The organism is Psychroserpens luteus, from assembly GCF_015319355.1.
In the GTDB taxonomy this organism is placed as follows: domain Bacteria; phylum Bacteroidota; class Bacteroidia; order Flavobacteriales; family Flavobacteriaceae; genus Psychroserpens; species Psychroserpens luteus.
The window spans coordinates 1-57,671 of record NZ_JADILU010000003.1; the positions used below are offsets into that span (position 1 = coordinate 1).

The window sequence follows — 57,671 nt, forward strand, 5'->3', positions numbered from 1 at the left end:
CATTAGTGCAATAAATGATCAACCAAACGCAAAAATTTATATATTTGACAGATACGGAAAGTTACTCAAACAACTCAGTCCTACAGGAGCAGGTTGGAATGGTACCTACAATGGTAACCAATTGCCAACAAGCGACTACTGGTTTGTAGTAGAGTATAATGAACCTAATACAGGTGACCGTAAAGAATTTAAAGCCCATTTTACCCTGAAAAGATAAACGGTAAACAAAAAATCATATATAATAAAGGCTACGTCATTGACGTAGCCTTTTGTTTTTTATTTACTATACGATTAATTAGTGATCGTTTGAATTGATATTAGCTTCAGTATGTGTAATTAAAGCGTAATAGAATGCCTTTGATTTAATTGATTTGGGATTAATGCTCAAGTGTTATTTGTAATTGATTCAAGTCTGAATTTATGTATTATGTTTATTCAACAATTTATGTGTTAAGATATGATGCTAATCTATTGTTGAGATCAATTTGAGACTGTCTTAACTTTAAATTATAAGAGATGAATTCTCTTTGAAAGTACTTTTGTTAATTATTTATAATAAAAAAAAGTGCTAAACCTGAGTCTAGCACTTTTCCGAAGAAAATAATATTGTTTTCTTTCCTATAAATTAAAACCTAATGTTAATGTAATATTAGAGTTTTTGGAATCTAAGGTTGCAGCATCAATTAAACCTACTGAATACAATTGATTGTTAGTCGTTCTTTGAGCTTGATCATAAGTTAAATCTAATTTTGTATTACCAAAATTATAACCCAAACCAAGAGAATAACCGGTTAAATCACCATAAAAAGAATCGTCTTTGTATGGGCTTTCTTCAAGTCTATAACCACCTCTAAAGCTAAATTGGCGAAATTTATATTCGCCACCAACTCTGTAAGTATTTGCGATTTTGAATAAAGAATTCATAATCTCATTTTGAGATGCGAAAAAGGCATCAGAAGTTGGTTTGAACTTTGTTTTGGTATGATCTCTTCTAGAGTAATCAAAACTTAATAAACCTTGTTCTCCAAATACATAAGCTAAACTTCCAGTAATTTTTCCTGGTGATTGAAAGTTATAATCAGGGAAAATATTTATAATATCAGGAGCGATGTTATTAGTGAAAGAGCCTTCGTCATCTGTAGCAGATGTTGAAATACTTTGAGTGGTTTCTTCTGTAATTGTAAACCATGTTGGAGAATTGTAAGTAAAACCAGCTCTAAGCTCGTTAGTTACTTTGTAAATAGCTCCCAATTGAAATGAAAAACCATTACCAGTTGTTAAGAGGTTGTTTGCAAAACGAACGTTTGTAACTAAAGAACCATCATTTGAATTAGATTCATTTAAATATGTATATTTTTCATAATTGATGAAATGTGTGTTTAAGTTTATACCTAAATACAACTTATCTTCATATTGAGTAGCAGCGTTAAAACTAAATTTTCCATTATAACCTCTCGCTATATAATCATATGATTGGTTAAATGTTCCATCAGCTATGTTAGATGTGTATAGCGTGTTTTCATCGGTATCATTCATAGGTTCTAAAATGTAAGATTCATAACCTAAGAATGCTTGTTGGTTTCCGAAACCATAAAATGAGCCTATTTCAGAATAAGCTTCAGAATACGATTCACCAGGAAATGCCGATATTTCATCAAGTCTGAGACCCTGTGCATAGTCTAAAAAATAGTTGTCTATGGAATTGGTGTTAGTTCCAGAAGCAAACCATTGATCATCATAATTAGCTGTTTTATCATATGCTACACTGAGAACGAATTTTTTCCAAGAGGAAGATTCATCTGTACTTTGAAATACAAATGCAGCTCCTGCTTGATTTAAATCTATTTTTGAATCTGAAGAAGAACTCCTACCATTAAAAAAGGAAACGTCATTATCGATACTTAAGCTAGATAGTGATAATGAAGCGTGACTTCTTGAAAATATAGCAGAACCTGCAGGATTTATACTTACAGCAGACATATCTCCACCTAATGCTCCAAAAGCACCACTTAGCGCTCTAAAACGAGCAGATCCTTGAATTTCATCTTGAGAGTATCTAAGCGCATCTGAGATATCTTGAGCCATAATATTAGACATAGAGAGTACACCTATGACTAGTATAGTTAATTTTTTCATATTGAAATTTTGTGAAATTATTATTTTAATAAATCTTAGTTACCTCTGCGTCCAGAACTTCCTCTACTTGAAGAGCTAGATGATCCTGATGATCTACTAGAACTACTACTAGAACTTCTTGCAGATGAAGAGCTACCGCTACTTCTTCTTGTTGATGCTCTTGGTGTAGAAGATGAACTAGATTTTCTTCTTGGTCTTACAGAAGAATTTGAACTTCTAGGTGTCGACGCTCTTGGCCTTACGCTTGAGTTATTAGTTCTAGGTGTTGAAGTTCTAGGTCTAATACTTGAGTTATTAGTTCTAGGTGAAGAAGTTCGTGGTCTTATACTAGAGTTGTTTCTAATTGTAGATGAAGTTCTTCTTGATAAACTCGATGAAGAACTACGTCTTGAATAATTACTGTTTCTATTTAGATTTGATGTATTGGCACCTCTTCTGCCAGAGTTATAAGCGTAGCTGCTACCTCTACTATAGTTGTTTCTGTAGTATGGAGGACACCAAAAATTGTTATTCCATCCATAACCGTAGCCATAGCCATAACCTGAATTCCATCCATATCCAAAGCCCATATTCCAGCCCCAACTATTCCAACCATAGTTATAACCGTAAGGATTATTCCAACCAAAACTATTATATCCCCAAGGTCTATACCGTCCATAACCGTAACCGTCTCCCCAATATGGAGAATTCCATCCAGAATTATAAATATTTATACTCACATCTGTACTTTCTTGTCCCCAACCTGCATAACCAGCTTGAGTATCTTCTACATATTCATCGTCATAATTACCTTCATATGAATCAATATCGGTAAATATAGCGCTACCATCATCTGGTATTTCACTATATTGCAAAGACTTTTCTGTAAAATAATCTTTATAGACACTTTGATCTTGAACAGAAACGGTTCTAGCTTCTTCATAAACAACGTCTTCATTGTCGCTGTATATACCATCATTGTCATAACCAACATATTGGTATGAACCACAAGAAGCTAACAAGAACGTTAAGCTTAGTGCAACAAAAAATGGAAATTTAGTCTGTATGTAATTGTTTAATTGCATATCTCTTGATTTTTATTGTTGAACATTACAAAAATAGTTAGTTTTGCTGAACTATTTCTTTTTTTAACATAGTCACAAATTTTGTGCCAAAACATTGAAAATGAGTAAAAATCTTACAAGTAGAGCCGAAGACTATTCAAAATGGTATAATGAATTGGTCGTAAAGGCTGATTTAGCAGAGAATTCTGCTGTCAGAGGATGCATGGTCATAAAACCGTATGGTTATGCTATTTGGGAGAAAATGCAAGCAGAATTAGACCGAATGTTTAAAGAAACAGGTCATCAAAATGCATATTTTCCACTTTTTGTACCTAAAAGTTTGTTTGAAGCGGAAGAAAAAAATGCTGAAGGCTTTGCAAAAGAATGTGCTGTTGTTACGCATTATAGATTGCAGAATGATCCTGATAATCCAGGAAAGCTAAGGGTGGATCCTGAAGCGAAATTGGAAGAAGAGCTTGTGGTAAGACCAACAAGTGAAGCTATCATATGGCATACATTCAAAGGTTGGATTCAAAGTTATAGAGATTTACCAATTTTAATTAACCAATGGGCTAATGTAGTACGTTGGGAAATGAGAACCCGTTTATTTTTGCGTACTGCGGAATTTTTGTGGCAAGAAGGTCATACAGCGCACGCGACAAAAGCTGAAGCTCTAGTAGAAGCAGAACAGATGAATGATATTTATGCAGAATTTGCTGAAAACTTTATGGCAATTCCTGTTATCAAAGGGGTGAAAACTGAAAGCGAGCGTTTTGCAGGTGCTATTGATACGTATTGCATAGAAGCGTTAATGCAAGATGGAAAAGCACTACAAGCGGGAACTTCACACTTCTTAGGGCAAAATTTTGCTAAAGCATTTGATGTGAAGTTTACAAATAATGAAGGTAAGTTAGATTATGTTTGGGCTACATCTTGGGGAGTTTCTACAAGATTAGTGGGAGCTTTGATTATGACACATAGTGATGATAAAGGTTTAGTGTTACCACCAAATTTAGCGCCTTCTCAAGTCGTTATTGTGCCTATTTATAAAACAGATGAGCAGTTAGAAGTAATTACAAAAAAAGCTAATGGCATCATAAAAGAATTAAAGGCACTTGGCATTTCATGTAAACTTGATGCTAGAACAACACATAGACCAGGAGCAAAGTTTGCTCAGCATGAATTACAAGGCGTGCCATTAAGAATTGCCATTGGGCAAAGAGATTTAGAAAACGGAACAGTGGAACTAGCAAGGCGTGATACCTTGACTAAAGAAGTAATAGAAATGTCAGATTTAGTTTCTACTGTGGAATCGCTATTAAAAACGATTCAAGAGGAATTGTTTGATAAAGCACGCAATTATAGAGATAATCATATTACAGAAGTTGATGATTTTGAATCATTTAAAACTGTTTTAGAGAACAAAACAGGGTTTATTTCTGCGCATTGGGATGGTACAGCAGAAACTGAACAAAAAATAAAAGAGCTTACAAAAGCAACTATTAGGTGTATTCCAATGGATGTTAAAAAAGAAGCAGGAAAGTGCGTATACACTGGGAAACCATCAACAAATAGAGTGATATTTGCTAAGGCATATTAAATTTTTTAAAAAAAACTTTGCTTAAGTGTTGCAACACTTAAAAATAGTTGTATTTTTGCATCCGCAATGAGTAATTGCTTGTTCATTTAAAAAGCATTTTAAATTATTAAAATGCTATTGAAATAAATAAAATGGCCCGTTCGTCTATCGGCTAGGACGCATGGTTTTCATCCATGTAAGAGGGGTTCGACTCCCCTACGGGCTACAATTTTTTAACAAGAAAGAAAAAACAATGGCAAATCACAAGTCAGCATTAAAGAGAATAAGAAGTAATGACGCTAAGCGTTTACGTAACAGATACCAACACAAAACAACTCGTGGTGCTATCAAGAGGTTACGTGACATGGAAAAAGCTAAAGATGCAAGTGAATACTTGCCTTCAGTTATTTCAATGATTGATAAATTAGCTAAAAACAATGTTATACATGATAACAAAGCTGCTAATTTAAAGTCTACTTTAACTAAGCATGTAGCTTCTTTAAGCTAATTTATTTTTAGCTCATAAAAAACAAATAAGAAAGCTTCTCTAACGAGAGGCTTTTTTTTGTGATTAAAATTGATTAGAATCAAATCGAAAATTGATTACTAATTAATATATGAGAAATTATTAAAACGAATTTGTTCTTGATTTAAAAAAAGATAAATTTGCAATTATAAAAAAATAATCATTCACTTAATATTTACCTTTGGAAAATACACAAGCAATTAAATTAGTAGATAAGATTCTTAAAAATCTTGATGAAACAGGTATTAATACTGATACATTAATCGACGACATTAAGGAGTTAAGGGTATACGCTATAGAAGCAAAAGTACCATTATTAGTAAAGGTGCTTAGGTATACATATGAGCATATAGAAGAACATGATTCATTTCTTATCCCTATTCTTGACGATGAACCGTTGGATGAAGAAGAAGATGGTGCTGAAGAAGGAAACGATGCTTCTCCTGAAGAAAGTTTAAGCTATTTAATAGCGCTTGTAAAGAATCTTAATAACAAAGGTAATCTTTCAGATTTAAAAGAGTACAAAGAGCTTTTAATGGCTTATTAGTTGTAAGCAATTATCTTTATCTTAAAAAAATAAAGTAGTATTAAGTTTATTATAGTTCTATCATAATTTGAACTAAAAAAACAAATCATTTCATAGAGACACAAAAAAGCCTTGAACTTAATAAGTCAAGGCTTTTTTTATGTTTGTATTTGAGAAAAATTTATCCGTTCATAGAGACTAAGAATTCTTCATTATTTCTTGTTTGTTTAAATCTATCGTTAATGAATTCCATAGCTTCTACAGGGTTCATATCTGCAAGATATTTACGCATTACCCACATACGTTGTATTGTGGTAGCATCTAATAATATATCATCACGACGTGTACTAGATGATGTTAAATCAATTGCAGGGTAAATACGACGGTTTGAAATTTTACGATCTAATTGTAATTCCATGTTACCGGTTCCTTTAAATTCTTCGAAAATTACTTCGTCCATTTTAGAGCCTGTTTCAGTTAAGGCAGTAGCGATAATGGTAAGTGATCCACCATTTTCAATATTACGAGCAGCACCAAAGAAACGTTTTGGTTTGTGAAGTGCATTAGCATCAACACCACCACTTAATATTTTACCAGATGCTGGTTGTACAGAGTTATATGCTCTAGCTAAACGTGTAATAGAATCTAGTAAGATGACTACATCATGTCCACATTCAACTAAGCGTTTTGCTTTTTCTAAAACGATATTTGCAATTTTTACGTGCTCATGTGCTTCTTTGTCAAAAGTAGAAGCAATGACTTCACCACGTACATTACGTTGCATGTCTGTAACTTCTTCTGGACGTTCATCAATTAATAAAATCATTTGATAAACTTCAGGATGATTAGCTGCAATTGCATTTGCAACATCCTTTAATAACATCGTCTTACCAGTTTTTGGTTGCGATACAATCATACCACGTTGTCCTTTTCCAATTGGTGCAAACAAATCCATGATACGCGTAGAAATAGTCGCTTGCTTTTCGGCAATATTAAATTTTTCTTGCGGAAATAAAGGAGTTAAGTGTTCAAAAGCGACACGATCTCTCACCACATTAGGGCTTTGACCGTTTATTTTATTCACTTTAATTAATGGGAAATATTTTTCACCTTCTTTTGGCGGACGAACATTACCCAAAACAGTATCTCCAACTTTTAGTCCAAACAATCTAATTTGCGATTGTGATACATATATATCATCAGGTGATGATAAATAGTTGTAATCTGATGAACGTAAAAAACCATAACCATCTTGCATCACATCTAATACACCTTCACTTTCTATGATGGCATCAAATTCAAAGTCTGGTTCTCTGTAACGGTTACGATTATCTTTGTTACCATTATTTTTATGCACATTACCGTCCTTTTGACGAGGATTTGGTCTATTACCGTCCTTTTGACGAGGGTTAGGCTTATTCTCTTCCTTTTTACGAGGATTGGGCTTATTCTCATCTTTTGAACGAGGGTTGGGCTTATTGTCTTCCTTTTTACGAGGATTAGGTTTATTATCGTTGATTCTAGCTTCCTTTTTCTCGTTAGTTTGAGGTTTTGGAGACTTATCATCTTTATCATTAGTTTGAGATTTAGGAGACTCATTGTCTTTTTTCTCATCTAATTCCATTTTTTGTTGAGGAGCATCAGGTTTTTCATCCTGCTTTTTCTCAACCTTTTTCTCAACACGAGCTCTAGGCTTACGTTGTTGAACAGGTTTCTTGTCTTCTACTTTTGGAGCAGGAGCACTAGTAGGAGCTGCAACAGCTTCTTTTTTCACAACATCTGGATTGGCTGCTTGAAAATCTAAGATTTGATAAACAAGATCTAATTTTTTTAATGTACGGTATTTAGGTACATTCAATTTTTGAGCTATATCCTGAAGTTCAGGAAGCTTTTTTGCTTTTAATTCGGAAATTTCGAACATGTATGTGTATACTATTAAGTTTATTCTTTGAAATGGATTTATTTCTTACTTTTCTTTTTTCTGAAAAATTATAATAATGGGAAAAATTTGAAAAAAATCTGAAGATTTAAACAACTGCTAATCTGTACGTAGCACATTGTTATTGCAATAATACAATTTTATTTTTAAAAAATAATACTACTTTTAAAAAGAAACTATTAATTTTGTGGCTCGTTATAGATAATTATAAATGATACAACGCATACAAACTATATACCTTTTATTATCTGCAGCAGTATCTGCAGGATTGATATTTGTGTTCCACTTATGGACAAACAGTGAAGATATTCCTGTTTTTGCAAAAGATGAGAATTTATATTTAGGTTTATTTTTGGGTTCTGCTTTATTATCCTTAATTTCGATTTTCAGTTTTAAAAACAGGAAGTTTCAATTTGTTTTGGGACGACTCAACATAATATTAAACTTTATTTTATTAGGATTTTTTGTGTATCAATTGCTAATGCCACCTGGAGAGAGTCACATCTCAGAGAAAGGTGTTGGAATTTTCATACCTATTTTATCTATCGTATTATTGGTCTTGGCCAATAAAGCCATAAAAAAGGATGAGGATCTAGTAAAATCTGTTGATAGATTACGATAAAACCTATTATCTTAATTATTTTAGTGCGTAAACCCAAGGTGAAGACCTTGGGTTTTTTTAGTGAAACCCATTATTGAAAAACTGTAGGCGCATTTAATAATGTTGGTTGAACTCATCCTGCTGAAGAACTAGATCTCATTTTATTTGTGTTTTTCTTCGGTCCTGATAGCTATTGGGATATAACTCAACTAGTAGCGCTTCGGAAATTCTATAACTTCAAGATTTTCAATTTTTTTACCATCAATTGTAAAACGAAGCATTGTTCTTACGTTATGAAACCCATGTTTACCAACAGCTCCTGGATTCATGTGAATCAAATTATAACGCTTATCTGGCATGACTTTCAAGATGTGCGAATGTCCGCAGATAAAAATACGTGGCGGATTTTCCTTAATTAAATCGCGAGTTCTTATATTGTATTTTGGTGGATAGCCTCCAATATGTGTCATAAAAACATCGACGTCTTCACACATAAATCTATTATTCTCAGGAAATTCTAATCGAGCTTTAGCATCATCAATATTGCCATAAACAGCTCGTAATGGTTTTAGCGCTTTAATTTTATCGGTCACTTCTAAATCTCCAATATCTCCAGCATGCCAGACTTCATCTGCTAGTTTAACGTGTTTTAAGATAGCGTCATCTATGTAGCTATGTGTGTCAGAGAGTAATAGTATTTTTTTCATTCCTGTCCTAAATCCTTTCCGAAGAAAGTAATTTTTAAATTTATATCTAGAGTTCTGTTATTTTAAAGTTTCCGAAGAAAACCTTTTAATTGTGTTAATATGATTCCTGTCTTCGTAGGAATCAATTATCTTTGTGCTTTCACAAAAGTAAGGTTTCTATTGCGTTTTTTTATCGAATTATCATATAACGGAAAAGCATATCATGGTTGGCAAAATCAGCCAGACGCAATTTCTGTACAAGAGGTTTTAGAGAAAGCTTTATCTACAATATTAAAGCAGAAAATTGCTGTAGCTGGAGCTGGTAGAACAGATACTGGAGTGCATGCATCACAGATGTTTGCGCATTTTGATTTTGATGGTAATTTACCAGACAACATTATTTTTAGACTGAATTCCTATTTACCAAACGATGTAGCGATTTCAACTATTTTTGAAGTCAAAGATGATGCTCATGCGCGTTTTCATGCTGTGAGTAGAACTTATAATTATAGAATTTCTACTAAAAAAAATGTATTTAACTATGACTTTGCATATGCCTTGCAAAAATCATTAGACATCCATTTGATGAATAAGGCTTGTGAAATTCTATTGCAGTATAAGAATTTTCAATGCTTCTCTAAAGTGAATACAGATGTAAAAACGTATAATTGTAACCTTATGCAAGCGCATTGGACAGTTGAAAATGACGAATTAATATTTACAATTAAAGCCGATCGTTTTTTAAGAAATATGGTGAGAGCCATTGTAGGAACTTTGATTAATATTGGTTTAGGTAAATTGGAAGTTGAAAAATTACATGATATTTTAGAATCTAAAGATAGAGGTGAGGCGGGATTTTCGGTTCCTGCTCATGGTTTATATCTTGTGAGTGTTGAATATCCAGAAGATATAAAAAAGTAGTAAATTAATAAGATTCTCGATTGATCGGGAAATACATATGGAAAACAAAAAGAATAAAGTCTTTGATCTTACTTTGTTTAAGCGATTGCTTCAATACATCAAGCCTTATAGGTCTGTATTTATTGTATCGTTGGTTTGTGTGGTTGGTTTGGCAGTTTTTGGTGCTTTAAGACCTTTAGTTTTGCAAAAAGCAATTGATGAGCATGTGGCTTTAAAACAATATGATGGGTTTCTATTCTACATTATTTTAATGCTGGTTTTATTAATTCTGGAAGTTGTTAGTCAGTTGTTTTTTATCTATTATGCCAATTGGCTTGGACAATCTATTGTTAAGGATATTAGAGTCAAATTATACAATCATGTTCTACGGTTTAGAATGAAATACTATGATAGTTCTTCTGTTGGTGTTTTAATTACCAGAACTGTAACAGATATGGAACGTATTGCTGCTATTTTTGGAGAAGGACTTTTCATGATTTTCAGTGATCTTCTCAAGATGCTCGTTGTTGGCGGAATGATGTTTTACATGAATTGGAAGCTAAGCCTTATTGCATTTATTACCATGCCTATAGTTTTGTTTGCTACTAAGATTTTTCAGAGATATATGAAACGTGCTTTTGAGGAAGTGCGTAATGAGGTTTCTAATTTGAATTCTTTTGTGCAAGAACGCGTTACTGGGATGAAAATACTTCAACTATTTACAAGAGAAGATACCGAATTTAAGAAATTTAAAGAAATTAATGAACGTCATAAAAAAGGTTGGTTAAAAACGGTTTGGTATAACTCTGTGTTTTTTCCAATTGCAGATTTGTTATCCTCCATAACGTTAGGAACTATTATTTGGGTTGGAGGATTAAGCGTTGTTTTTAGTGGTACAGCTACTGAAGGTGATTTGTTCGCATTTATCATGTTCGTACCAATGCTCTTTAGACCTTTAAACCAGATTGCGAATAAATTCAATACACTACAAATGGGAATGGTAGCTGCAGATCGTGTATTTAAAGTTTTAGATACAACATCTCAAATTGACGATTCAGGTACTGTGATTGCTACGGAATTTAAAGGTGATATTTCATTTAAAGATGTACGTTTTTCTTATGTGGAAGATGAAGAAGTGCTTCAAGGTATTTCGTTAGAGGTTGAAGCAGGACAAACTATTGCAATTGTTGGTTCTACAGGTGCTGGAAAATCAACAATCATCAATTTATTAAATCGGTTTTATGATATTAATAAAGGCACTATTTGTATCGACGGAACAGATATAAAAAGCTTGACATTAAAGTCGCTACGTTCTCAAATTGCAGTAGTATTACAAGATGTATTCTTATTTGCAGATACTATTTTGAATAATATTACACTTAAGGACGAGACGATTTCCGAAGAAAAAGTCATCCAAGCAGCTAAAGATATTGGGATTCATGATTTTATTTCGAGTCTGCCAAATGGTTATCATTATAATGTAAAAGAGCGTGGAGCAATGTTGTCATCTGGACAACGACAATTGATTTCATTTTTGAGAGCTTATGTGACTAATCCAAGTATTTTGGTGTTAGATGAAGCGACGTCGTCTGTAGATTCTTACTCAGAGCAATTGATACAAGACGCAACAGATAAAATCACAAAAGGACGTACGTCTATAGTTATTGCACACAGACTAGCAACCATTCAACAAGCGGATCAAATTATTGTTATGGATGCTGGGAAAATTGTAGAAAAAGGAACTCATAATGAACTTCTAAAAGTTGAAAATGGGTATTATCGTAATTTATATGAGGTTCAGTTTTTAAAGGCTGAGGCTAGTTAAGTTATTTTTTTGGAGCGAAATCTTGAAGTTCTATAGCTCCAGTAAGTACAAGTGTTAATACACCTAATATAGAAAAACCAATGTAAATTATAAATCCTATCACTAAAAACAATAGTGTTTTAAGTATCAATTGTTTTGCACTCAATTTAAATAATCTTGTGTGGATGTAACAATGATAGATAAAGATGAATAGGTACATTACAGATCCAAACAGCATATACTTTTCAGGAAAAGTTAATAATACAAGTAATCCAAAAACTACAGAGAGAATTGAATATACAGACATGCTGTAGAGGTAAAGTATGACATGCTCTGTGTAATTGTATTTTTTATTGTGGTATACAATTAAGCTGACTAAAGCAGCAAGCGGAATTAATAAGGAGAAAAATAATGAGGCGTATTCTAAGGAGATATCTGTAGATAGCGCCATAATTTTTTTGGTAGCTTCATTTTGAGCAGAATCTAAATCACCAACAATTGAAGATGCATTTACATACTTTTTATAAAACTTGCTTATAATATATACGTTTAAACCATTTATGGTTAGAATAATCCCGAAGAAACTAACAGGATTAACATAACGTTTTCTAACACCTTCTATGTAGCTCCCAATTACAACTTCTGGTTTTTTAAATAAATCAATAAAAGTTCTCAACAACTTATTGTCATAATTGAAAAATGTTTCGCTAATGTGTTCAAAAAGATTTTTGAAGGTGAGACGATTTCTTATGACTTTTCCTCCACATGTGTTACAGAAATCACTGTTTAATGGTAGTTGAGTATTACAGTTTTTACAATTCATGAAGTAAAAAAAATTAAATTTTTGTGATTATAGCAAACACAAATATCGCTATCGCAATCAAAATTCCTATGGTAAAGAAAATAACAAAAAACATGATCATAACTAGTAAAAAGTGAGCGACAGCTTCCCAAAAAGAAGTATTAAATACGCGTTTTAAAATGTATAAGAGATAGATATATACAAGTATAGAAACAAAACCAGCAATGAGGAGGTAATTAAATCCAAAGCATAAGAAAAAGATACTCAATACAGCTGTAATTATAATAACTTGAGCATTATAATAAAGATTCAAAACTAAATGCTCTGTAAAGTTATATTGTTTTACAGGTTTAAGTATCCTGTAAGCTAACCACGTCGCCAAAGTGTATAAAGGCACTGAGCAGATATAAATTATACTTTGGTAATTGTTAATGTCTTCAAGACTTCCTAGAGGATTTGAACTAAAAGGGTTATCCTTTTCACCAGTAGTAACTTCAAAATCTTTCATGAAATCCATGGTGGTTGCTAAGTCATCACTAAAAAAAGTTTTCATTAAAAATACTTGAATCCCAACAAGAGTTAGTGAGATAGCGAAGTACTGCATGACATTGATATACTTTTTTCGAGTTCCTTCTATAAAACCATTAATAACAGTTTCTGGTTGAGAAAAAAGATGTGTAAACGTTTTTAAAAATTTATTATCAATATTTAAGAATTGCAAGCTAACATCATGCCAAAGGTTTTTTAATGTTAAACGTTTTCTTATGACTTTAGCTCCACAAATAGGACAAAAATTGATGTTGTCATTTAAAGCAATTTCACAGTTTTTACAATTCATTTAAGTGAGGTCTTTATAAAGTAATGCAGTAAGTTCTTGGATGGTTTCAAATAATACAAATTCTCCGTTTTTTATATAGGAAATTTGCCCAGTTTCTTCACTTACCACTAAAGCAATTGCATCTGTTTTTTCTGTAATACCAACTGCTGCACGATGACGTAAACCAAAACGTTGCGGAATATTCTGCTCACTACTAACAGGTAAAATAACACGTGTCGCTTTTACCACATTATTTTCAATAATCACTGCTCCATCGTGTAACGGACTATTCTTAAAAAAGATACTCTCGATAATAGGTTGTGTCACTTTAATATTCATCTCATCACCAGTATTGGTCAAAAAATCAAGGTTGTTATTACGTTCTAAAACGATGAGTGCTCCGGTTTTTGATTGTGCCATTTTCTCGCAAGCATTAACAAGTGCGTTGATATCGGTTTCGGTTTCTACTTCGGTTTTTAAGAATTTCATTTTCTTGAAAAACTTACCACTACCACTTAAATTGGTAGAACCAACCATAAGGAGGAATTTTCGTATTTCGGGTTGAAAAACAACAATAAGAGCAATAATCCCAACTTTTATAAAACCATCAAATATGCGATGTAGCATATACATATCTAGAATATCGGTAACTCTCCAAACGAGATAGATAATGATAATCCCAATAAAAATATTGATAGCTACAGTACCTTTAACCAGTTTGTAGATATAGTAGAGCAGTATAGCGACGAGAAAAACGTCGATAAAGTCTATAATCCCAAAATCCCAAAATTTGAATTTATCCAATGGTTAGTGTGTTTCTGTAAATGTAATAATTATTGGTTAATATATGAATTCGTTGTTGTCTATGAATAATTCTTCAATTTTAATATTATCTAAAATTGATTTGAATTCTATATAATCTTGAAAACTTAAATTCTTTTCAAAATTTAAATATATCATAACAGATTCTTTTGCTTTATTTTTTAAAGCATGTTCTAAATATTTTCTTAGACTCAGATAGTCCCATTTTTTTGATTTTTTAATTTCTATTATAAGAATATCATTCTGTTGATGATTTTGATTAATAAAATTAGATGTGTCTAATTCACTATTCGAAGATTGTGAATAAGTATTTTTTAAGTGTCCATCGTTAAATATTACATCTGTAAACTCTAAAAACCCCAAATTTTTAATACTCGTATCACTACAAGTAAAGTAATTCTTGGCATTTTCATTTTTATGCAGTTCTGCACTGCGCTTTTTGTCTTGCAAGAATTTTATCTTCGGAATTGCTTGCGCAAGCGTCAATCGTTTATCAACATTAACCAACCAATTAGTGGTGATAATTAAGTTTTTTCGGTTGAGTTCTACGCTATCTGCTTTGGTTTCATCATAAAACAAATAAGCTTGAGATACATCATGGATTTCGGTGATTTTAGCATTTTCAATTTCTGGGAGTTGTAAAATGCGCTCATTTCCGCAGGAAAAAAGAATAATAGAAATTAGTAGTAGATATAAGTTTTTCATAGTTTCAATTTAAAACCTACAAGGTTCCAAAAACCTTGCAGGTTAGTGTAATTTTTGGGTTAGTTGGATACATTCCATCGCTTCTTTTACATCGTGAACTCTTAAAATATTAGCGCCTTTTTGTAAAGCGATGGTGTTGAGAACAGTGGTTCCGTTTAGCGCTTCTTCTTGAGCACTATTTAAAGTTTTATAAATCATAGATTTTCTAGAAAGTCCAGCGAGAAGAGGCAAGTCGGTTATTTTTAGGAGCTCAAATTTATTGAGTAATTCGAAATTCTGCTCCAAAGTTTTAGCAAATCCAAAACCTGGATCTATAATTAAATCAATGATGCCTAATGCTCTGGCTTTTGCAATCCGTTCAGAAAAATAAAACAAAATATCCTTGACCAAATTATCATAATTGGTGAGGTTTTTCATCGTTTTAGGATTCCCTTTCATATGCATCATAATGTAAGGCACTTTCAAATGAGCAACTGTTTTGAGCATGTTTTCGTCTAAATGTCCAGCCGAAATATCATTAATCATGCATGCACCAGCTTCAATCGCTTGTTGCGCCACTTGACTTCTAAAAGTATCTACGGAAATGAGCGTGTCTGGAAACTCGTTAAGAATCAATTTAATTATTGGAATCACACGATTTAATTCTTCTTCTGCCGAAACATCATCTGCATCTGGTCTAGAACTGTAACCACCAATATCAATAAACGTTGCACCTTGATCTATCATAGCTTTCACTTGATTCACAATGGTTGACGTATTTTTATAGTTGCCACCATCATAGAAAGAATCTGGTGTCACATTAAGAATCCCCATCACTTTGGGAGTTGATAAATCTATGAGTTTGCCTTTACAATTTATGGTCATAAATGGATTTAGAATTTGATTTTGTAGGTTCAAATTAGTGCGATATTCATAAAAAACCTGAATTTGGAACGTTGCACTTTGAACTCTGAACTATTTAAGCGAAATTTACGGAAAATTAAATGTTTTAGATGCAAGATACTTCAAAACAATATGATGATGTAATTTCAACATGCAGAAGTCTTTTTATTAATAAAATGAAAGACTATGGAAGTGCATGGAGAATTCTAAGATTACCATCGTTAACCGATCAAATTTTTATTAAAGCCCAACGTATTAGAGGTTTGCAACAAAACAACGAGCGTAAGGTTGATGAAGGGGAAGTGAGCGAATTTATTGGGATTATCAATTATTGTACAATGGCTTTAATTCAATTAGAAAAAGGTGTTGTAGAACAACCAGATTTATCTTTAGAAGAAGCTATTGATTTGTATGATGATAAAATTGCAATCACTAAACAACTCATGATGGATAAAAACCATGATTATGGTGAAGCCTGGAGAGAGATGCGTGTGAGTAGTTTAACAGATTTGATTTTACAAAAATTATTGCGTGTTAAACAAATTGAAGATAATGCAGGGAAGACATTAGTAAGTGAAGGGATTGATGCTAACTATCAGGATATGATTAATTATTCGGTATTTGCGTTGATTCATTTAAATAATTAAAGCTAGTTTATTAAAAACATCTCATTTCATATGAAAATATTTATTACTATTTCAAGACTTATTGTAGGAAGTTTATTTATCGTTTCAGGTTTAATTAAATGTAACGATACCATAGGTTTTTCATACAAATTGAACGATTATTTTGCGCAAGATGTTTTAAACTTAGAGTTTTTAATTCCGTATTCTTTATTACTTGCAGTATGTATTTGTGTTGTTGAAATTGTACTAGGTGTTGCAGTGATTTTTGGATTAAAGAGTAAACTTTCATCTGCATTAATTTTATTAATGATGTTGTTTTTTACATGGCTCACTTGGTATACCTCAAGTTGCTTAGTAGCTCAAGATGCTGCAGGAAGATTAGGACAAGAATTTACTCAAAACTGTGTAACAGATTGCGGTTGCTTTGGAGATGCCTTAAAATTAGCTCCAAAAGAATCCTTTTATAAAGATCTCTTTTTGTTGATTTTTACAATCCCATTATTCTTTTTTGCTTTTAAAAATAAGATTCAAAAAAATACTAAGACCCAAGATTGGTTTTACATGATTGCATCTTCAGTATTGATTTTTGGATTTGGAGTTTTAGTTATAGGTTGGTGGTTTACTTTAATCTTTTCAATGGTTTTATTTGCAGTTGTATTCCTAATAAAAAATAACACTAAAGGAGATTGGTTATCATTGTTAGCTGCCTATGTGATCTGTTTAGGCTTTACGTACTATTGCTTAGAAAACTTACCATTAAAAGATTTTAGAGCTTATAAAATTGGAGATAACTTCCAAGAAAATATGACATTACCTGCAGATGCTCAAAAAGCAGTGACAGATTATATTTGGACCTATAAATTAGAAGGAAAAGAACAAACGATCACAGATAGAGGTCGTGGACCAGAAAAATATGATGAAATAGTAGGAGTAGAGACTATCATTATTACAGAAGGTGATGAGCCTAAAATACAAGATTTTACAATAGAATCTGAAGATGAGGATTTAACACAACAATTTTTAGAACTTGAAAAATTGGTGATGATTGTGTCATATAGTTTAGAAAAAGCAGATCCAGATGGTATGAAAGCTCTTAAATTGATGGCAGATGAAGCTCAGGAAAAAGGTTATACTGTAATTGGTTTAACAGCTTCTGGAGAAAAAAAGAAAAAAGAAGTTAGAGAAGTTTATAGTCTGGATTTTGATTTTTATCTCTGTGATGAAAAAGTTTTAAAAACGGTAGTAAGATCAAATCCAGGGGTTCTTATTTTAGAAAAAGGAACAGTGACTCAAAAAGTACACTGGAATGATATTGATGACCTTGAATTTTAAAATGAGTTTTCAGTCGCAGTCTTAGTTTTTAGTTTAAAAAATAGAGATTTAAGACATATTTTATAAAACATAAGAGTAATCACATAAAGCTTTGCGCCTTTGCGTCTTTGCGAAAAAAATCAAACATCTGATAAGATACATCTTAAATAAAATCTTTTACGCTTTACTAACTCTTCTAGGAGTAGTAACAGTCATATTTTATTTATTCAATATTTTACCTGGAGATCCTGCACAAATGATGCTTGGGCAAAATGAAGACAGTGAGCAAATAGCAGCTGTAAAAGCAAAATACGGATTTGATAAACCCATGTCAACGCAGTATTTATATTATTTAAATGATTTGTCACCAATCTCATTTCACTCCACAAATCAGGAGGATTATACCTATTTGAAAGATGGTAAATATGCTGCTTCAAAATTGTTTTCCTTCGGAAATGTAACAACCGTTATCAAGTTTCCCTATTTAAGAGAATCTTTTACCAAGCAAGGTAAAAAAGTATCTCAAGTGATAGGAGAAACATTACCCAATACAGCGGTTTTAGCAGTATCAGCTATTGTAATTGCTATTGTTCTTGGTATTTTCTTCGGAATAATATCTGCACTCTATAAAGACACTTGGATAGATAAAACCATCCAAATTTTTAGTACTTTAGGGATGAGTATACCTTCATTTTTTAGTGCCATACTTTTCGCATGGTTTTTTGGTTTTGTACTTCATAAATATACCAATTTAGAAATGACAGGAAGCTTGTACGAACTCGATAATTTTGGAGAAAAAATAAACATACAATGGAAAAATTTAATACTTCCAGCAATTGTTTTAGGTATTCGTCCCTTGGCAGTTGTCATTCAGTTAATGCGAAATTCATTGTTAGAAGTATTCAATCAAGATTATATTAGAACAGCGAGAGCGAAGGGGCTTAGCGAATTTCAGATTATAAAAAAACACGCTATAAAAAACGCATTGAATCCGGTAGTCACTGCAATCTCAGGTTGGTTTGCGTCTATGTTAGCAGGTGCAGTATTTGTAGAGTATATTTTTGGTTGGAACGGACTTGGAAAAGAAATAGTAAACGCCTTAAATACATTAGATTTACCTGTAATTATGGGAGCAGTGTTAATTATTGCGGTTTTGTTCATTATCATTAATATCTTTGTAGATGTTATTTATGGTTGGTTAGACCCTAAAGTGAAATTAGAGTAAAATAGATAAAAAATTCCTTCCCTATTTTAGGGAAGGTGGATTTCAATTTTTTTAGATTGAAAGACGGAAGGGTAAGTTGGTCAAATTAGATGATCAAAATAAATATGAAAAAAATAATACACATAGCATTTATTTGCCTTTGCATAACAAGTTGTGAAGCGCAACCTGAGCCAACACAGTTTTCTCAAGAAGCACTTAATGCTACTTTTATAGATATAGAAGGCGAATCTGTTACATTTCAGAAGATATTAGACGCTAATAAAGGACAAACAGTTTTAATAGACATTTGGGCAAGTTGGTGTAGAGATTGTATTGTAGGTTTACCAAATTTAAAAGCATTACAAGACCAATACAAAGACTTAACTTATGTGTTTTTATCTATGGATAAAACGCAAACGAGCTGGAAAAATAGCATTAAAAAGTATGATATTACAGGAGAACATTATTTTATGCCTTCAGGTTGGAAAGGGCCTTTTAGTGATTTTGTAGATTTAGATTGGGTACCTAGATATATGGTCATAGATGCAGAAAGTAACATCAAATTATTTAGAGCTATAAAAGCAAGCGATCCAAAAATTAAAGAATATTTAAAATAAAATTTAAGTTTCTTCGGAAACATAAAACACAACACACATGAGAAAACATATTGTAGCAGGTAACTGGAAAATGAATAATGATTTAGCACAAACTGAAACATTAATTTCAGAATTAAAGAAACAAATTAAAACTTCTGATGCAGAAGTGATGATTGCGCCTTCATTTACTAATTTATGGCATACTTTTGAAGCGACACGTAATGATGATATAGAAGTTGTTGCACAGAACATGCACTTTGCAGAAAATGGAGCATATACTGGAGAGGTTAGTGCAAGTATGCTAAAAAGTGTTGGTATTCAAACCGTTATTTTAGGACATAGTGAGCGTCGCGCTTATTACAATGAAACTGATGAATCATTGGCTAAAAAAGTAGATGCAGCTTTAGCTCATGATATGCGTATTATTTTCTGTTTTGGAGAAGAATTAGCAGACCGTAAAGCAGGTAATGAGGAGAGTGTCGTTGAAAGCCAAATTAAGAATGCTTTATTTCATTTAGAAGCTTTAACATTTAAAAATATCGTTTTAGCCTATGAGCCTGTTTGGGCAATTGGTACAGGAGAAACTGCAAGTCCTGAGCAAGCACAAGATATGCACGCATTTATTAGAAAAACTTTAGAAAGCAAATATGGTAATGTTGTTGCAGATGATATGACCATTCTTTATGGTGGTAGTGTAAAACCTGCCAACGCCAAAGAGATTTTTGGAAAACCAGATGTTGATGGTGGACTAATTGGTGGTGCTGCATTAAAAGCAGAAGATTTTTATGCTATTGTAAACGCATTTTAAAAAATAATTTGTAAAATAAATTTTTCTAAGGGTATTCCCTAAGTTTTCAAACTTAGAGAATGCCCTTATGTATTTAGTTTTAATTGTAATTAGCTTGCAGTCAGTTAATTATTAATTAAAATGGATGCTTATGAAACCTTTAAAATTACTTTTCTTATTATGTGCAACTTCTGTATTTGCACAAATACCTTCAAATAATGAATGTGCAAATGCAGAGGTCATTACGGTATCTACTTCAGCACCACTTTCAATTGCTGCAAATTTTACAGAAGCTACCGAAAGTTTAGATGCATCTTGTAATACAGCAACTTTAGATAATAAAGACTTATGGTATCAATTTGTAATGCCTGTTGATGGCAATTTATTTATCAACGCTGCATCTAGCTTAAATCATTTTACACTTTATAGTACTTGTGGAGGGGTAGAACTAGATTGTAGTGATGATGATACGACTTTCGGGAATCTATTGAATGGAAATAGTTATCTCTTAAGAACGTCTTACCAATTTAACAATTCGTCAACATTTACGCTGCAAGCTTTTGAGACAGCAGCAAATGATGAATGTGAAAATAGAGAGACCATTACTGTAGTAACATCAAATTATATACAGTATTCAACAGATTCTAGAGCTGCTTCCGAAAGTATTGATGCTTCCTGTGATGATGCTGCAAATTACAATTTGGATCTTTGGTATGAGTTTGTAATGCCTGTCAATGGAAATATTGAAATAAAGGAAGCGCAACAATTTCAACATCAAACCTATTCGTTTTTTGATGACTGTGGAGGAGTAGAATTAGGATGTGTAAACGATAGAGGTTTTTTTATAAACTTGACAGCTGGAACAACTTATGTTTTAAGAATAGCAGATAGAGAATCTAGGGCTGGACCAATTAATTTTAGAATTCAAGCTTTTGAGTATGCGTCAAATGATGAATGTGATGCTTCGGAAACGATACTCATTGAAACAGCTAATACGAATACATATACAGCAGATTTAAGAACAGCTGCAGAAAGTTTAGATGCATCTTGTGAAAATGCAAGTGATAATAATTATGATCTATGGTTTGATTTTGTAATGCCTGTAACTGGTAACCTGAAAATCGAACAACTTATAGGTACAGACAGTGTAACAGTTTACAATGCTTGTGATGGTACAGAGCTATCATGCCAATCAGGATTACAATTTGTTTCGGGTTTAATTGAAAATACTAATTATCTTTTAAGAATATCATCTACAAGTCTGGCTAATAAATCACCAAGATTTCAAGCATTTCCTATAGCTGTAAATGATGAATGTGAGACTAGCGAAACGATTACAATTGTAACTGATAATTCACTCTCATATCAAGTAGATACTCGTAGAGCAACAGAAACGCTAGATTCGTCTTGCGATACTATGGACGACAATAACTTGGATCTTTGGTATGATTTTGTAATGCCTGTAACAGGGAATATTCAAATTTCTGGTGTTGGTTTTAATTTTAGAACGACGTTATACGACGCATGCTCTGGTAATGAATTAGATTGTATTAATGGTAATGGTATTTATTTTAATTTAGGATTAAACAACAGCTATAAGCTTAGGGTTTCTCAATTACCAAACACTGCTAATTTAAGTAATCTTAATATTCAAGCGTTTGAGAATCTATTTAATGATGATTGCGCTACACCTCAAAATATAACTGTTCCAACTGTAGACTATGCGACTTATTCAACCAATAATGCTGCAGCAACCAATAGTGAAGTTTCAACATGTGAGCCATCTAATGAAACTTTTACAATTCAAGATGTATGGTATCGTTTTACAATGCCAAACGATAATGATGTTGAAATTGATCATTTAACCGCATCTGTAAATGGGTATTATGCTTTATATGATTCCTGCGGAACTACAGAGATTCAATGTATAAACAATGATGGGTTTTTTACGAATTTAACTGGAGGAAATGACTACTTCTTAAAAGTAGGAAAGTTATCCTCTCAAACAGGTGTTTTGAGTTTTAATATTTCAGCAAAACCAGAAACGTTAAGTCTTGAAGAATTGTCATCTGTTGGTGTGAAGCTTTATCCAAACCCTATCAAAGATGTATTACACGTGTTCAGTAAAAATCATAGTATTATTAACACGATCACTATCTATAATTTGACTGGTCAACGTGTAAAAACCATATTAAATGAAACATTTAATGATCGTTTAGAAATCAACATGTCTACTTTGAAAAGTGGATTGTATTTTATAACCATATCATCTAACAAAGGAAAGGTAACACGAAGAATTATCAAACAGTAAACAGTTTTGTATCTTTAAGTTATAATTCATCACATGAGATTTCGTAGCTATATTTTTAGTGTTCTAGTTTTAATTTCAAATGTAATCTATGCGTTTCAGAATAATGATTCTCAAATATTTCAAGATAGTATTCGTGTTGAGGTTGCTAAACTATCTGATAGTTTGCGAGCTCAGAAATATTACAACGCATCATTTCATGCATTGCAACGACTTAATGATTTAAAATTAACGCGCTTGTATGCTGATAGCTCTATGTATTATGCAAAGCTTTCTGGTTTTAAAGATTCAGAAGCTAAATCACATTTTCAATATGGACTTATAGATCGTATAGAAGGAAATTATGAATCTGCATTAAAACATTTAGATCTTAACATTAAATATTTTAAAAATGATTCAACTTTAGTTGCCTATTCACTTTTTCAAGTTGGAGTAATTCATCGAGCTTTAGGTGATTATAATAAAAGTTTAGAAACCTATATTGAAATTCTAAATATTTTTGAAAAAAGGAAAGACTCTTTCGCAGTAGCTTCTACTTTAAATAGTATTGGTAATATATATGGCGACATGAAAAAGCCAGATGATGCCATCACTAATTTTTCTAATGCTTTAGAAATTTTTGAAGCTAAAAAAGAACAACGAGATGTTGTTAATACTCATAAAAACATGTCTAAAATGTATCTTTTAAAACAAGATACACTTACTGCTAAATCACATTTAAAAAAAGCATTATTAATTGCGAGAGCTTCTCAAGAAGACTATGAAATAGCTAAAGTTTTATCAACCTTAGGAAATGTGAATCTTAATTTAAATTTAGATGACGCATTTAATTATCTAAATGAAGCAAAACAAATCTTCGAGGATAAAAATTTCCGAAGAGAATTAATTCCTATATACAGAGATCTAGGTGAATTTTATCAAAAACAATCGAATTATAAATTAGCTTTTGATGCTTACGAGAAGTCTTTGCATCTCGCAGAAGATTACAAGGAACTACCTTACTTAAAAGATGCTTATCATGGACTTTCTGAGTTATACAAGTTAACAGGTGATTATAAAATGGCTTTTGACTTTCAAAATAAATTTATAGCTACAAAGGATTCTTTGTTTAATACAGAAAATTTAAAGACAATAAACCGTCTTCAAAAGCAATTTGAGGCCAAGAAAAAAGACAATGAAATTTATGAACAGAAATTACAATTAGAGACTCAAAAAAGTGAAATACAAAAGAAAAACATGCAGTTCAATTATGCCTTAGGGTTCGCATTTTTACTATTATTAATTTCAATAGCGAGTTGGTTGGTATATAAACAGCGTCAAAAACGTAAGGATCAAGAATTATTAGTAGTCAAAAATGAAGCACAAATACATTCTTTAGAATCTTTGATAGAAGGCGAGGAGAAGGAGCGACTAAGAATTGCAAAGGAGTTGCATGATGGCGTTAATGGAGATCTTTCGGCTATTAAACATAAACTCAATACCTTACTAGAACTTAATAATAAAACCATTAAAGAAGCTGTTGTTATGATTGATAAATCCTGTGAGCAGGTGAGGGCAATTTCTCATAATCTAGTGCCACCTGCTTTAGAGAATTTTGATTTGGAGTCAGCAATTTCAGATTATTGTACTAATATGAATAACGTACATGAACCTCAAATACAATTCAATTATTTAGGAGATACTTTAAACTTACCCAAATTGATGGAAGTTAATATTTATAGAATTACACAAGAATTAGTTATCAATAGCATAAAACATGCTGAAGCAAAAGAGATTAATGTACAGTTAAGTTCTAGAAATAATACGGTTCAATTATCTGTAGATGATGATGGTAAGGGTTTTGATATATCTAATATAACATCTAATGGTATAGGGATTTCAAACATAAAAAATAGAGTTGCGTTCTTAAATGGAGAAATTGATTTTGTATCTTCGGAAAACGGAACATCTGTAAATATTCTTATAGATACATCTAAATTCAATCATGATTAAGGTTTCAATTACAGACGATCATTATGTAGTGCTTAAAGGGATAGAATCACTTTTAAAAGATGAAAAGCACATTCGCGTTATATCAATTCACGAGAATGGGCAAGACACCTTAGAAGCGTTTGAAGTTGAGCAACCCGATATTTTATTTTTAGATATAAATTTGCCAGATATCAATGGCATAGTACTCACTAAAACCATAACCAAATCCTTCCCAAATGTTCGTGTTATTGCCTTAACTAATCATGAAGATGTGTCGTTTGTAAAACGTATTCTAGATAATGGTGCTTTTGGTTATTTGCTTAAAAATGCTCATAAAGAAGAATTACTTCAAGCAATAGATACCGTTTCTAAGGGTGAAAAATACTTACAAAAAGATATTGAGAAAAAAATATTAAATCAATCACTTGGCAGAAAAGAGTTTAGCGCTTTGCAACCTAAATTAACACGACGGGAAACAGAAGTGCTACAGGCAATTTATGAGCAGTTAACTACGCAGGAAATTTCAGAAAAACTATTTATTAGTCCGAAGACTGTTGAAGCTCATCGTATGAACATCATGAGTAAACTTGGTGCAAAAAATAGCGTAGGTATTGTTAAAATAGCGATTCAAAAACAACTTCTTTAAGATTTAGATATATCTTTGCAGTCTAAATAGTTTACATGTCAAATACAATATACATAGGTTATTATTTCAAAGTAAAACCGTTACAGCCAGGAGTTGAAATTCTAATTGCAGAGTTAGGTTATGCAGGTTTTGAAAGCTTCGTAGAAACCGAAGAAGGTGTCACAGCATACATTCAGAAAGAAGAATGGAAAGATAATATGCTTGATGATATACAAATTTTAGAATCAGATGAATTTGAAATTTCTTTTACTTCGGAAGACATTGAACAAACCAACTGGAATGAGGAATGGGAAAAGAACTTTAATCCTATTATTGTAGATGATAAATGTTCTGTACGTGCACCTTTTCATGAAAAGCCAGATACAGAATTTGATATTATTATTGAACCAAAAATGAGTTTTGGTACAGGTCACCATGAAACGACTCACATGATGATTCAGCATATTCTCAAGAATGATTTTGAAGGGAAATCGGTTTTAGATATGGGCTGTGGTACAGGAGTTTTAGCGATTCTAGCAGAACTGAAAGGCGCAAAACCTTTAGATGCCATAGATTATGATAATTGGTGTTATCTCAATAGTTTAGAAAATGTAGAAAGAAATAATAGCAAGCATATTACTGTTTTAGAAGGGGATGCGAGTCTATTGCATGGAAGACATTATGATATAGTTATAGCTAATATTAATAGAAATATTCTACTCAATGATATGGAAACCTATGTCAATACGTTGAATGAAAATGGAGTATTGTTTTTAAGCGGGTTCTACAAAGATGATATCTCAGTCATTGAGGCAGAATGTAATAAATACAGTTTAAAGCTCGTTGATACTTTAGAAAGAAATAACTGGGTAGCTTTAAAATTTCAGAAGTAAGAATAATTTAATATAAATTCATTTATTCGGTAAATAACTCAAAATTTTACACTATAATTTAAAACATTACTAAAATTACGGGGAAACCGTAATTTTTTTATTTTAAAAACGATTATCTTTGTAATGATAATTATCATGGTTTAAGTTGACAAGTTTGTAAGAAATTAACTGTTAATTTAAATTCCCCTACTTACTCGCTTATTATTTATTAACTTAATTTACTCAAAAATGAAAAATTTTAAATTTTTGACCTTAGCAGGTCTATGCCTCATATTTTCTTTTCAATCTTGCGAAAAAGAAAGTGTTATAGAGAATGTTTCAAATCTAAACGAGGATATAATTATTAATATGAACAATTTAGAGAATAGAACTTTAGTAACTGACACAGATTTACTAAATTCTATTCAAACTTTAGATATCGACGTCGGTGTTGTTTCTATAGGAGATTTTCACTTACCAGATGGAACCATAGAAGAAAGAATTTATTTTGGTAGTGATATTACGTTTACTAGAGATGAACTAGACGCATTAATAGGCATTGGTTCTGGTTTAGACCGTCAATATAGAACCTTTAATTTAGTAACAGGAAATAATCAAACTATAAATATCTTAGGTTATACAGGAGGTAGCCAAGCATTATCTAGTAAAGCGCAAACTGCTTTAACAAGAGCAGTTGCAAATTATAATAACATTAGTAATATGACGCTTGATTTTAATTTATCGTTTGGTAACAATTTCGAAGCAGCAGATATGGTAGTATATGATAATTCTATAAATAATTCAGGAAATGGAGGAGTTGCAGGTTTTCCAAACTCAAGTGGAGAACCAAATAAGTTTGTTCAGATTTATGGTATAGAGCAATTTTCAACTAATGTCAACGAGCATGTAATTACTCATGAGATTGGGCACTCTATTGGTTTTCGTCATTCAGATTGGTTCGATCGTTTAAGCTGCCCTGCATCTAGTCAAGGTAATGAAGGAACAGGATCAGATGGTGCTGTGCATATATCTGGAACTCCAACAGGAAGAGATTTGAGTTCAGTTATGCAAGCTTGTTTTTCTACAAGTGTAAGTGGTAATTTTAATGGAAATGATATTACAGCTTTAAGTTCAATGTATCCTGCTAATTCAGGGAGTATTTGTGATGGCGTATCTGAGTGGCAAAGTGGAACAAGTTATAGTATTGGTCAACGTGTTACTTATTTTGGTAATCTTTACGAACGTGTAAGTAGTGGTTGGAGTTTAATAGGACCATGTAACTAAATACATTGTAATAATAAATTATTGTGAATGGGTTGTTTAATTTTATTTAAACAACCCATTTGTATGTTATATAAATTCATTAATTTTAAAATGATATTGTATAAACTTAAATAGAGTAGCTAATTATATTGTATACTCTCCTAACAAAATTTAACATATCTATTAGATCTAAAACAGAAGCTTTTTCGTTTAACTAATAAATATTTTTTAAATTAGCTATATCATATTATTACTATGAATTTTCAAGAAAAAGTAAAAGAAGAATACCTAGTTGATACCTTAGAGCAACCTCTTAATGAGATTGTTGTGTATAATGACGATGTCAATACTTTTGATCATGTCATAAATACCTTAATCTATGCATGCGATCACACACCAGAACAGGCAGAACAATGTTCAATTATTGTTCATTACAAAGGACAATGTACTGTGAAAACAGGTGAGTATAAAGAGTTAGAACCACGTTGTACCATGCTTTTAGAAGCAGGACTAAGTGCTGAGATTATTTAAAATTTATCTCAAATTCTATGGTTTTTAAAATGATAGATTTTGTTAATGTGGTAATTTATCTTTTAATAATCCATAAACATAAGTTCCTAAAAGTGCAGCGAGAATTACAATAATAACCGTAAACGCTCCTGTACCAATAAGAATGTACATTGGTCCTGGGCAGGCTCCAGATAAAGCCCAACCTAATCCAAAAATAATTCCGCCAAGAATATAGCGTGTAAATCCTTTGTCTTTTTTGGGAACTGCTATGAGTCCACCATTTATGTTTTTTAATTTTTTACTTACTAAAAGCAAAATAATCCCGGTGATGACAGCAGTTCCAATAATACCATACATGTGAAATGATTCAAATTTGAACATTTCATAAATGCGATACCATGAGACAGCTTCAGATTTTACGAGTACGATTCCGAAGATAATTCCGACGAACAAAAATTTTATATACTTTATCATGTTATCCGAAAATTAAAGGGAATAATAAATGAATCATAACTAGGCCTCCAATAAAAAAGCCAACAACAGCAATAAGAGATGGTAATTGTAAACTGCTCAAGCCAGTAATAGCATGTCCAGATGTACATCCTCCAGCGTAACGTGTACCAAAACCAACAAGAAATCCGCCAATAATTAAAATGGCTAATCCTTTAAGGTTAAATACAGCATCCCAACTATATAATTCTGCTGGAAGTAAAGATTTACCAGCATTTTCAAAACCAAGTGTGCTAAGCGTTTTAACGGTTTCTGGATTTAAATCCATGTTAGTTGCTGATGATAAATAGAAATGAGCTATAAAACCGCCTATAACAGCTCCTATGATTACTACGAGATTCCAACGTTGTGCTTTCCAATCAAAATCAAAAAATTTCACTTTATTTCCTGCACCAGCAATAGAACAAAGGGTTCTTAGATTAGAGGACATGCCAAATGTTTTTCCGAAATAAATAAGGGTAAACATAATGATTGCTATAAGCGGACCACTAACATACCATGGCCAAGGTTCTAAGATTGATTGCATAATTTATGTTAAATAAAAAAAAGCAAACTATTAATAGTTTGCTTTTTGTTAGTGACCTCGACTGGATTCAAACCAGTAACCTCTTGAGCCGTAATCAAGTGCGCTATTCAGTTGCGCCACGAGGCCAATTTTTGTGGGTGCAAATATATTTCTTTTTACAAGAAACACAAAAGAAAATTGTTTAAAAATATAAATAAATTGAACTCTATAACATTTTTAACCATAAAGCTCAGATAATCACATAAACTAGCAAACCAAAATGGAGAACTATAAGTTTTATGTTTTACTAAATAGTAACCTTAGCAATCATTTCAAATTCATCTTTATTAGTAAGTCTAATCATTTTAATCTCTTTAGACTCTCGATTTGTTCCGTAGTATTTATAAATAGTGACTTTCATAAATGTTGGATTATCTGCTTTTTGATAACGATCTCCATAATATTTTATCTTAACGAAGTAATCGCCTTTTTTCGCTTTTTCTAGAACAAATTCTTCTGGACCAAAACCTTGAGTCATATCTGGCGACATAATGCCTCCAAGTTTAGTTTTGGGATGTGAGTAGAAACATTCTTCTAGATTTGGATCAATAATGTGAAGATCAATATCTGTATCATTATGATTCCAATCTACAACAACTCTAATATCTAAATTAATTTCTGCTAATGATTCTTTATCAATGGAGCTTAAATCTAAATCATCTTTATAATTCTGAATTAAATGTTTGATTTCGTTTTGTGCAATTAATTGCATACCAGGAAATATGCGTCGTTTTGAGTTCTTGTAAATTTCTTCAGTAATAATACTATTAAAGAGATCTAAAGCTTCTTGGCACTTTCCTGTTTTTTGGTAGGCTAAAGCTAAATCACGATAGGATTGTGAGTCTTCTGGTCTAAGTTCTAAGATACGTTGGAAGATGAAAACAGCTAAATCATTTTGATAATTAAGTTGTAATTGGTAGGCGTAAACCTTTAAAAGTTCATAGTCATCAAAATCGGTTTCTGCGATGTTGGATAAGATTCTTGAAGCATAAATAGTATCGTCAAATCTCTTTTGGAAATATGTGGATACATCACTATAATAGGATGGCATTTTCAAATAGTCTTTGCGTTGTTCTAAGTAGAATTTGTAAGCGTCTTCTAATGATTTGGTTTTACTAAGCGCTTTGATATAGTCTGTATCTAGTGTACGTTCTTTAACAACGAGTTTACCTGTGTATTTTTTTGAATCTTGTCTCTCTCTGCTTAAACTCACAGCCGAATTTAATGTATCGTCTGATGGTTCTTCTAGTCTCATTTCTTCTACTTCAATGATCTCTTCATCCAAGTCCATAAGATTAGGAGCTGTCATGAAATTTATTGTTGTCTCATCCTCATTCATAAAATCACTTAAGGTTCCTTGAGAAGGTGTCCAGTCATCTTCAGAAACCATAGCATTTGCAGAAGGTCTTCTTCTTAAACTAACTGCATTACTAATCGTAGATTCTTCTTTTTCTCGTTGTTCTATCTCTGCGAGAAGCTTATTATACTCTTCTTGCAATTCTTCAGGAGGTGTGATTTTATAACGAACATAATCCATGACATTTTCTAGGACAATCAAAGAGGTGTAGTCTGTAACCAAACTATAATCTATACCTAATTGTGTGATGTCAGATTTGTTAGCTTTAGAGTTGCTCGCAAGTGCATTCAGTTTTTGCTGAGCCCAAAGTCTTTTTGCCATTGAGTTTGCGTTTTCTGAAGTTTTAATTTTAAGATCTATACTTTGTGTTATCTTATTCCCGAAGCCAAAATTAAGCGTAACAATATCTCCATTTTTTAAATTTTTTCCTGCAATTGAAAAATCATTATCTATACTTTTAGGTCCTTTAGGATACATTTCAAGCGTACTGGAATTTGTGGAATAACTTATGAATTTATAAGGTTCATAAGTGATGAGTTTGAAGGCTTCAGATTCTGAAAGTGTATTAAGATTGACGTAAGCACCATTAGATAATTCTGCTAGTTGGTTCAATTTTTGAAAATTTGATTTCACTAAACTATTAACTACAAAGAGTGGTTTTGAGGTTTTAAAATTGTAGTCGCTTAAAGATGCCATACCATCACTAAACAGAAAAGATACATCTGTCGTGTTGTTTAAATTGTAGATGACATCATAGTTAGTTGCACCATCATAGATTGTGTTTTGGATTTCTTCTTTTAAGGTGTTCCAATTTCCGTTTTGTATTGTAAATGATGTATTCTTTAAAACTGTGTTACTAAAAGCAATAAATGAAACGTCTACATTTTTTATTTCTGAAAAATAAGCTTCCAACAAACTGAGTTCTTTCTCAAGATTTCTACTTTCCGTAGATAATGAAGCATCCCAATATATTGTGATATTTTTTGGTTTGAAACGTAGTCTCTTTTTTGGAGACAACGTTTTATAGGCATAAAAATAATTGTCATAAACCAATATCTTTTCAGCATCAATAGGCATTGGTATTTTGATTAACAAACTATTATTTGGGATGTAATTTTTTTTAGAGATAGTAGTTTTAAAGTTCTTATCCCAATTAGAGAATTGGAGCCCAGAGATTTGACCTTTTTCAATAACAGGTTTAGATTTTTGTTCAAAAACAGTAATTTCTAATGTAAAGTCATCAAGTTTGTTTTTAAAATTTAAAGGTAAATTATAATAATTAGCGTCCTCTTTATATAACAATTCTTGCTCATAAGCCAATACTACGCGTTTATAACCTTTTGCAGGAATTGGGTAGATTCTAGCCTTGTAATTATTACCAGTTCCTTTTTCTAAAAGTGCTGGATCTACTTGTCTTCTCACAACATCTTCAAAAGCAATACGTCCCAATTCTTTATCAACAACAACTGCATCTCTTAGTTTTCCATTAACATCTAGTGCAAATCTCGACACATTATGTCCATCTCCAAGAGGGAAATCTAATTGACCTTCTAAAATTGCATTTGTAGGATTATAAAAAAGCATATCATAAGTTGTGGTAGCAATATTACCAACAACGTCTACTTTGATATCTAAGGATGATAATCCAAGAGGTTTGTCTTTTACTTTTAACGTTGGTATGTTTTGAGAGTATCCAAAAGCCACAAAGAGTAGCATTAAAGAGAGTAGAGTTCTTTGTTTCATAATAGTTTAACGGTAAATAGTTAGAAATATTTAAACCATATCACAAGATTTGTGCCAGTATAAAAAAGAAATTATAGAAAAAATTATCCCAAAGCACGAGAGGTCACATAAACTCGCCAACCAATAATGACTAATTGAAATTTAGTGGCTTTGCTTAGATCTAACTGTTGTTTAGAAAAACTAGGTAAGAGTATTTTGTTGAGTTTGGCTAGTGCCTTAAAGAAATTTTGTTTCATACACCAAAGTTTTATAGAAAATAACCGTAGTGCAAAATTAGTATTTTAATATTTAAAGAACTTGATTTTTAAAATGACATAAAACTTATTCTAGACTAAGTTTTACTATCATGTGGTTGATTTAGCTTATCGAAAAAAGAATATCGATAATTAGTTTTGTAAGTGTCATCATAATGTTAGGTTTTTAAGGTTAGTAATTGATTATATATTTGATTGAGTTTTCAATATATATACTTAGAAAGCCATTCACCAAACGTTTATAATAAAATTTATGAAATTGAATATAAAATTATAACTAAAAAGATGATATGTGTTTCGATTAATATGTGACTTGCTTTATTGATGTTATGATTTGTAACATTAAATGGTGTTTTTTGTTGTTTTTTGTAAGTATTCAAGGGTGTTTTTGACTCTTTTTATTCAAACTAAGGGCGTTTTCATCATTAAATCGACAAATTTTAAACATTCTATTATTTTGGTTTTTCATTTCTTTAAATTTTAATTAATTTTTTTTGAATGAAAAACAGCCTGTTTTGTGTTAAAGTTCATGATTTCTTAAAGTCTTAATCACAAATAGAATTAAGAGATGATTACATTTGTAAAAAACACAGACTATGAAAAAAACATTACTCATTGCATTAACTCTATTTGTAGCACAATTTTCTTTTGGACAAATTGTAATCAATGAATTAGATTGTGATACCTCTTTTGAAGGAGACAATGTTGATAGACATGAATTTATTGAATTATTATCTGAAACACCAAATTTCCCTTTAGATGGTTATGTTGTTGTATTTTTTAATGGTTCTTCATCAGGTAATAACTCAAGCTACTTCACAGTAGATCTTGATGGTTATACTACAGATATAAATGGATTACTGCTCATAGGTAGTAACTCTGTAAGTCCTGTGCCTCAATTTTTAATTGCAGAAAACGTGATTCAAAATGGAGCAGATGCAGTAGCGATATATCAAGGAAGTTATTTTGATTTCCCTGAAGAAACTGTTGCAACTATCGATAACCTAGTAGATGTTTTGCTCTATGATACCTCAGATTCTGATGACCAAGACTTTATTGATATCTTTAGTGCAGACCCTAGATTTACAGATATCGAACAAATTAATGAAGGTTCTTCTAATAATACCAATTCCATTCAGCGTTTTGTTGATACTGAAGGCAATGTAACCTACACTTCAACAACACCAACTCCAAGAGCATTGAACGATGGAAGTGGAGTATTACTCAATGGTATTACTATAGCTATTGCACAAGAACAGTATAATGAATTTGATTCTTTTGATATCACTTTTACTTCAGAAACTCCAGTTACAGAGGAACTTAATTTTGAAATATTATTTGATAATTTTGGGTTTAATGCTTCAGATTTTACAGGAAATACATCTATTACTATTCCTTTAAATCAAACCACAGCTTCAACAACTATTACTCTAATTGACGATGAAGATGATGAAGGTGATGAGGTTGCAAAACTTCGTTTTGAAAATTTACCAGTTGAGTATTTGGCACTTAATAATAATATTAAGATTCGTATTGTAGATAACGATTTTACAATGGCAAATTTTGGTACACCTTTGAATCCTACCTTCGGAAACGTAACCAGTACACAACCTACAGGCTATTATAATTCCCTTGATGGCTTAGCAGATGATGAATTACGTCAAGCCTTACAAGATATTATTGCAGATCCAACTGTAGTGAGAGCTCAAACTTATGCAGATGTTTTAGATATTTTGGTAGAAGCAGATGAAAATCCATTACATAGTAATCAAGTATGGTTAGTGTATAAAGAATTTGGTCGTTCTAAATTAGATGTACAAACAGACTCAAATAATTTTGAAAAATGGAACAGAGAACATACGTACCCAAGATCTAGAGGAAACTTTGGAGATAGAGAAGGAGATGAAATTGCAGATGGAAGAGATGTTTTCTGGGCAACAAAAGCAGATTCTACACGTCACGCAAATTCAGATGCACACGCACTTCGTCCTGCAGATGCGATAGAAAATAGTACGCGTAACAATAAAAATTATGGTGATCCAACATTTGGAGCATACAATGGTCCTACAGGAACTGCTGGCAGTTTCTATGGAGATGTTGCAAGAAGCGTTTTGTATTTGGAAATTAGATATAATGACTTATCAGTTCTTAATGGATACCCAGTGATACCAGATTTAGAAGATTACCCAGGGGAATTAGGAGATCTCGAAACTTTATTAGAATGGCACAGAAATGATCCACCAGATGATTATGAAATGAATCGTAACAATGTCGTTTATACATGGCAATTTAATAGAAACCCATTTATAGATCAACCAGATTTAGTAGAATATATTTGGGGAACACAAGTTGGTCAAATGTGGGATCAAGAATTGAGTGTTAATGAGTTTGACCAAAATCAAATTAGTGTATATCCAAACCCAACAACAAATAGTATTACTATAAAAGGACTCAATACTCAAGCAGATTTACAAGTGTTTTCTATAGAAGGGAAATTGCTTAAATCATTTGATTATAGTGGTGAAGCTATAGTAAATTTAAATCTCCCAAGCGGAATATATTTATTAACTATTTCTTCGGAAGACAAGCAAATCGTAAAGAAGCTTGTAGTTAATTAGATAGATATCTAGATTTTTTAAAAAAGTAAACCCTTCAGATTTTTAATATTCTGAAGGGTTTGTTTTTATATAAATTTCCGAAGAATTAATTACCTATGGCACGAACATAAAGTTTATCATCACTAGACTTTCCCATTACGATATCTGGTATTGCTTGATTCTTTTCTTTCCATGATGCGCTAGACTTTCTACCATCATTGTCATCTAAAGCAATTTTAATACTAGTGATTTCTCCTGCTTTGTTGCGTTTTACTTTAGTGAATTTTGCTTCTATACCATGTTTTATTAACTCTCGTTTTTGTTTTTCTAAAAATGAATCTGATGAATTTTTAGTAAGGATATATTCTGCAGTTACTTTTCCATTGTCATCTTCATAAATAACCGTAGTAACAGCTGTTTTAATTTTCCAAGGATTATTATCTTCAACTTCAACTTCTAAAGCCTTATCGCTTCCATTTACGAAAGCATATATTTTTGATTTGATAATGATAACTCCATTCTTTCCTTTTTCACCATATATTTTTATAGCATTTTCATCTTTGATGACATTCATACTCTTTATATTATTTGCATCTATAAGCTGAAATTCTTTTTGAGAAATAATTTTATCGTCGAGTATATATAAAGGTTTTTCTTCAGAAGACTTTTTAGAAACAAACTCATAAGTTTTTTTATCATTTTTATCTACAGAGAATATTTTATAAGTTGTTGAATCTGTAGTTTCATCAATTTCAAAAGTTTGAACTTGTACATCTCCTGAGATAGCCCAAGGATTTTTCGATTTAGTTTTCAAAACAATAACACCGTTTTTCCCTTTGTCTCCATAAGCTTCTATGGCAGATTTATCTTTCAGGACATTCATGGATTTAATGTTATTGGTATCTAAATTTTTAAGAGTTGATTTTTTAGCAATTTTGCCATCAATAATAATTAATGGATCTTCAGATTTTGAAACGAAAACATTTGCGTTTCCATTTTCAGAAGCATTGATGGTTGTTTTTTTACCGTCGTTACTTATCCATGTTTGGATTTTAGAATTTCTATTAATAAAAATTGAATCTCCTTCTTTTGTTAAATGATTACTTTGTTTAGTAAAGAAAATAGAATCTGCTTCAATCAATCTTGAGTTAGAACTTCCAGTAGATTGAATTTTGGTTTGACCCTTATGTGTTTTGTATATTTTGGGATTTCTGTCTGTAAAAGTGCCAACAACAAATGAATCTTCACTACTTTTAAAGATGAAGGGTTCCATAGTTTTATCTGAGTTGACGTTGTAAGTACCACTATTTCCATTGTACTCAAATTTTGTTCTAATAGCAGTAATATCTCCATTTTTATCACGTTTAACTCCAGAATAATCAAAAGATACGCCTTTATCTTCTAATTTCTTCTTGATTAGGACTAAGTCAGCATCACTCATGTCTTTAGTGAATATTTGCTCGATATCTTCGGTTTGAATGAGTTCCATTACAGGTTCTTCATTTAATGGAATTTCAACATATATATCTTCTGTGTTAAAACTCATCATAAAAAATGCTAGTAAAGGAAGGACTAAAGCGGATTTAAATTGATTTATTTTACTCGATTTTGATTTGTGTAACATAACGATTCGTTTTTTGATTAATGATGTGTAAAAATTATTAGTGATTGCTAATTGATGATTCTGTACACTAGTTTTTAATAATACAGTTTGATAACTTTTCTCGCATGGCGAAATGTGCTGTGCTTTTTGATCTGCAATAAATTCTAAATTTTGCTGCAACGCTTTTTTATATAACCAAACGATAGGGTTGAACCAAAATAAAACACAGGCTAATTGAGATATAATTGTATCAATAGAATGCCATTGTTGTGTGTGTGCTTTTTCGTGATTAATAATGTGTGTGAGTTCATCTTTTTCAAATTGTTTCGGATTGTAGACAATTCGATCAAAAAATGAAAAAGGCGTGATATTTCGGGTAGTTTCTAATAATTTAAATGAACCTAATGATATGGTTTTACTAGAGTTTATGACTTTCCGAAGCGATAAAAAGTCAACGATCAACTTTCCGAAGAAAAATAAAATACCAGCAAAATATGTCCAGATTATAAGTTGCATGTAATCAAATGGTTCTTCTATAATAGTTTGAGTAGGAGTGAGGTTGTCATAATTGATAAGAAAGTTGCTATTGTTTGTTACCGTATATTCAATATATACAGGAATCACAACCAAAGGAATGACGCATGAAATTATCAAACCAGATAATAGAAACCATCTGTTAGCTTGAAAAAAGGTCTCTTTTTGTAAAAACAATTGATAGCATGCATAAAAAATAAATAAAACCGCAGATGCTTTTAATATATAGTCCATGATTATTTCTTTTTTTCAATTAAAGCGATAATTTCTTTTAATTCATCAACGCTAATTTTTTCTTCTTTAGCAAAGAAGGAGACGACATTTTTATATGAGTTATTAAAGTAGTTTTCAATAGCTGTATTCATAAATCGTTCTTTGTAGGCTTCTTTGTCAACAATAGGGAAGTATTGGTGGGTTTTACCAAAGGCATTATAACTCACATAGCCTTTCTCTTCAAGATTTCTTATAATTGTTGAGAGTGTGTTGTAATGTGGTTTGTCTTCTTGAATTTCTGCAAGTACATCTTTTACAAAGGCTTTTTCTAGCTTCCATAAGATGTGCATGATTTCTTCTTCCTTATTTGTTAGTTTTTGCATAAGTATCATAATTTGTGAGAACAATACAAATCTATAACTATTTTTATAGTTATACAACTGTTTATGTAGTTGTTTAACTGAAAATTAAGTTTTCAGAATTCTAGAGGTGTTTGATTTTAATTATTTTGTATTGTATTATCTTCGCAGGATTATAGCATTTGACACTTTAAAAAAAGTGTGTAAAATAAAATATTTATGAGTATAGTTTGGATCATTTTAGGTTTGTTATTGTTGGTCATAGGAGGTGAGTTTTTAGTACGTGCCTCTGTTGGTATGTCATTTAAATTAAATATCTCTAAGATGGTTATTGGGATGACTGTAGTGAGTTTTGCTACGTCTGCTCCTGAGTTATTAGTGAGTTTAAATGCTGCATTAACTGGTTCTCCTGCTATTGCGATTAATAATGTTATTGGTTCTAATATCGCTAATATTGGTTTGGTTTTAGGGATTACTGCGTTGGTTAGTACTATCGTAGTAGATAAATCTTTTTATAAACTAAATTGGCCAGTAATGATGGTGTTTTCTTTAGCATTGTATTATTTTTTATGGAATGACAATCAGCTAACAGCCATAGAAGGCGGTATTTTATTTGTTGGTTTAATTGTCTTTTTAGTGGTTTTAATTAGGTCAGCAAAAAAGGATGCTGTTGTAGAAGAAATCGATGAGAGTCTTGCTGTAGTTTCAAATTTTAAAATTGTAATCTGGTTGCTTATAGGTGCAGCTGCACTTTATTTTGGATCAGTTTGGTTGGTAGATGGTGCAAAAGACTTGGCAATAAAATTAGGTGTAAGTGATGCAGTAATTGCTGCAACTGTTATTGCTATTGGTACTAGTGTTCCCGAATTGGCTGCATCTGTTATTGCTGCTGTAAAAAAGGAAAAGGCATTGTCGTTGGGTAATTTAATTGGTTCTAATATTTTTAATATTGCTTCTGTTTTAGGGTTGACATCAATGATAAAGACAATACCAGTTACAGATGCAGCAATTTTAGATAAGGATATCTTTTGGATGTTGGCTTTTGCTGCTGTATTAATTCCGTTGATAATGATTCCGAAGAAATTTCAAATCTCTAGATATAAAGGTCTTTTATTAGTTGTTGCTTATTGTACATTTATTTTCTTAGCATTTAAATCTCAAGCATAAAAAAACGCCTTCTCATTATAAGAAGACGTTTTCATGAACAAAATGATATATTGTAATCTAGCTAATATTAGCAGATTTTACAGTCTTAATAATACGACCTGCAATCTTGTATGGATCACCGTTTGATGCTGGACGACGATCTTCTAACCATCCTTTCCAACCTTTCTCTACTGTGATAATTGGAATACGAATAGAAGCTCCTCTATCTGAAACTCCATAGCTAAAGTCATGAATAGATGCTGTTTCGTGTTCACCTGTTAAGCGTTGGTCATTAAACTCACCGTAAACAGCAATGTGTTCTTTTACAACTGGTCTAAAAGCTTCACATATTTTTTCATAAGTTTCTTTGCTTCCACAAGTTCTTAGAACTGTGTTAGAGAAATTTGCGTGCATCCCAGAACCATTCCAGTCCATATCTTTTCCTAATGGCTTAGGGTGGTATTCTATATAGTAGCCATATTGCTCAGTTAAACGGTCTAATAAGTATCGTGAAACCCATATTTCATCTCCAGCGGTCTTAGCACCTTTTGCGAATAATTGATATTCCCATTGTCCAGAAGCAACCTCTTGGTTAATACCTTCAAAATTTAAACCAGCAGCAATACAAAGATCTGCGTGTTCTTCTACTAAGTCTCTACCATGTGTATGTAATCCTCCAACAGAACAATAATACATTCCTTGTGGCGCAGGATAACCACCAATAGGGAAACCTAAAGGTAATTGTGTTTGCGTATTCATAATAAAGTACTCTTGCTCAAAACCAAACCAGAAATCGTTATCATCGTCATCAATAGTTGCTCTACCATTAGATATATGAGGCGTGCCATCTGCATTTAAAACTTCTGTCATTACTAAGAATCCATCCTTTCTTGCAGGATCTGGATAAATAGCAACGGGCTTTAATAAGCAATCAGAAGCTCCTCCTGAGGCTTGTTTTGTAGAAGAGCCATCAAAAGACCAGATTGGACAATCTTCTAATTTACCACTAAAGTCATTCTCAACTTTAGTTTTACTTCTCATGTTTTGAGTTGGTTTATAACCATCTAGCCAAATGTACTCTAACTTTGATTTGCTCATGCTGTTTTTAAGTTTTAAAATTTTAAAGTACAAATATTAAGTTTTTTATGTTTATGTCAAAAAAAATAGGGTGTTTTTAGGTTAAATGTTATTAACAATTGTCAATACCCTATTTTTATAGGGGTAAATTATTTTAAAAATTAAATATTCATTAAATTTGCCCTAGTAAAATGATAAAATCATAATTAATATGTCAACACTCAGATTTCACGCACTCAAACAAGTATATCTTCATAAACCAATACATATAGAAGAAAATGTAAGGCGCTCCGAGATTTTTGGAGCTAACGTCTTTAATGAATCAACCATGCGTCAATACTTAACCAAAGAAGCTTTTGAAAGCGTAATGGATGCTAGTAGTAGTGGTTCAAAGATTGATAGAGCGATTGCAGATCATGTATCTACAGGTATGAAAGAATGGGCGATTTCAAAAGGAGCGACACATTACACGCATTGGTTTCAACCGTTAACAGGAGCAACTGCCGAAAAACATGATGCTTTTTTTGAAACAATAGGAGGTGGTTTAGCTATTGAGAAATTTGGAGGCGGACAACTAGTACAACAAGAACCTGATGCGTCTAGTTTTCCAAATGGCGGAATTAGAAATACTTTTGAAGCTCGTGGTTATACTGCTTGGGATCCAACTTCTCCAGCTTTTATCTACGGAACAACTTTATGCATACCAACCATATTTGTGTCTTACACAGGAGAGGCTTTAGATTATAAAACACCTTTATTAAGAGCGCTTCAAGCTGTAGATTCTGCAGCAGTCGCAGTTTGTAAATATTTTGATAAGAATGTGAAAAAAGTAAACGCTTCTCTAGGTTGGGAACAGGAATACTTTTTGATTGATAATGGTTTGGCAATGTCAAGACCAGATATTGTACAAACTGGTCGCACACTTTTAGGACATTCTCCAGCTAAAGGTCAGCAGTTGGATGATCACTATTTTGGTACGATTCCAAATCGAGCAATGGCTTACATGAGAGATTTAGAAACCGAATGTATGTTACTTGGTATACCAGTGAAAACAAGACATAATGAAGTTGCACCAAACCAATTTGAATTAGCTCCAATATTTGAAGAAGCTAATTTAGCAGTAGATCATAATTCATTATTAATGGATGTTATGGATAAAATTGCTGCACGTCATAACTTTAAAGTATTATTTCATGAAAAGCCATTTGCTGGTGTTAATGGATCAGGAAAACACAATAACTGGAGTTTAAGTACCAATACAGGTGTTAACTTACTAAGTCCAGGAAAAACACCAATGAGTAATCTTCAGTTTTTAACCTTCTTTATTAATACTATTAAAGCGGTTCATGAAAATGAAGAATTATTGAGAGCTGCAATAGCATCGGCAAGTAATGATCATCGTTTAGGAGCAAATGAAGCGCCTCCTGCAATTATTTCGGTATTTATTGGTGAGCAATTAACTAAAGTGCTAAACGAGTTAGAGAATGTAACTAATGGTAAGTTGTCTCCTCAGGAAAAAACAGACTTAAAACTTAATGTGGTTGGTAAAATTCCAGATGTGTTATTAGATAATACAGATAGAAACCGTACATCTCCTTTCGCATTTACAGGAAATAAATTTGAGTTTAGAGCAGTAGGTTCTACAGCAAACTGTGCTAACCCAATGACTGTTTTAAATACAATAGTAGCCAAGCAACTTATTGATTTTAGAGAAGAAGTAGAAGGTCTTATTGATAAAAAATCAATGAAAAAAGATGATGCTATTTTTAATGTATTAAGAGAATATATAAAAGCATCTAAAAATATTTTATTTGAAGGAAATGGATATGGAGAAGCTTGGGAAAAAGAAGCTAAAAAACGTGGTTTGAGTAATAATAAAACAACACCAGAAGCTCTAAAAGCTAAAGTATCTAAGAAGGCAATTGCTCTTTTTGAGGAATTAGGTGTGATGAATAAAATTGAGACTGAAGCACGTTATGAAATTGAAGTAGAAGAGTATACTTTAAGAATTCAAATAGAAAGTCGTGTTTTAGGAGATATTGCTAGAAACCATATTGTGCCAACAGCAGTTAGATATCAAAATATTTTAATTGAAAACGTTAAAGGTCTCAAAGAAATTTATGGAGCATCGTTTAAAAAACTAGCGAAAGAACAACTTAATCTTATTGAAGATATTTCTAGTCATATAGAAGGTATTAATTCTAATGTCACTAAAATGACAGATGAACGTAAAAAAGCTAATGCCATTGAAGATTTAGAACAGAAAGCACAATTTTATTGCAATAAGGTAAAGCCTCTCTTTGAAGATATACGTTATCATTGCGATAAGTTAGAATTATTAGTTGATGATGAGTTATGGCCTTTAACTAAATATCGAGAATTACTCTTTACAAATTAGTATGTGATTGATATGAAGTAGTTTAACTGTGTTTTTGAGTAGCTAATCGAATTTATAATTCTAGATGACTTAAAAATGCAGTTATTTGTGTGCGATTATAGATGATGTGTTTGCCCTATTTTTTATTAGTTTATTTAATCTATTGAACTTCATAAAAAATTTAAGTATTATCAATTAATAATGCGTTGTTAATTATGCCCTTAATTAATGTTTTTAATGACCTGCTAAAAACAAAACAATGGGATTATGATTAAAACTACATGTATCAACTCTCTAGTGTTTAGCTTTGTTTTGCTATTTACTTTAAATTCATCTGCACAAGAATTACTAGATATAGGAGAGAAATCTGCTTTAGATTCATTAAGAGTGACTTCACTACGATCAAAAAATGCTATCTCTTTTGGAGTTGGAAGTATACTTTTAAATGGTGATTTTGATACACCAGATTATGAAAATTTTATAGAAGTACAACTTAAGCGATTTATTACGCCAAAATTTGCTATAAGTGGTAACCTCAAAAAATTTGATATTAAGAATTATGATTTTGATGAGAATGGGTTTCTTTCTGGAGACATAAATATAGAATGGTATCTATTTCCGCAGAAAAAATTCACACCTTATTTATATATAGGACTAGGTTTATTAATCTCAAATGATTTTAATGATAAAAACTATAAAGCGCAAGGCGGTCTTGGATTAGATTTTTTAATTAGCAATTGGTTTTGCATTGTAGGCTCAATAGACGCCAATTATATCTATGATGAGCAAAATGGTTCGCAATTACTTCAAGAAGCAGATGGATTGTATTATAATGCTACTATTGGTATTCAGTTTTACTTCGGAAACAGGAATAATTCAAATTCAAGAGCTTCAAAAAAGAAAAAGACCACTAAAGAAAATAGTACGAAGCAAGAATCTTCAATTATTGATGCAAATTGGATTGGAGGAGTTAGATCATAATATCTCTAAATAGATATAAGAAGCAAATTTCAGTAAATAGAACAATTTTAAGTGAATCGTATAATAAAACTCATTTTATGACATTAAATAATGTTAAAAAAAAGTTATTATAATGTTAGCAAGTACGTAGTCCTACGTATGTAATAAAGCTAAGAATGTATTTCACCGACTTATTACATCAACTAATCGAAAATATAGTTAAAGCTATATAAACACTAAGGTAATAGCTTATATTTGTATTGCTATTAATCAAATTTTGTAATAAAATGAAGAAGTTACTATTAAGTGTTGCAGCACTAATGTTTGCAACCTTATTATTTTCTCAAGACGACTCAAACGATGTTAAAGATGATTTAACTCAAGAAAATATCGTTAAAACCGATGCGAGATTTCATGCTGAATCTTAATTGATTCTTTTGGGTTAACAAAACCTTTGACATTGTTAGTAATGTCAAAAAAAGACAAATAAGTTTTTGAAAATTTATTTGTCTTTTTTTTATGCCTAAAAATTAATTTTATTTTGGATGAGAAGAGGTCAAATCAAAACGTTTATATGAACATCTAACAGAGATTGAAAAAAAATCAATAACAGATAATGTAAATAGACTTCAATTGTAATTAACAATTCTTATTTTTGTGACTCAACACATACACATGAGTCAAGATATTAGTAAACGCTATGCACAAAGAGGCGTTTCTGCTTCAAAAGAAGACGTACATAATGCTATTAAAAATATAGATAAGGGATTATTTCCTAAGGCGTTCTGTAAAATAGTTCCAGATTACTTAACAAATGATGACGATTACTGCTTGATAATGCATGCAGATGGAGCAGGTACAAAGAGCTCATTAGCTTATATGTATTGGAAAGAAACTGGAGATATTTCGGTTTGGAAAGGCATTGCTCAAGATGCTCTCATCATGAACATTGACGATTTATTGTGTGTTGGTGCGACAGATAATATCATTTTATCGTCAACTATTGGTCGTAACAAAAACTTAATTACAGGAGAAGTGCTTTCTGCAATTATAAACGGTACAGAAGAACTTATACAAGATTTAAAATCTTTTGGAGTGACTATTCATTCAACAGGTGGTGAAACTGCAGATGTTGGTGATTTAGTGCGTACAATTATTGTAGATTCTACGGTTACAGCTCGTATGAAACGTAGCGATGTCATTGACAATGCCAATATAAAACCTGGAGATGTTATTGTTGGATTGGAGAGTTTTGGACAAGCAACCTATGAAACCGAATATAATGGAGGCATGGGAAGCAACGGATTAACATCTGCACGTCATGATGTGTTTCACAAATACTTAGCCGAAAAATATCCTGAAAGTTTTGACGCCTCAGTTCCTGAAGACCTCGTCTATTCTGGACAAATCAAATTAACAGATGCTGTTGAGAATTCTCCTATAGATGCTGGTAAACTCGTATTATCACCAACAAGAACATATGCGCCAATTATAAAAGCAATACTCTCTCGTTTTTCTTCGGAAACTTTACATGGCATGGTACATTGTTCTGGTGGAGCACAAACTAAGATTCTTCATTTTATAGATAATCTACATATTATAAAAGATAATATGTTTGAAATTCCACCGTTATTCAAACTAATTCAAGAACAATCAAAAACAGATTGGAAAGAAATGTATCAAGTATTTAACTGTGGTCATCGTATGGAACTCTATGTGACTCCAGAAATTGCAGACGATATTATCGAGATTTCAAATTCATTTAATGTAAATGCTAAAATAGTAGGTCGCGTAGAAGCTTCCGAAGAAAAAAAGTTGACCATTACAAGTGAGTTTGGAGTATTTGAATATTAATTTCTTACCAATTTATATTAAATTTTTTTAGATGAAAAGAGCTGCCTGCATCCTACTTGTGCTTTCAATTCAATTTTTAAGCGCTCAAACAGATTCTGTTTCAACCGTAAAACCTTTTTACAAATGGCATCAAAGCAACAAAGCTGGACTTGATATAAGTGAAGTCACTTTTGTAAATTGGAATGCTGGAGGAAGTAATTCCATTTCGGCTTTGTTAAATGTGTTGTCAGAATATAATTATAACGATCTCTATTATAAATGGAAAAATTCTGTTCGATTACGTTATGGTATCAATAAGCAAGAAAATCAAAGACTTAGAAAAACCGAAGATGAGCTAGAACTTATTTCTACGATAGGGTTTAGACAAGATACAATCACAAACTGGTATTTTTCTGGACGTTACAATTTTAAAACGCAATTATCTAGCGGTTATAATTATCCCAATAGAGATAATCCTATTTCAAGATTTATGGCTCCAGGTTATACGTTTTTAGGAGGAGGAGTAGAGTATGGTAAAAACTTAGATAAGTTTTCAGTTTATTTTTCGCCTTTAACCTTTAAAGCCACATTTGTATTGGATGAAGAGCTCTCAAATGCAGGATCATTTGGAGTGGAACCTGCTGTTTTTGATGAAGAAGGAAATATGATTAAAAGTGGTGAGCGTGTGAGAACAGAAATGGGGATTTTATTCACTAATACTTATGAAGCAGTCGTTTATGAGAATATTAATGTAAGACAAAGATTAAGTCTTTACACAGATTATCTTCATCAATTTGGAAATGTAGATGTGGATTGGGAAATTGTTTTTGATTTTACTGTAAACCAATATGTAAAAGCAACTTTAGGATCTCATTTAAGATATGATGACAATATCAAAACTTTGGTAGCAACAAATATAGATGATGAATTTGAAGAACGCGGAGCAAAAGTACAATGGAAACAACTTCTAGGTGTTGGTGTTATTGTAGATTTTTAGTTTATATAAATTCTTTTATTAAAGTAAAAAAAGCACTGGTCACAGTGCAATCAATTAAGAAAATCACTGTAAAAAACTTAATATTAGATACACCTCGTATTTTATAAAAGCCTAATCGTTGCCTTACCTTTCTATCGCTTATCATAAACCATAGCACAAAGATTAGAAATAGCTTTGTTGAGAGTGCTAAAATAAGCTCTGGGTTTATTGCTATTATCGCTAACGTAACTATAAACGACCAAAACGCCATAGATTTATAATAGTTAAGTATAGACAAGACTTGCTTTTGCATACGAGGATAACGTCAAACTAATAAAGAATATTTTTCAGGATAGTAACAAATTATTCACTACTACAAATCCATAAATTATCGTATTTTTGAATCACAATTTTTAGAAGATAGATGTTAGAGAAATTACAAATAGTAAAACAGCGTTTTGATGAGGTGAGTGATTTAATCATTCAACCAGATATTATAACAGACCAAAAGCGTTACGTTGCCTTAAATAAAGAATATAAAGATTTACGCTTATTAATGGATAAGCGAGAATTATATATAGAGCTTACAGACAACTTAAAAGAAGCTGAAGAAATCATTTCTAATAGTAGTGATCCCGAAATGATCGAAATGGCAAAAATGCAATACGAAGAAGCTAAAGAAGGGATTCCAAAATTGGATGACGACATTAGAGTATTGTTAATTCCAAAAGATCCAGAAGATTCTAAAAATGCAGTTATAGAATTACGTGCAGGAACAGGTGGAGATGAAGCTAGTATTTTTGCTGGTGATTTGTTTAGAATGTACACTAAGTATTGTGAAAGTAGAGGCTGGAAAGTTGATACTGTAGATTATAGTGAAGGTACAAATGGTGGTTTTAAGGAAATTCAATTTGAAGTTACTGGAGAAGATGTCTACGGAACTTTAAAATTTGAAGCAGGTGTGCATCGTGTACAACGTGTGCCACAAACCGAAACTCAAGGTCGTGTGCATACCAGTGCAGCAACATGTATGGTATTTCCTGAGGCTGAAGAATTTGACGTAGAAATTAACCCTAAAGATGTTCGTGTAGATTTTTTCTGTTCGTCTGGTCCAGGAGGACAATCTGTAAATACAACATATTCTGCTGTTCGTTTAACACATGAGCCTACAGGATTGGTGGCACAATGTCAAGATCAAAAATCACAACATAAAAATAAGGAGAAAGCTTTTAAAGTATTGCGTTCTCGTTTATATGAAATGGAATTAGCCAAAAAGAATGCTGCTGATGCCGAAAAACGTGGTTCTATGGTGAGTTCTGGAGATAGAAGTGCTAAAATTAGAACTTATAACTATTCTCAAGGTCGAGTTACAGATCATAGAATAGGATTAACACTCTATGATTTACAAAATATCATGAATGGTGATATTCAAAAAATACTTGATGAATTGATGCTAGCAGAAAATACTGAGAAGTTGAAAGCTAGTGACGAACATATATAATATTAAAAATTCCTGCGAAAGCAGGAATCTTTGTTTTATGAAGAAAAAATTCACATACATTCTCATTTTTTTCTTGATTATCTTTGGTGTGCTAAGAATCTCAGGTATGCGTTCATACTACAATATTGCTTCAACAGGTACAGAGCCAAATTTAAAACTGAATTCTCATTTTGTTGGTTCTAATTTAATTACACCCAAAAGACTAGACTTTGCATACTACAGTTCTTTTAATGAGGATATAGGGGAAATGATTATCATACAACGACTCATAGCTTTGCCTAATGATGTTGTAAAATGTATTGATGGAATTTTTTTTGTTAATGATATAAATGTAGATGATTCTTTGAATTTGCGTTACTCTTACAAATTAAGCATAGAAGATTTTAATAGACATATAAAGAATGATTTCGTTAATGATGAATCGTTTTTTGCATACCCAATTAATAGCGATTCAATAGTAACATTTTTAGATGAAGATTATGTTGAAAAATCACCTATTAATTTGAAACGTCAAATGTCAAATGGTTCTTCAGGTTTATCTAAAGATATTAAATCAAAAACAAACCTTTCATGGACAATCAATAACTTTGGACCAATTACAATTCCTGAAGGGAAATACTTTTTTGTAGGAGATAATAGAGACAATTCATTGGACTCTAGGTATAATGGATTTATAGATGAAAAAGATATTAAAGGAGCTTTGCTATTGCAATTTTAGCATATCTGTCTAAACGAAGAACAACAACAACTCAACAAACAATACATTGACAACACAACAACTAACTCAACAAATCAAAAAAAAGAATTCCTTTCTATGTATAGGATTGGATGTCGATTTAAATAAAATCCCAAAACATTTATTAAAAGATGAAGATCCAATCTTCGCCTTTAATAAAGCCATTATTGATGCAACACATCATTTATGCGTTGCTTACAAGCCCAACACCGCTTTTTATGAAGCTTACGGACTTAAAGGTTGGAAAGCACTTGAGAAAACAATCATGTATCTCAATGTAAAATACCCAGAAATATTCACCATCGCAGATGCAAAGCGTGGAGACATAGGTAATACAAGTACTATGTATGCTAAAGCCTTCTTTGAAGACTTAGCTTTTGATAGTGTTACAGTTGCGCCTTATATGGGAAAAGATTCTATAGAACCTTTCTTAGCATTTGAGAACAAGCATACCATTATGTTAGCATTAACATCTAATGAAGGTGCTTTTGATTTTCAAACGAAGATGGTTGCTGGTAAAGAACTCTATAAACAAGTTCTCGAAACCTCAAAGTCTTGGAAGAATTCTGAAAATCTAATGTATGTCGTCGGAGCAACAAAAGCAGAATATCTAGCAGATATTAGAAACATCATACCAGATAGTTTTTTATTAGTTCCAGGAATAGGAGCACAAGGTGGTAATTTACAAGATGTTTGTAAATATGGTATGAACGACTCTGTTGGATTATTAATAAACTCTTCTAGAGGGGTTATATATGCGTCTCAAAATGAAGATTTTGCTGAGGTTGCTGCTGAAAAAGCTAGAGAGTTACAAGAGCAAATGGAAATTATTTTATCCAAATAAATTGTCATACTGAACTTGATTCAGCATCTCATCATGATATACAAAGATCAACTTAAGCGAACTTTAGAGATTTCTGTTACTCCAAAACGGGTCATCTCCTTAGTACCATCTCAAACAGAACTCCTAGTTGATTTAGGTTTAGAATCTTCGATTGCTGGTGTTACCAAATTTTGTGTTCATCCTTTTTCTCTTCGGAAAAATAAAACAGTGGTTGGTGGTACAAAACAAGTGGATTTTGATAAAATCAGAAATTTAGAACCAGATATTATTCTTTGTAATAAAGAAGAAAACACTAAGGAGATGATTCTTGAGTTAGAGAAAATTGCTCCAGTTCATATTGGTGATATTTATAATTTGGAAGATGCTTTAAAACTTATTGGTTTATATGGAGAATTATTTTCCGTAGAAAAAAATGCTGAGCTACTTATTGAGAATATAAGAAACGAACACCAAGACTTTCAAAAATATATTAAAGACCAACCAAAACTCAAAGTTGCTTATTTTATTTGGAAAAACCCATGGATGGTTGCAGCAAAAGACACTTTTATAAACGAAATGTTAGTGTTGAATAATTTTGAAAATTACTTCGGAAATTTAAAACGTTACCCAGAAATTCAATTAGATGCAATAGCTAAAAATGTAGATGTAATATTGTTGTCTAGTGAGCCTTTCCCTTTTAAACAAGAGCATATTGAGTCTTTAAAGCTAAGATTCCCTAATTGCAAAGTGATTTTGGTAGATGGAGAATACTTTTCTTGGTATGGTTCTAGATTAGAAAAAGCGTTTGAGTATTTTAAAACGCTGCGTTCAAATCTTTAGAATCATACTTTTCTAGGTTTAATATCTTCTGCTTTAATTTTTTTGCTTCATGAAATAAGGTATCACTTAAACTCCTGTCAGTTTGTGCTACATTATAAGCCTCTTCAATAAAATTTGAATACTTGTGTTCTAGATCTTTTAGATTGGTTATTTTACTTGGGTTTGGACTAACCTTCCCAACTTTACAAAAATGTGAATTCATAACAACTTGTTTTAAAGTATATATACGTTTGTATACATGCTTTTAGACTTGCGTTAAAGGTTAAATAATTGTAAAATTAATTTTGTTGTAAAGTGCTTAAATCTCTATTGAGGTATTTGAGTTTATTGAGTTTGTGAAGTAACTTAATGGCTTTATATTCTGAAATATCACTAAGAGCTGAGTCTGTTTGACGCAAATTGTATGCTTGCTCTACAAGCATTTTATAACGAGTTAAAAGCAAATTTTGATGATCAATGATTTTTTGTGTGGATATCATCACAATATTAATTAGCTAATAAATTTAGATAAATTATTGTGATTCAGCACTATAATTGTTAAAAATGTTCATAAAAAAAATCGACTTAAATTTTAAGTCGATTTTTAACTAACTAATTCATAATGAAATATGAAGTGTACTTTAAACTAACTATGCAAATATCAGTAGTTTTTACACGTTTTATGTTATGTAAGTATTAGCATATTATTAAGCCTTACTTAATCTTGTAATGCAAATACTTTTTTTAATAGATCTGTAGACCTAGAAGAAGCCTTGCTTCTAATTTCGTTTTCTTCAACAGCAATCATAGTATAAACACCTTTTAGAGCTTCTCCTGTAACATAATCTGTAAGATTAGGATTTACATTATTAGTAAAAGGTATTGCATTGTACTTATTAATAAGATTTTCCCAAATTTGATCTGCACCAACTTTTGCAAATGAATTATTGATTACCGGGTGAAATTTATTGTAAAGTTCAGTTTGTGTTTTACTTGTTAGATATTGTGTTGCTGCATCATTGTTACCTAATAGGATGTTTTTTGCATCATCAAACGTAATATCTTTAACCGCATTAACAAATATTGGTGTTGCTTCTCCAACAGCATCTTCTGCAGCTCTGTTTAATACTTTTAAGCCTTCATCTGCTAAATTACTTAAACCTATATCTCTTAAGCCTTTATCTACTTTTTGTAATTCTTCTGGTAATAATATTTTTACCAAATCATTTTTGAAAAAACCATCTGTTTGAGTGAGCTTGGTAACTTGCTTATCAATACCTAAATTTAAAGCTTCTCGTAAACCAGATGCAATGTCAGCATTACTTAATACGTCTCCAACACCTCCTTGAGGTAAGTTGTTAACGACATTTTGTAAATCTGCGCAGGCGGTTAAGCTAAAAATTGCAAATAACACTAAAATTTTTTTGTACATAATAAGGTTTGTTTTTTATAAAAATAAATATAATTGAGAGTGTAAATTTATAATTTTATAATATTGAAATATGCCATTTTAGTAAATAATTAGTATAAAATACTACTTTAGCACAATAGTTGTTAATATCAATAGGATTATAACAGATAATAAATGAATATAAAAGCATTTCTCGTCATTTTACTTTGCGTTAGTTTTCCTTTTTTGGGAAGCGCACAAATTAGATTTTCTGAAACAATACAAACTTCAAAAACTGCAACAGATACAGAAGCTTCTCTATTTTTTGTCGATTTTTGGGCTACATGGTGTGGACCTTGTATTTATGCTTCAGAATATTTAGGTGTACTACAAAAACAACATCCAGATAATTTTTATGTTGTTTCACTTTCCGAAGAAAACCCAGACATTGTCAAAAGATTTCTTAAAAAGAACCCTACAGATTTAGCGGTTTCTATTGATTATAATGGTGAAACTTTTAAAGCTAATAATACGAGAGTACTTCCTTATGGTTTGTTGATCAATGCTAATGGTAAAGTGTTATGGAAAGGAAGTCCAACAGATTTCAAAAAATCTGATTTAATAAGATTCCTTAAGCAAAACACCATAACTATTGAAGTAGACAAGGTACTTAAAGTCAAAAAAATTAAACAGGAGGTCTTTGAAGCAGATTATATCCCAACTGAAGATTTCGAAATAAAAAAACTCAAAGGTGAAACTTATGAGACGTTGGTAAGGAATAGTAGTAACGGTTATGTTCATTATAAAGGATTTTTAAAGGATATTATTGCTAGAGAACATCATATATTATTAAGTCAAGTGAAATTAGAGCCTAGTCTTAATAAAACATATGAGATTTATATAAAGAAAGGAACAAGCGCTACCTTTCAAATTTTAGATGAATTAAAATTAGATTTATTCCATACCCAAAGTAAAGGTGACGTATTAATGATAGATATTTCTAATATTAATTATTGGGATACAAATCAAATAGATTGGGGAAAAGACACTGCAGAGTATTTAATAGACGATTCACAAATACAAGCAGATAATGTGGCATTTAAAGATGTGATGTATCAATTGGCATCGGTTTTAAATCTTCCTGTAATTACAAAAGGAGGTGAGCCAGATGAAGATTTACACGATTGGCAAATTCATCATAGGTTTTATAATTTGATGCAATCCAACATGTTAGATGCTTACGGTCTCAAAGTAGGCAAAGAGTCTGGGAGCTTCAAAATATATACCATACGAAAAAAGACACCTTAAAAGGATGTCTCTCTCTACTTATTATAAGTAACATTATTTTAATACACTCAATTTAGTGTGTCTTAATGTGTGATTGTCTCAATCAAAACAGCCAGTACCATTAAATTAGTATGTTCCTTAAGTGTAATGACCTTCTTGCTACATTCTATTTGTAATATATAGGGTTTGAGATCACTAAACCCATCAATAAAGACAAGGTTTTAAGTTTGCTTAAGAGGCTTAATTAGACTATTAGACTATAAGAAATAGCCTTTTTAAAACTAGATTTGTAGAACTTAACAAAAGGGAAATAATCACATTTCATGACTATAGAATATAAAAAAAAGACACCATTTTAAGGTGTCTTTTTCTTAATTATTATAACTCTTACTTAATATAAGTAATATTAGTTATTTAATATTCTAAACTCTGTACGTCTGTTGTTTCTGTGTTCTCCATCAGAACAATCAACACCATTAGCACATCTGTTTTTTAATCTTGTTTCTCCATATCCTTTAGCAGATAATCTACTTCTTGAAATTCCTTTAGAAACTAAATAGTTAACTACAGCATTAGCACGTTGTTGTGATAAAGACATGTTGTAATCATCATTACCTCTAGCATCTGTATGAGCCATGATTTCAATACTTACTGGCTTATCATTTAAGATAGGTAGTAAAGTTTCATCAATAGTTCTTTTAGAAGAAGCAGTTAAACGAGCACTAGCAGTTTCGTAAAAAATTGGAATAACATTAGGGTTTAATAATTCACATTCTACTTCTTCCCATGATGTGATACCACCTTTTTTAGCTAAAATAGTTCTAGTTACTGTTTCTGAACGAGCAGCAATAGTATTACTTCTAGATGAAGCTGGTTGATCAACAACTTGACGAGTAATTGTTTTGTACTCAGCAGGAATATCAATTTTATCCATACGTGCAGGAGTTTTTATAACTCTCTTTTTGTATGATGCATCTCTCTCTGGAGTTGTGATGTTAGTTGTACTTGCATTTGATGCTAAAGTTGTAAAAGGCACTTCTCTAGATGTTGCAGGATACTCAACAAAACAAGCAGCTACACAATCTTCTTTATTTACAGATGGACAATCATCTAATACTTTATATTCCCAACCTTGAGTTGCAGGATATGTTTCAAATGTTCTAGAATCTCTTCCAAAAGAAGCAGGAATTACTTCTAAACGATTTCCAGCTTCTTTACCAATATATGCAACATCAACAGTTTCATATGTAGCAGGAGTGTAAATGTATTTTTCTGTTGCTTCTTTAACTAAAACAGTTTCTTCAACAGTTTTAAAAGTTGCAGGAACTACTTCTAAGCTATTGTATGATGGATATACTTGTAAAGTTTCTTCTACTTGAGTAAACTCATCTTTAGTAATACATTTTACGTAACATTTTCCTGGTGCAGGATTTTCTGGTAATCCTTGAGCTTGAACGTAACTTAAACTGGCTAACATTAAACACAAGATTGATAATAAAAGTTTTTTCATGATATTGAAAATTAATTAATGGTTATAGATAAATATTTTATGTCCGAGACACTTTGTTCGGTCATAATTAAGACACAACATTTATCGATAGGTCACATATCTCTAATTAGACAGGTAGGTTATTCGTATTATATTTGTTTGGATGTAGCTACTTAATTGCGTATTTTTGAGGTAAATAGAAATGAAATAGTCCATTAGATTTTAAATCATAACAGGCCATAAAAACGCGTATTCAGCAAGCTGTTTTACTAAAAAAGAAGCTTTATCTGAGAGTGAATATTAAAGATGTATTAATAAAATATAACCGTCTTATTATTATAAACCATTACTTTTCGGTTAATATGATGTTTAATAGCTGTAGCTAAAACAATTTTTTCTAAATCACGTCCTTTAGTTATTAAGTCTTTAATTGAGTAGGTGTGAGAAACACGTGCAACATCTTGTTCTATAATAGGACCTGCATCTAATTCTTCAGTAATGTAATGACTCGTAGCACCAATAATCTTAACGCCTCGTTTTAAAGCAGAGTGATAGGGTTTTGCACCAACAAAAGCAGGTAAAAAGGAATGATGGATATTTATAATCTTGTTTTTGTAAAGGTCAATCAATTTGCCAGAAACAATCTGCATGTATCTTGCCAAAACAATAAAGTCAATATTGTGCTCTTTTAAAAGCTTTAACTGTTCTTTTTCAGCTTCTAATTTATTGGCTTTAGTAACTGGAATATGATAAAACGGAATATTGAAATTATCTGCAATATATTTTAAATCCAGATGGTTACTTATAATAAAAGGGAGTTCGCAGTGCAATTCTCCAGATCTGTATCGTCCTAAAATATCATATAAACAATGATCGTACTTAGACACAAATATGGCCATTTTAGGTTTATCCTCTGCATTATAAATGCGCCATTTCATTTGAAATTTTTCTACCAATACATCTCTAAAATTAGAGGTAAATCCATCCATTGAGAATGTGGTAAACTCACTTTCAACACGCATGAAAAAAATATCTTGTTCTCTATCAACATGTTGATCTATATACACAATGTTTCCATTATTATCAGAAATAAAATTGGTAACAGAGGCTATAATACCAGATTGGTCTTTACAATGAATTTGTATAATGATTTTTTTCATGTGTTCATATTTATCGTTTTTCAATCGTCACATGCTGTTCGCTATAAATCATTCTCTTGGATTATGAAATTTTCAACACGCTCGTTTCATATCAATACTTTAGATTGAGCTTACCAAGTTAACCTAAAATGAACACGACACCTTTTAAAATTTAACTTTTAGATATTTTATTGTAAACCCTTATTTTTTTTGAATATTCCGTAAATTTGCATCCATAAAATCTCATAATTTTACGAATGAAGCAAGCAGCACCATATAAGCCAAAGTATAAAGTAAGAATAGTAACAGCAGCATCATTATTTGATGGTCACGATGCATCCATAAATATTATGCGTCGTATCATCCAAGCCACAGGTGTTGAGGTGATTCATTTAGGTCATGATAGAAGTGTTGATGAAGTTGTAAATACAGCAATTCAAGAAGATGTTAATGCGATTTGCTTAACCTCTTATCAAGGAGGACATAATGAGTATTTTAAATATATGTATGACTTACTTAAAGAAAGAGGAGCAGAACATATCAAAATCTTCGGTGGAGGAGGAGGAGTAATTTTACCTTCGGAAATCAAAGAACTCATGGATTATGGCATTGCCAGAATTTACTCGCCAGACGACGGAAGAGAAATGGGACTCCAAGGAATGATTAATGATTTGGTTGAACAATCAGATTTTGCAATTGGAGATTCTTTAAATGTTGATCTAAAGGAGCTTCCGAAGAAAAATCCAAAATCTATTGCACGTGTTATTTCATCTGCGGAAAATTTCCCAGAAGTAGCCAAAGCAACTTTAGATAAAATACATATTAAAAATGCAGCTTCTAAAACACCAGTTCTCGGAATTACAGGAACAGGAGGATCTGGTAAATCTAGTTTAGTAGATGAATTAGTTCGTCGCTTTTTAGTTGACTTTCCAAAGAAAACAATTGGTATCGTTTCCGTAGATCCATCAAAACGAAAAACAGGAGGTGCACTTTTAGGTGATCGTATTAGAATGAATGCGATTAACTCATCAAGAGTTTATATGCGTAGTTTGGCAACTCGTCAATCTAATTTGGCATTATCTAAATATGTTAATGAAGCGGTTGAGGTTTTAAAAGCTGCAGAATTTGACTTAATCATATTAGAAACTTCAGGAATCGGACAATCAGATACCGAAATTATAGAACACTCAAACGTGTCCTTATATGTAATGACTCCAGAATTTGGTGCAGCTACGCAACTCGAGAAAATCGATATGCTTGATTTTGCAGATTTGGTTGCCATCAACAAATTTGATAAACGTGGTTCTTTAGATGCTTTACGTGATGTAAAAAAACAATACATGCGTAATAATCATCTTTGGGATGTTCACCAAGATGATTTACCAGTTTTCGGTACAATCGCATCTCAATTTAATGATCCAGGAATGAATACGCTTTACAAAGCGATCATGGATAAATTGGTTGAAAAAACAGATACAGATTTAAACTCGACGTTTCATGTTTCTGATGAGATGAGCGAAAAGATTTTTGTTATTCCTCCAGCAAGAACACGTTACTTGTCTGAAATTGCAGAGAATAATCGTGCATATGACAAAACAGCTAATGAACAAGTTGAGGTTGCTCAAAGACTTTACGGAATTTATAAAACCTTAGAATCTGTTGTTGGTAGTACTCCAGAACTAGATAAAGCTGGTATTAATGACGCCATTTTAAAACTAGTTAATGATGATAATACCGACTTTACAAAACTCCTTATTGCAGAATTTGATCGCGTAAAATTAAATCTAGATCCTTACAATTGGGAAGTGATTACAGGTTGGGATGAGAAAGTTAATAAATACAAAAACCCAATTTATACATTCAAGGTTCGTGACAAGGAAATAAAAATTGAAACACATACAGAGTCGCTTTCACATACACAAATTCCAAAAGTAGCTTTACCTAAGTATCAAGCTTGGGGAGATATTTTACGTTGGACATTGCAAGAAAATGTACCTGGAGAATTTCCTTTTACGTCAGGATTATATCCATTTAAAAGAACAGGTGAAGATCCAGCACGTATGTTTGCAGGAGAAGGTGGTCCAGAACGTACCAACCGTCGTTTTCACTATGTGAGTATGGGATTGCCAGCTAAGCGTTTATCTACTGCTTTTGATAGTGTGACGCTCTACGGAAATGATCCAGATATCAGACCAGATATCTACGGAAAAATTGGTAACGCAGGTGTGTCAATATGCTGTTTGGATGATGCTAAAAAACTATATTCTGGTTTTGATCTAGCAAATGTAATGACCTCTGTGAGTATGACAATCAATGGTCCAGCTCCAATGTTATTAGGATTCTTTATGAATGCTGCCATTGATCAACAATGTGAGATTTATATCAAAGAAAAGGGATTAGAAAAAGAAGTCGAAGCTAAAATAGCTAAGATATATAAAGATAAAGAACGTCCATCTTACAACGGAGATTTACCTGAAGGTAATAACGGATTAGGATTAATGCTTCTAGGAGTTACTGGTGATCAGGTATTACCAGCAGATGT

The 57,671-nt window shown here is 31.8% G+C and carries 52 protein-coding genes and 2 tRNA genes (1 of these 54 running past the window's edge); 32 read left to right on the plus strand and 22 right to left on the minus strand.

The genetic code is table 11. The features are described 5' to 3' along the window. Window positions 1–217: T9SS type B sorting domain-containing protein (locus IM744_RS06920; protein WP_194507402.1), on the plus strand; the 217-nt coding region annotated here is incomplete at its 5' end. 401 nt (window positions 218–618) lie between these two features. Here the strand turns inward: IM744_RS06920 and IM744_RS06925 are convergent. Together IM744_RS06925 and IM744_RS06930 are read right to left on the minus strand one after the other, a co-directional pair. After that, window positions 619–2,136: an OmpP1/FadL family transporter gene (locus IM744_RS06925; RefSeq protein ID WP_194507403.1), complete on the minus strand. Its 1,518-nt coding sequence runs from the start codon at window positions 2,134–2,136 to the stop codon at window positions 619–621. Window positions 2,137–2,171: 35 nt separating this feature from the next. Then, window positions 2,172–3,200, minus strand: a complete 1,029-nt coding sequence (locus IM744_RS06930; RefSeq protein WP_194507404.1) for a hypothetical protein — start codon at window positions 3,198–3,200, stop codon at window positions 2,172–2,174. Between the two features lie 100 nt (window positions 3,201–3,300). On the opposite strand from IM744_RS06930, the gene proS reads away from it, so the two are divergent. The 4 genes from proS to IM744_RS06950 all read left to right on the plus strand — a co-directional run bounded on the left by proS (window position 3,301) and on the right by IM744_RS06950 (window position 5,831). Beyond that, window positions 3,301–4,779, plus strand: a complete 1,479-nt coding sequence (proS, locus tag IM744_RS06935) for a proline--tRNA ligase (RefSeq protein WP_194507405.1) — start codon at window positions 3,301–3,303, stop codon at window positions 4,777–4,779. 133 nt (window positions 4,780–4,912) lie between these two features. Further along, window positions 4,913–4,984: transfer RNA gene (locus tag IM744_RS06940), tRNA-Glu, on the plus strand. Between the two features lie 27 nt (window positions 4,985–5,011). Further along, the gene (gene rpsT / locus IM744_RS06945; protein ID WP_194507406.1) at window positions 5,012–5,266 is read left to right on the plus strand and encodes a 30S ribosomal protein S20; all 255 of its coding nucleotides are present in this window, start codon (window positions 5,012–5,014) and stop codon (window positions 5,264–5,266) included. A 199-nt stretch (window positions 5,267–5,465) separates the two neighbouring features. Further along, window positions 5,466–5,831: a hypothetical protein gene (locus IM744_RS06950; RefSeq protein WP_194507407.1), complete on the plus strand. Its 366-nt coding sequence runs from the start codon at window positions 5,466–5,468 to the stop codon at window positions 5,829–5,831. A gap of 160 nt (window positions 5,832–5,991) precedes the next feature. Here IM744_RS06950 and rho read toward each other — a convergent pair whose 3' ends face one another. Next, window positions 5,992–7,731 (minus strand): transcription termination factor Rho, encoded by a 1,740-nt coding sequence (gene rho, locus IM744_RS06955; protein ID WP_194507408.1) that lies wholly within the window; start codon window positions 7,729–7,731, stop codon window positions 5,992–5,994. A 229-nt stretch (window positions 7,732–7,960) separates the two neighbouring features. Between rho and IM744_RS06960 the strand changes: the two genes are divergently transcribed. Next, window positions 7,961–8,371: a DUF4293 domain-containing protein gene (locus tag IM744_RS06960; protein ID WP_194507409.1), complete on the plus strand. Its 411-nt coding sequence runs from the start codon at window positions 7,961–7,963 to the stop codon at window positions 8,369–8,371. A 188-nt stretch (window positions 8,372–8,559) separates the two neighbouring features. On the opposite strand, the gene IM744_RS06965 is transcribed toward IM744_RS06960, so the two are convergent. Beyond that, window positions 8,560–9,057, minus strand: a complete 498-nt coding sequence (locus IM744_RS06965; RefSeq protein ID WP_194507410.1) for a metallophosphoesterase family protein — start codon at window positions 9,055–9,057, stop codon at window positions 8,560–8,562. Between the two features lie 99 nt (window positions 9,058–9,156). Between IM744_RS06965 and truA the strand changes: the two genes are divergently transcribed. Together truA and IM744_RS06975 are read left to right on the plus strand one after the other, a co-directional pair. After that, window positions 9,157–9,957 (plus strand): tRNA pseudouridine(38-40) synthase TruA, encoded by an 801-nt coding sequence (gene truA / locus IM744_RS06970; RefSeq protein WP_194507411.1) that lies wholly within the window; start codon window positions 9,157–9,159, stop codon window positions 9,955–9,957. A gap of 37 nt (window positions 9,958–9,994) precedes the next feature. Then, window positions 9,995–11,761: an ABC transporter ATP-binding protein gene (locus tag IM744_RS06975; protein ID WP_194507412.1), complete on the plus strand. Its 1,767-nt coding sequence runs from the start codon at window positions 9,995–9,997 to the stop codon at window positions 11,759–11,761. Window position 11,762: 1 nt separating this feature from the next. Here the strand turns inward: IM744_RS06975 and IM744_RS06980 are convergent, their stop codons facing one another. The 5 genes from IM744_RS06980 to folP are packed head-to-tail and all read right to left on the minus strand — an operon-like array spanning window position 11,763 to window position 15,750. Beyond that, window positions 11,763–12,563 (minus strand): DUF3667 domain-containing protein, encoded by an 801-nt coding sequence (locus tag IM744_RS06980; protein WP_194507413.1) that lies wholly within the window; start codon window positions 12,561–12,563, stop codon window positions 11,763–11,765. A gap of 13 nt (window positions 12,564–12,576) precedes the next feature. After that, window positions 12,577–13,380 (minus strand): DUF3667 domain-containing protein, encoded by an 804-nt coding sequence (locus IM744_RS06985; RefSeq protein WP_194507414.1) that lies wholly within the window; start codon window positions 13,378–13,380, stop codon window positions 12,577–12,579. Then, entirely contained in the window at window positions 13,381–14,163 is a 783-nt protein-coding gene (cdaA, locus tag IM744_RS06990; RefSeq protein ID WP_194507415.1) for a diadenylate cyclase CdaA, read from the minus strand. Window positions 14,164–14,199: 36 nt separating this feature from the next. Continuing rightward, entirely contained in the window at window positions 14,200–14,886 is a 687-nt protein-coding gene (locus IM744_RS06995) for a hypothetical protein (RefSeq protein WP_194507416.1), read from the minus strand. Between the two features lie 42 nt (window positions 14,887–14,928). Beyond that, complete coding sequence (gene folP, locus IM744_RS07000; protein ID WP_194507417.1) at window positions 14,929–15,750, minus strand: dihydropteroate synthase; 822 nt, start codon at window positions 15,748–15,750, stop codon at window positions 14,929–14,931. Between the two features lie 128 nt (window positions 15,751–15,878). Here folP and IM744_RS07005 point away from each other — a divergent pair, with 128 nt between their 5' ends. The 11 genes from IM744_RS07005 to IM744_RS07055 all read left to right on the plus strand — a co-directional run bounded on the left by IM744_RS07005 (window position 15,879) and on the right by IM744_RS07055 (window position 27,862). Beyond that, window positions 15,879–16,415 (plus strand): DUF1599 domain-containing protein, encoded by a 537-nt coding sequence (locus IM744_RS07005; RefSeq protein ID WP_194507418.1) that lies wholly within the window; start codon window positions 15,879–15,881, stop codon window positions 16,413–16,415. A gap of 30 nt (window positions 16,416–16,445) precedes the next feature. After that, window positions 16,446–17,726: a DoxX family protein gene (locus IM744_RS07010; protein WP_194507419.1), complete on the plus strand. Its 1,281-nt coding sequence runs from the start codon at window positions 16,446–16,448 to the stop codon at window positions 17,724–17,726. Between the two features lie 127 nt (window positions 17,727–17,853). Next, on the plus strand, window positions 17,854–18,930 hold the full coding sequence (locus IM744_RS07015) for an ABC transporter permease (RefSeq protein ID WP_194507953.1): 1,077 nt from the start codon (window positions 17,854–17,856) through the stop codon (window positions 18,928–18,930). A gap of 104 nt (window positions 18,931–19,034) precedes the next feature. Continuing rightward, window positions 19,035–19,526: a TlpA family protein disulfide reductase gene (locus IM744_RS07020; RefSeq protein ID WP_194507420.1), complete on the plus strand. Its 492-nt coding sequence runs from the start codon at window positions 19,035–19,037 to the stop codon at window positions 19,524–19,526. Between the two features lie 37 nt (window positions 19,527–19,563). Then, window positions 19,564–20,313 (plus strand): triose-phosphate isomerase, encoded by a 750-nt coding sequence (gene tpiA / locus IM744_RS07025; RefSeq protein WP_194507421.1) that lies wholly within the window; start codon window positions 19,564–19,566, stop codon window positions 20,311–20,313. A gap of 130 nt (window positions 20,314–20,443) precedes the next feature. Continuing rightward, window positions 20,444–22,603, plus strand: coding sequence for a T9SS type A sorting domain-containing protein (locus IM744_RS07030; RefSeq protein ID WP_194507422.1), 2,160 nt, complete (start codon window positions 20,444–20,446; stop codon window positions 22,601–22,603). A 33-nt stretch (window positions 22,604–22,636) separates the two neighbouring features. Then, the gene (locus IM744_RS07035) at window positions 22,637–24,592 is read left to right on the plus strand and encodes a tetratricopeptide repeat-containing sensor histidine kinase (RefSeq protein WP_194507423.1); all 1,956 of its coding nucleotides are present in this window, start codon (window positions 22,637–22,639) and stop codon (window positions 24,590–24,592) included. Beyond that, window positions 24,585–25,217, plus strand: a complete 633-nt coding sequence (locus IM744_RS07040) for a response regulator (protein WP_194507424.1) — start codon at window positions 24,585–24,587, stop codon at window positions 25,215–25,217. The genes IM744_RS07035 and IM744_RS07040 overlap by 8 nt, the downstream gene beginning before the upstream one ends. A gap of 35 nt (window positions 25,218–25,252) precedes the next feature. Further along, complete coding sequence (prmA, locus tag IM744_RS07045; protein ID WP_194507425.1) at window positions 25,253–26,089, plus strand: 50S ribosomal protein L11 methyltransferase; 837 nt, start codon at window positions 25,253–25,255, stop codon at window positions 26,087–26,089. 228 nt (window positions 26,090–26,317) lie between these two features. Beyond that, window positions 26,318–27,352, plus strand: a complete 1,035-nt coding sequence (locus IM744_RS07050; RefSeq protein ID WP_194507426.1) for a M57 family metalloprotease — start codon at window positions 26,318–26,320, stop codon at window positions 27,350–27,352. A 234-nt stretch (window positions 27,353–27,586) separates the two neighbouring features. Then, window positions 27,587–27,862 carry an ATP-dependent Clp protease adaptor ClpS gene (locus IM744_RS07055; RefSeq protein WP_194507427.1) on the plus strand — a complete coding sequence of 92 codons (276 nt, stop codon included), beginning with the start codon at window positions 27,587–27,589 and terminating at the stop codon, window positions 27,860–27,862. Window positions 27,863–27,904: 42 nt separating this feature from the next. Here IM744_RS07055 and IM744_RS07060 read toward each other — a convergent pair whose 3' ends face one another. The 5 genes from IM744_RS07060 to IM744_RS07080 form a co-directional block, all read right to left on the minus strand. Then, window positions 27,905–28,312: a DUF6691 family protein gene (locus IM744_RS07060; protein WP_194507954.1), complete on the minus strand. Its 408-nt coding sequence runs from the start codon at window positions 28,310–28,312 to the stop codon at window positions 27,905–27,907. 4 nt (window positions 28,313–28,316) lie between these two features. Then, on the minus strand, window positions 28,317–28,877 hold the full coding sequence (locus IM744_RS07065) for a YeeE/YedE family protein (RefSeq protein ID WP_194507428.1): 561 nt from the start codon (window positions 28,875–28,877) through the stop codon (window positions 28,317–28,319). Window positions 28,878–28,929: 52 nt separating this feature from the next. Further along, window positions 28,930–29,003 (minus strand) — tRNA-Arg (locus IM744_RS07070). Between the two features lie 160 nt (window positions 29,004–29,163). Beyond that, window positions 29,164–32,016 (minus strand): VIT domain-containing protein, encoded by a 2,853-nt coding sequence (locus IM744_RS07075; RefSeq protein WP_241738299.1) that lies wholly within the window; start codon window positions 32,014–32,016, stop codon window positions 29,164–29,166. Between the two features lie 83 nt (window positions 32,017–32,099). Further along, complete coding sequence (locus IM744_RS07080; RefSeq protein WP_194507429.1) at window positions 32,100–32,252, minus strand: SsrA-binding protein; 153 nt, start codon at window positions 32,250–32,252, stop codon at window positions 32,100–32,102. A gap of 614 nt (window positions 32,253–32,866) precedes the next feature. Here IM744_RS07080 and IM744_RS07085 point away from each other — a divergent pair. Then, window positions 32,867–34,888, plus strand: a complete 2,022-nt coding sequence (locus IM744_RS07085; RefSeq protein ID WP_194507430.1) for an endonuclease — start codon at window positions 32,867–32,869, stop codon at window positions 34,886–34,888. Between the two features lie 85 nt (window positions 34,889–34,973). Here the strand turns inward: IM744_RS07085 and IM744_RS07090 are convergent, their stop codons facing one another. Together IM744_RS07090 and IM744_RS07095 are read right to left on the minus strand one after the other, a co-directional pair. After that, window positions 34,974–37,238 (minus strand): M56 family metallopeptidase, encoded by a 2,265-nt coding sequence (locus IM744_RS07090; protein ID WP_194507431.1) that lies wholly within the window; start codon window positions 37,236–37,238, stop codon window positions 34,974–34,976. A 2-nt stretch (window positions 37,239–37,240) separates the two neighbouring features. Beyond that, on the minus strand, window positions 37,241–37,600 hold the full coding sequence (locus tag IM744_RS07095; RefSeq protein ID WP_194507432.1) for a BlaI/MecI/CopY family transcriptional regulator: 360 nt from the start codon (window positions 37,598–37,600) through the stop codon (window positions 37,241–37,243). A gap of 195 nt (window positions 37,601–37,795) precedes the next feature. Between IM744_RS07095 and IM744_RS07100 the strand changes: the two genes are divergently transcribed. Next, window positions 37,796–38,743, plus strand: coding sequence for a calcium/sodium antiporter (locus IM744_RS07100; RefSeq protein ID WP_194507433.1), 948 nt, complete (start codon window positions 37,796–37,798; stop codon window positions 38,741–38,743). 57 nt (window positions 38,744–38,800) lie between these two features. Here the strand turns inward: IM744_RS07100 and IM744_RS07105 are convergent, their stop codons facing one another. Beyond that, window positions 38,801–39,820, minus strand: coding sequence for a glutamine synthetase beta-grasp domain-containing protein (locus tag IM744_RS07105; protein WP_194507434.1), 1,020 nt, complete (start codon window positions 39,818–39,820; stop codon window positions 38,801–38,803). A 190-nt stretch (window positions 39,821–40,010) separates the two neighbouring features. Between IM744_RS07105 and IM744_RS07110 the strand changes: the two genes are divergently transcribed. The 9 genes from IM744_RS07110 (at window position 40,011) to IM744_RS07150 (ending at window position 49,845) form a co-directional block, all read left to right on the plus strand. Continuing rightward, window positions 40,011–42,197: a glutamine synthetase III family protein gene (locus IM744_RS07110; protein ID WP_194507435.1), complete on the plus strand. Its 2,187-nt coding sequence runs from the start codon at window positions 40,011–40,013 to the stop codon at window positions 42,195–42,197. A gap of 246 nt (window positions 42,198–42,443) precedes the next feature. Then, window positions 42,444–43,157, plus strand: a complete 714-nt coding sequence (locus IM744_RS07115) for a hypothetical protein (protein ID WP_194507436.1) — start codon at window positions 42,444–42,446, stop codon at window positions 43,155–43,157. A gap of 266 nt (window positions 43,158–43,423) precedes the next feature. Then, on the plus strand, window positions 43,424–43,564 hold the full coding sequence (locus tag IM744_RS07120; protein ID WP_194507437.1) for a hypothetical protein: 141 nt from the start codon (window positions 43,424–43,426) through the stop codon (window positions 43,562–43,564). Window positions 43,565–43,811: 247 nt separating this feature from the next. Further along, complete coding sequence (locus tag IM744_RS07125) at window positions 43,812–44,990, plus strand: AIR synthase related protein (RefSeq protein ID WP_194507438.1); 1,179 nt, start codon at window positions 43,812–43,814, stop codon at window positions 44,988–44,990. Between the two features lie 31 nt (window positions 44,991–45,021). Then, a complete protein-coding gene (locus IM744_RS07130) occupies window positions 45,022–45,966 on the plus strand; it encodes a DUF3078 domain-containing protein (protein WP_194507439.1) in 945 nt (314 codons plus the stop codon). Window positions 45,967–46,369: 403 nt separating this feature from the next. After that, window positions 46,370–47,446 (plus strand): peptide chain release factor 1, encoded by a 1,077-nt coding sequence (prfA, locus tag IM744_RS07135; RefSeq protein WP_194507440.1) that lies wholly within the window; start codon window positions 46,370–46,372, stop codon window positions 47,444–47,446. Between the two features lie 37 nt (window positions 47,447–47,483). Further along, window positions 47,484–48,164, plus strand: a complete 681-nt coding sequence (lepB, locus tag IM744_RS07140) for a signal peptidase I (RefSeq protein ID WP_194507441.1) — start codon at window positions 47,484–47,486, stop codon at window positions 48,162–48,164. Between the two features lie 46 nt (window positions 48,165–48,210). Continuing rightward, complete coding sequence (gene pyrF, locus IM744_RS07145; protein WP_194507442.1) at window positions 48,211–49,026, plus strand: orotidine-5'-phosphate decarboxylase; 816 nt, start codon at window positions 48,211–48,213, stop codon at window positions 49,024–49,026. Between the two features lie 33 nt (window positions 49,027–49,059). Further along, window positions 49,060–49,845 carry an ABC transporter substrate-binding protein gene (locus IM744_RS07150; RefSeq protein ID WP_194507443.1) on the plus strand — a complete coding sequence of 262 codons (786 nt, stop codon included), beginning with the start codon at window positions 49,060–49,062 and terminating at the stop codon, window positions 49,843–49,845. On the opposite strand, the gene IM744_RS07155 is transcribed toward IM744_RS07150, so the two are convergent. The 3 genes from IM744_RS07155 to IM744_RS07165 all read right to left on the minus strand — a co-directional run bounded on the left by IM744_RS07155 (window position 49,820) and on the right by IM744_RS07165 (window position 51,256). After that, on the minus strand, window positions 49,820–50,047 hold the full coding sequence (locus IM744_RS07155; protein ID WP_194507444.1) for a Lacal_2735 family protein: 228 nt from the start codon (window positions 50,045–50,047) through the stop codon (window positions 49,820–49,822). The two genes, IM744_RS07150 and IM744_RS07155, sit on opposite strands and share 26 nt — an antisense overlap. 76 nt (window positions 50,048–50,123) lie before the next feature. Next, window positions 50,124–50,324, minus strand: coding sequence for a Lacal_2735 family protein (locus IM744_RS07160; RefSeq protein WP_194507445.1), 201 nt, complete (start codon window positions 50,322–50,324; stop codon window positions 50,124–50,126). A gap of 218 nt (window positions 50,325–50,542) precedes the next feature. Next, entirely contained in the window at window positions 50,543–51,256 is a 714-nt protein-coding gene (locus IM744_RS07165) for a DUF4197 domain-containing protein (RefSeq protein WP_194507446.1), read from the minus strand. Between the two features lie 153 nt (window positions 51,257–51,409). On the opposite strand from IM744_RS07165, the gene IM744_RS07170 reads away from it, so the two are divergent. Beyond that, window positions 51,410–52,522 (plus strand): TlpA family protein disulfide reductase, encoded by a 1,113-nt coding sequence (locus IM744_RS07170; RefSeq protein ID WP_194507447.1) that lies wholly within the window; start codon window positions 51,410–51,412, stop codon window positions 52,520–52,522. 385 nt (window positions 52,523–52,907) lie between these two features. Here the strand turns inward: IM744_RS07170 and IM744_RS07175 are convergent, their stop codons facing one another. Beyond that, entirely contained in the window at window positions 52,908–54,011 is a 1,104-nt protein-coding gene (locus IM744_RS07175) for an OmpA family protein (RefSeq protein ID WP_194507448.1), read from the minus strand. A 290-nt stretch (window positions 54,012–54,301) separates the two neighbouring features. After that, complete coding sequence (purU, locus tag IM744_RS07180) at window positions 54,302–55,150, minus strand: formyltetrahydrofolate deformylase (protein WP_194507449.1); 849 nt, start codon at window positions 55,148–55,150, stop codon at window positions 54,302–54,304. A gap of 236 nt (window positions 55,151–55,386) precedes the next feature. Here purU and IM744_RS07185 point away from each other — a divergent pair, with 236 nt between their 5' ends. Beyond that, on the plus strand, window positions 55,387–57,671 hold the 5' portion of the coding sequence (locus IM744_RS07185) for a methylmalonyl-CoA mutase family protein (protein ID WP_194507450.1). 1,132 nt of this gene lie beyond the right edge of the window; 2,285 of the gene's 3,417 nt are visible here — the first part of the coding sequence; it begins with the start codon at window positions 55,387–55,389; its stop codon lies beyond the right edge, outside the window.

Excerpts from the sequence above, each read along its gene's own strand:
- IM744_RS06925 (WP_194507403.1), bottom strand. The coding sequence starts at position 2,136 with ATGAAAAAATTAACTATACTAGTCATAGGTGTACTCTCTATGTCTAAT.
- IM744_RS06930 (WP_194507404.1), bottom strand. The coding sequence starts at position 3,200 with ATGCAATTAAACAATTACATACAGACTAAATTTCCATTTTTTGTTGCA.
- proS (WP_194507405.1), top strand. The coding sequence starts at position 3,301 with ATGAGTAAAAATCTTACAAGTAGAGCCGAAGACTATTCAAAATGGTAT.
- rpsT (WP_194507406.1), top strand. The coding sequence starts at position 5,012 with ATGGCAAATCACAAGTCAGCATTAAAGAGAATAAGAAGTAATGACGCT.
- rho (WP_194507408.1), bottom strand. The coding sequence starts at position 7,731 with ATGTTCGAAATTTCCGAATTAAAAGCAAAAAAGCTTCCTGAACTTCAG.
- IM744_RS06960 (WP_194507409.1), top strand. The coding sequence starts at position 7,961 with ATGATACAACGCATACAAACTATATACCTTTTATTATCTGCAGCAGTA.
- IM744_RS06965 (WP_194507410.1), bottom strand. The coding sequence starts at position 9,057 with ATGAAAAAAATACTATTACTCTCTGACACACATAGCTACATAGATGAC.
- truA (WP_194507411.1), top strand. The coding sequence starts at position 9,157 with ATGATTCCTGTCTTCGTAGGAATCAATTATCTTTGTGCTTTCACAAAA.
- IM744_RS06975 (WP_194507412.1), top strand. The coding sequence starts at position 9,995 with ATGGAAAACAAAAAGAATAAAGTCTTTGATCTTACTTTGTTTAAGCGA.
- IM744_RS06980 (WP_194507413.1), bottom strand. The coding sequence starts at position 12,563 with ATGAATTGTAAAAACTGTAATACTCAACTACCATTAAACAGTGATTTC.
- IM744_RS06985 (WP_194507414.1), bottom strand. The coding sequence starts at position 13,380 with ATGAATTGTAAAAACTGTGAAATTGCTTTAAATGACAACATCAATTTT.
- IM744_RS06995 (WP_194507416.1), bottom strand. The coding sequence starts at position 14,886 with ATGAAAAACTTATATCTACTACTAATTTCTATTATTCTTTTTTCCTGC.
- folP (WP_194507417.1), bottom strand. The coding sequence starts at position 15,750 with ATGACCATAAATTGTAAAGGCAAACTCATAGATTTATCAACTCCCAAA.
- IM744_RS07005 (WP_194507418.1), top strand. The coding sequence starts at position 15,879 with ATGCAAGATACTTCAAAACAATATGATGATGTAATTTCAACATGCAGA.
- IM744_RS07010 (WP_194507419.1), top strand. The coding sequence starts at position 16,446 with ATGAAAATATTTATTACTATTTCAAGACTTATTGTAGGAAGTTTATTT.
- IM744_RS07020 (WP_194507420.1), top strand. The coding sequence starts at position 19,035 with ATGAAAAAAATAATACACATAGCATTTATTTGCCTTTGCATAACAAGT.
- tpiA (WP_194507421.1), top strand. The coding sequence starts at position 19,564 with ATGAGAAAACATATTGTAGCAGGTAACTGGAAAATGAATAATGATTTA.
- IM744_RS07030 (WP_194507422.1), top strand. The coding sequence starts at position 20,444 with ATGAAACCTTTAAAATTACTTTTCTTATTATGTGCAACTTCTGTATTT.
- IM744_RS07035 (WP_194507423.1), top strand. The coding sequence starts at position 22,637 with ATGAGATTTCGTAGCTATATTTTTAGTGTTCTAGTTTTAATTTCAAAT.
- IM744_RS07040 (WP_194507424.1), top strand. The coding sequence starts at position 24,585 with ATGATTAAGGTTTCAATTACAGACGATCATTATGTAGTGCTTAAAGGG.
- prmA (WP_194507425.1), top strand. The coding sequence starts at position 25,253 with ATGTCAAATACAATATACATAGGTTATTATTTCAAAGTAAAACCGTTA.
- IM744_RS07050 (WP_194507426.1), top strand. The coding sequence starts at position 26,318 with ATGAAAAATTTTAAATTTTTGACCTTAGCAGGTCTATGCCTCATATTT.
- IM744_RS07055 (WP_194507427.1), top strand. The coding sequence starts at position 27,587 with ATGAATTTTCAAGAAAAAGTAAAAGAAGAATACCTAGTTGATACCTTA.
- IM744_RS07065 (WP_194507428.1), bottom strand. The coding sequence starts at position 28,877 with ATGCAATCAATCTTAGAACCTTGGCCATGGTATGTTAGTGGTCCGCTT.
- IM744_RS07075 (WP_241738299.1), bottom strand. The coding sequence starts at position 32,016 with ATGAAACAAAGAACTCTACTCTCTTTAATGCTACTCTTTGTGGCTTTT.
- IM744_RS07080 (WP_194507429.1), bottom strand. The coding sequence starts at position 32,252 with ATGAAACAAAATTTCTTTAAGGCACTAGCCAAACTCAACAAAATACTC.
- IM744_RS07085 (WP_194507430.1), top strand. The coding sequence starts at position 32,867 with ATGAAAAAAACATTACTCATTGCATTAACTCTATTTGTAGCACAATTT.
- IM744_RS07090 (WP_194507431.1), bottom strand. The coding sequence starts at position 37,238 with ATGGACTATATATTAAAAGCATCTGCGGTTTTATTTATTTTTTATGCA.
- IM744_RS07095 (WP_194507432.1), bottom strand. The coding sequence starts at position 37,600 with ATGCAAAAACTAACAAATAAGGAAGAAGAAATCATGCACATCTTATGG.
- IM744_RS07100 (WP_194507433.1), top strand. The coding sequence starts at position 37,796 with ATGAGTATAGTTTGGATCATTTTAGGTTTGTTATTGTTGGTCATAGGA.
- IM744_RS07105 (WP_194507434.1), bottom strand. The coding sequence starts at position 39,820 with ATGAGCAAATCAAAGTTAGAGTACATTTGGCTAGATGGTTATAAACCA.
- IM744_RS07110 (WP_194507435.1), top strand. The coding sequence starts at position 40,011 with ATGTCAACACTCAGATTTCACGCACTCAAACAAGTATATCTTCATAAA.
- IM744_RS07115 (WP_194507436.1), top strand. The coding sequence starts at position 42,444 with ATGATTAAAACTACATGTATCAACTCTCTAGTGTTTAGCTTTGTTTTG.
- IM744_RS07120 (WP_194507437.1), top strand. The coding sequence starts at position 43,424 with ATGAAGAAGTTACTATTAAGTGTTGCAGCACTAATGTTTGCAACCTTA.
- IM744_RS07125 (WP_194507438.1), top strand. The coding sequence starts at position 43,812 with ATGAGTCAAGATATTAGTAAACGCTATGCACAAAGAGGCGTTTCTGCT.
- IM744_RS07130 (WP_194507439.1), top strand. The coding sequence starts at position 45,022 with ATGAAAAGAGCTGCCTGCATCCTACTTGTGCTTTCAATTCAATTTTTA.
- prfA (WP_194507440.1), top strand. The coding sequence starts at position 46,370 with ATGTTAGAGAAATTACAAATAGTAAAACAGCGTTTTGATGAGGTGAGT.
- lepB (WP_194507441.1), top strand. The coding sequence starts at position 47,484 with ATGAAGAAAAAATTCACATACATTCTCATTTTTTTCTTGATTATCTTT.
- IM744_RS07150 (WP_194507443.1), top strand. The coding sequence starts at position 49,060 with ATGATATACAAAGATCAACTTAAGCGAACTTTAGAGATTTCTGTTACT.
- IM744_RS07155 (WP_194507444.1), bottom strand. The coding sequence starts at position 50,047 with ATGAATTCACATTTTTGTAAAGTTGGGAAGGTTAGTCCAAACCCAAGT.
- IM744_RS07160 (WP_194507445.1), bottom strand. The coding sequence starts at position 50,324 with ATGATATCCACACAAAAAATCATTGATCATCAAAATTTGCTTTTAACT.
- IM744_RS07165 (WP_194507446.1), bottom strand. The coding sequence starts at position 51,256 with ATGTACAAAAAAATTTTAGTGTTATTTGCAATTTTTAGCTTAACCGCC.
- IM744_RS07170 (WP_194507447.1), top strand. The coding sequence starts at position 51,410 with ATGAATATAAAAGCATTTCTCGTCATTTTACTTTGCGTTAGTTTTCCT.
- IM744_RS07175 (WP_194507448.1), bottom strand. The coding sequence starts at position 54,011 with ATGAAAAAACTTTTATTATCAATCTTGTGTTTAATGTTAGCCAGTTTA.
- purU (WP_194507449.1), bottom strand. The coding sequence starts at position 55,150 with ATGAAAAAAATCATTATACAAATTCATTGTAAAGACCAATCTGGTATT.